We start from the raw sequence: 56,199 nt of genomic DNA, 5'->3' as shown, positions 1-56,199 counted from the left end.
GCAGGCGGCGATCCCGAGCCGGCCGGCGTCGAGGGCGGCGAGGGCGATGGTGAAGCCCTGGCCCTCCTCGCCGATCCGCCGGGCGTCGGGCACGCGGACCCCGTCGAAGTGCAGCTGGGCGGTGGGCGAGCCCTTCATGCCCATCTTCTTCTCGGGGACGGCCGCCGTGAGGCCGGGGGCGTCGCCGGGTACGAGGAAGGCCGTGATGCCCTTGGCGCCGGGGGCTCCGGTGCGCGCGAGGACGGTGTAGAAGTCGGCGACTCCGCCGTGGGTGATCCAGGCCTTGGTGCCGGTGATCAGCCAGTCGTCGCCGTCGCGGACCGCCTTGGTGGTGAGCGAGGCGGCGTCGGAGCCGGCGGCCGGCTCGGAGAGGCAGTAGGCCCCGAGCAGCCCGCCGCCGAGCATGTCGGGCAGGTGGGCGGCCTTCTGCTCCTTGGTGCCGTATCCGGCGAGGCCGTGGCAGGCCAGGGAGTGCACGCTGACGCCGAGGCCGACGGTCAGGCGGGCGGCCGCGAGCTCCTCCAGCACCTGGAGGTAGACCTCGTAGGGCTGGTCGCCGCCGCCGAACTCGCCGCCGTACGGGAGCCCGAGCAGACCGGACTCGGACAGCAGGGTGAAGACCTCGCGGGGGAACCGGCCGGTCTCCTCCTCGTCGGCGGCGTGCGGGCGGATCTCCCGCTGGGCGATCTCTCGTACGAGCGTGAGGAGGTCCCGGGACTCCTCGGTGGGCAGCTGACGGTCCACCGGCTGCGGGGCGCGGTCTGTCATGGCGGCGCTCTCCTCCCTCGTCGGGCACGGCGGCGACGCGTGAGGTGTGGGACGCGCCGCCGGGTCTCGGTGCTCTCACAGCCGATGCTGCCCTCCCGGATCGCGGAAGGGCTCGAACAGCGGCTGCGGCGGCTTGAGTATGCCCGATCAGGCGCCTTACGTCACCGGTGCGGGATCGCCATGATCATCCGGTGCGCTCGCGGGCTCCTCGGGAAGGACTGGAGGAGTGGGACAGCCGGGGACGAACCCCCCGATCGCGCTCGGTGCCGCCCTCGGCGCGGACGCGGCGGGGGGCGGACGCGACGGTCACAGCCAGCCGAGCTGCGTGACGAACATGGCCACGACCACCACCAGGGTCCAGCCGAGCACGTGCTCCAGCCAGGCGGAGTCTTCCTTCGGGCCGCCGGTGGCGACGAGGCGGCGGGCGTGGGCGGTGAGGGCTGCGGTGTGTGCGGTCATGCCGTCCAATGTGCCAGCGTTCACGGCTTTCGCGGTATATGACGACGGTCACTGGTGGCACCGGTCACGCCGCCGGGCCCCGGCGGCCTCCGGAGTTCGGAGGCGCCGCCGGGGCCCGGCGGCAGGATGCGCTCCCGGTCAGGGCGTCGTACGGGTGGTACGCGCCGCGTGCGCCGCGTTCCCCGTGCGCTGGCGACCGCCCATGGCGACCATGGCCAGTCCGAGGCACAGGGCGACCACGCCGGTGATGACGTTGCTGACGACACTGCGGGTCGTGTCCATCTCACCGGCCATGACCCAGGGGGCCACGATGGTCCAGGCGCCGATCGCGACCGCCGTCCAGGCCATCGCGTGTGTGCGCTCGTACGCCGTCCCCAGCCCGCCCATGCACAGGCAGAAGGCAAGACCGGCGATCAGGTTGTTGATGGCCAGCGGGCCCAGCACGCTGAACCCGGCTATCCATGGCGAAGCCGCCAGGTAGAGGCCCGTGATCAGGGCCAGTGCCTCCACGGCCTGCGCGGCGGGAGTGGTCGTCACTCGCTCGAACCGATTCCGCATCTCGGCGAGGTCCGGGTGGTGTTCGATGCTCGAATGGGTGGTCATGGTGGGCTGCCTCCTAGAGAAGCCTTATATGACCTTTATGCCCGCATTTCACCCATTCAGCCATCCGAACCGACGGGCTTTCCCGGAGTCCGCCCCTCAGAGCACCCCGACCTCCCGCAGCGCCCTGACCTGGTCCGCCCCCGGCCGGGCCGGGGCGTAGAGGTAGCAGACGCCGCCGCTGCCCGAGACGGTCTTCCCGGCGGCGTTGCGGCGCTTGGTGCGCAGCCACACGTTCTCCCACTCCCGGCGCTTGTAGACCCGGCGCACCGACGCGTTGTCCGCCGAGTTCGGGTCGTTGGCGATCACGTCCCCGGCCGCGGTGAAGCCGATCACGGCCATCAGGTGCCCCGCCGTGCCGTAACCGGCCCCGGTGAGCTCCTGCGCGAGGAAGGACTGGGAGGTGATGACCGGGATCCCGGCCCGGACCAGGGTCTCCAGCTCGGCCAGGGAGGCCAGCCGGGTGACCACCCCGGCCATGTCGCGGTAGGTGGCCGCGTAGGCGGCGTTGAAGGGCCAGTTCCCGCAGCCCTTGTACGCGGCGTCGTACGTCGAGCGGGCCGCGTGGCAGACCTGGGGGTCGGAGTATCCGGGGCGGACCCAGCTCAGGGCGGCCGCGCTCGCCTTGCGGCCCCAGTACTCGATGACCATCTGGGAGGAGGTGGGGCTGCACCAGGCCTCGCCGCCGTTGTCGTACTCGGGGTACCGGCCGGCGTGGACCTCCTGTGAGTAGCGCGGCACCTTCAGCTCGTGCGCCCGGCCCGAGGGGGCGGTGGCCGGGACGGTGAACCGGTCCGGGACGGCGGAGGCCATCGCCCCGGCCAGCCAGACCCTCGGGCCCCGGGCGGCACCGGGCTTGCGGTGGAGGGTCAGGCGCAGCTGCCAGCCGGTGATGCGCAGGCCGGCGGCCGCGGCCGGGGCGTCCACGGCCAGGGTGTCGGTCCAGACGGTGGTCCGGCCGTCGGTCTGCCCGTCGACGGAGGTGCGCCGGATGTCGCCGTCCCCGGCGGCCCAGCGGCCCATCACGTACCAGGGGCCCCGGGTGCCGTCGCCGTAGGCGGGGCGCAGCTCGGTCTGGACCCAGGTGCCGGCCGGGGTGCGGGCGTTCCAGGAGGCGACGGCCTCGGTGGCCGGGACGGTGGAGCGGTGCACGGGCGAGGTCCAGGTGGCGTACTCCCAGGTGGACTTGCGGGCCGTGTGGGGGTCGGTGTACTCGGTGCGGCCGGCCGGGGTCGCGATCTCCAGGCCCGGGCGGGCACCGGCGACGGCGGTGGTGCCGCGGTGCGTGCCGGCCTGCCAGTGGGCGTACGCGTACCAGAACCGGTTGTCGACCGTCCGGGCCGCGGCCGCGCCGCCGCCCGCGGCTTCCCCGGGGGTCCGCGCGGGAGACGCGGCGCCCGTCGGGTCGGACGCGCCCGTCGGGTCGGATGCGCCCGTCGGGTCGGCGGCCGAGGCCCGGCCTCCGGGGACGGTGGCCGCGGTGGCGGCGGCGAGGGCGACGGCCAGCAGGGCCCTGCGTGGCGTGGGTGCGGTCATCGGCGTGTTCCCCCAGGGGGTCGGTCTGGTGGTGCGGCTGCTCCACCTTTCCAGTTCCCGGCCGCGCGGCGGCGAAGCCCGGGGCCCGTGTCGGGGCCCTTACCCTGGCCGGGTGCAGCCTCAGCAGTCACTCGAACCACTCGCGCGGGAGATCGCCGCCCTGCCGCCCTCCCTCGGTCCCGTCCGGCTGATCGGGATCGACGGGCACGCCGGCTCGGGCAAGAGCACCTTCGCCGAGCGGCTCGCGGCGGCCCTCGGCGGCGCGCCGGTGCTGCACCTGGACGACGTCGCCACCCACGAGGAGCTCTTCGGCTGGCCTGAACGGCTGCGGGCGCAGGTGCTGGAGCCGCTCGCCGCCGGACGGGCCGCGCACTGGGCCGCGTACGACTGGGTGGAGCGCCGCTTCGGTCCGGAGCGGGTACTGGAACCGGCACCCGTGCTGCTCGTCGAGGGCGTGGGGGCGGGCCGGCGGGCGCTGCGGCCGCATCTGGCGCGGCTGCTGTGGATGGAGACCCCCCGCGAGGTGTCCTGGGGACGCGGACGGAACCGGGACGGGCGCGAACTGTCCGGCTTCTGGGACGGATGGGAGCGCGCGGAGCGCGCGCACTTCTCGGACGACCCTTCACGCCCCTTCGCCGACACCTTGGTACGCCAGAGCGGTACGGGATACGAGTGGACTTCCGGGGCTTCTGCGACCCCGGGAACGGCCCGTTCGGACACGGAGCGTCACGGACTCCCCCAGGCCTGAGCGAGCCCGGGCCGATGGCCGCGCGGGGCTTCCCCGACCCGCTTGACCCGGGCCCGGCAACCGCCGTACGTTCTGAATGCGCGGTCTGCGAAGGCCGCCGCGGACGCGAAGCCCCCGGTTGTTCCCCCGTGATCGGGGGCTTCGCTCTGTCCCGGACCGGGTGCGGCACGCGCCGCTCCGCCCACCGCCCCTCACCCTGAGTCACCCCCCGCCTCCCGGACATGTCCACGACCCGTGTCCACCGCACCCTGGGTAAGGTGCGTCACCGCAGGTACGATGCAGCCCTGATTTCATCGGCGGGGTCGGCAACTCGCGTGCGCGGCGCGGAGTTCGGCGCGCACCACGGGGCATGCTTGTGGGGGATGTGATGGACTTCGGCATGCCGGGCAGCGCACACGCTCCGGCCGAACTGGCCTGGCTGCGCGGGGTCGACGCCTGCACGATGGGCGCCTACCCGCAGGCCGAGGAGGAGTTCCGCACGGCCGTCGGGCTGGATCCCGCGATGGCCGACGCCTGGCTGGGACTGCACGCGCTGCGGGTGGACACCACCAACGCCTTATTGCGGATGTACGCCCACCGGGACCGCTTCGGCGAGCAGCGCGCCCGGCACCGGCGGACCCTCAACTCCTGGTACTGGCTGGGCTGGTGGGTGCAGCCGGTGCTGGAGAGCCGGCGGGACCTGCTGCTGGCCCACGCCTCGCACTGGCTGGACGGCCGCCACGTGCCCGAGCTGGACCAGGCCCTCGCCGCGCTGCCGCCGGTGGACACCGACCCCCAGGTGCGGTTCCTGCACGCCTGCCGGGCCTACCTGGTCAAGGACTGGGAGCAGCTCGTACGGCACACCGAGCCGCTGGTGCTCGACCCGCTCCTCGGAATCGAGGCGGGGCTCTTCGGCGGGATGGCGCGGGTCCGGCTCGAAATGTACGGGCAGGCGGAGCCGATGCTGTCGGCCGCGCTGATGCGGTGCCGCAGCGAGCAGCCGCAGCGCAAGGAGCTGCGGTACTGGCTGGCGAGGGCCCGCGAGGGCACCGGGCGCAGCGCGGCGGCGCTGCCGCTGTACCGGGCGGTGCACCGGGTGGACCCGGCGTTCATGGACACCGCGGCGCGGCTGACGGCCATCGAGGACAGCACCGACCCCGACGACATGGCGGGAATGGCCGACGCCTTCGGCTACGGCGGCTACGGCGGCCACCTGAGCGAGGGCTCGGCCGGGCACTACGCGGCGGTCGCGCTGGGCGGCGGGGGCGGCGGCGGTGGGGGGCCGGTCCAGGACATCGCGCCGGACGGGCAGGCGGAGGCCGATCCGCCGACGCCCGGGGAGCCGCCGGGGACGGGCCGGGTGGAAGGCGTACGGCACCGGCTTCCGGTGCCCCCGCAGGGCGCCCCGCCCGGAATCCCGGCCGGGCCGGCCGATCCGGCCCTGCTCGCCGAGGCCCTGGCGGAGCTGGAGCGGATGGTGGGCCTGGAGCCGGTGAAGCGGCAGGTGAAGGCCCTCTCGGCGCAGCTGCACATGGCCGGGCTGCGGGCCGCCCAGGGGCTTCCGGTGCAGCCGCCGAAGCGGCACTTCGTCTTCTCGGGGCCCTCGGGCACGGGCAAGACCACGGTGGCCCGGATCCTGGGGCGGGTCTTCTACGCGCTGGGGCTGCTGGGCGGGGACCACCTGGTGGAGGCGCAACGGGCCGACCTGGTCGGGGAGTTCCTCGGGCAGACCGCCGTCAAGGCGAACGAGCTGATCGACTCCGCGATCGGCGGGGTGCTGTTCGTGGACGAGGCGTACAGCCTGTCCAACTCGGGCTACAGCAAGGGGGACGCGTACGGTGACGAGGCCCTCCAGGTGCTGCTGAAGCGGGCCGAGGACAACCGGGACCACCTGGTGGTGATCCTGGCGGGCTACCCGGCGGGGATGGACCGGCTGCTGGCCGCCAATCCGGGACTGTCCTCGCGGTTCACGACCCGCGTGGACTTCCCGAGCTACCGGCCGGCGGAACTGACCGCGATCGGCGGGGTCCTGGCGGAGGCGAACGGCGACTGCTGGGACGAGGAGGCGCGGGAGGAGCTGCGCAGCATCAGCGGCCACGTGGTGGAGCAGGGCTGGATCGACGAGCTCGGCAACGGCCGGTTCCTGCGGACCCTGTACGAGAAGAGCTGCGCGTACCGGGACCTGCGGCTGGCCGGCTTCGCCGGTGAGCCCTCCCGGGAGGACCTGGCGACGCTGCGCCTGCCGGACCTGATGCAGGCCTACGGCGAGGTCCTCTCGGGCCGCGGCCCGAGCCCGTCCTGACGCGCCCCACCGCACCGCGCGGCGACGCGACGCCGCTCCGGCCGGACCGGTGGGACCGGGGAGGGGGGAGCCCGGTCCGGCCGAAGATCATCGGACGGTAGGCTCGACCCGCAACACGGCGCGAAGGAGAGCCTCGATGGCGCGGGTTGCAGTGATCGGCGGAGGTATCAGCGGGCTGGGAACGGCCCTCATGCTCGGGCGGCGGGGCCACCCGGTCACCTTGTACGAACAGGACTCCCGGGAGGCCGGAGACGACCTCGACCGGGACTTCTTCCACTGGGAGCGACCCCGGGTCCCGCAAGCCGTCCAGCCGCACTCGTTCCTCGCCCCCGTACGCACCGTCCTGCGCGCGGAGACCCCCGACGTGTACGCGGACCTGCTGGCGCGCGGCGCCCGGGAGTACCACGAGTTCGACTGGTTCGGCGAGCATCCGCCGCACCGGCCCGGCGACGAGGAGCTGGTGACCCTGCGCACCCGCCGCATCGTGCTGGAGGCAGCCCTGGCCGCGGCCGTGCGGCGCGAGCCCGCGGTCGACGTGCGGCGGGGCGCCCGGGTGAGCGGCCTCGTCTTCGAGGAGGGCCGTCCGCCCCGGGTCACCGGCGTGCGGGTGGGGGAACGGACGCACCCGGCGGACCTCGTCGTCGACGCCTCGGGCCGGCGTTCGCCGGTTCCCGCGTGGCTCACCGCGGCCGGCTGCCGCCCTCCGGTGGTCGACAGCCACCGCACCGGGCTGGCCTACCTGTGCCGCTGGTACGAGCTGCGGGCCGACGGCCCGCGCCACCCCGGAAGGGTGAAGACCGGCTCCGCCTCACCGTTCGCGCTCGCCGGAGTCTTCCCCTCCGACAACGACACCTTCGCGTTGCACCTCGTCGTCTCGACGGGTGATCCGACCCGTGGCGCGCTCACCGACCCGGCCGTGTTCGAGGCCGCCGCCCGCCGCTTTCCGGCCGCTGCCGCCTGGCTCGGCCTGGACCCCGAGCCGCGGTCGCCCGTCCTGGCGATGGCGGGCCTGGACAACCGCTGGACCTCCCTGACCGACGACGCCGGGCCCGTGGTCACCGGGCTGGTCAACGCCGGGGACAGCCTGATCCACACCAACCCGACCCTGGGGCACGGCGCCGCCCTCGGGCTGCGCGCCGCCCAGCACCTCGCGGCCCACGCGGACCGGATCGCCGCGGACCCGGCCGGCTACCACGCCTGGACGGTGGAGGCCCTGCGCCCCTGGTTCGACGCCCAGGTCACGGCCGACCGGGGGAACGAGCAGCGCCTCGCCGAGGGCGCTCCGCTCACGGACCGGCGGGCCGCTGCCGTGGGCGCCTGCGCCTTCGACGACCCCGTGGTCATGAGGGCCCGGGCCCAGGTGCGCCACCTCCTGCGGCCCGCCGCCGACGCCTACGCCACCGAGGAGGTGGACCGGCACGTCACCGCCTGGCTGGCCGCCCGCCCGGAGTTCTCCCCGGCGCACGACGGCCCGGGCCGGGACGAGTGGGAGGCGCTGATCCCCGCCTGAGCCCCGGCTCGGGCCGGGGCCAGCCCGCGCCGGAGGGGATCAGGCGCGGGCGTGCGGGCGGTGGGCCGGGTCGCGGACCTCGCCCACCAGCATCTCCAGGACGTCCTCCAGGGCCACCAGGCCCAGGATCCGGCCCGACGGGTCGGCCACCTGGGCCAGGTGGGTGGCGTCGCGGCGCATCACGCTGAGGGCGTCGTCCAGCGGGAGGGTGGAGCACAGCGTGGTCATCCGGCGCCACACCCGCTGCGGCACCGCCCGCTCGCGGTCCTCCAGGTCGAGGACGTCCTTGACGTGGAGGTACCCCATGAAGGCCCCGGTGTCGGAGCGGACGGGGAAGCGGGAGTAGCCGGTGCGCACCGTCAGCTGCTCGATCTGGCGGGGGGTGACGGCCGGGTCCACCGTGACGAGGCGGTCCCGCCTGAGCAGGACGTCGGTGACCGCGCGGCTGCCCAGTTCCAGGGCGTCCTCCAGGCGCTCCTGCTCGACCGGTTCGAGGAGCCCGGCCCGGCGGGAGTCCTTGAGGAGCCGGCCCAGCTGCGCGCTGGTGTAGACGGCCTCCACCTCGTCCTTCGGTTCGACCTTGAACAGTCTCAGGACGAGCGCCGCGCACGCCCCGAGGGCCGTGGTGACGGGGCCGCAGAGGCGGGCGAAGGCGACCAGTCCGGGGCTGAACCACAGGGAGGCCTTCTCGGGGGCGGCCATGGCGAGGTTCTTCGGGACCATCTCGCCGATGACCAGGTGCAGGAAGACCACCGCGGACAGGGCGACCACGTAGCCGAGGGGGTGGATCAGGCCCTCGGGCACGTGCGCGGCGTGGAAGGCCGGCTCCAGCAGCCGGGCCACCGTGGGCTCGGCGACCGCCCCGAGGGTGATCGAGCACAGGGTGATGCCGAACTGGGCGGCGGCCATCATCCGCGGCAGGTTCTCCAGGCCGTACAGCACCTGGCGGGCCCGTTTGGACTCGCCGGCCAGGGGCTCGATCTGGCTGCGGCGTACGGAGACGAGCGCGAACTCGGCGCCGACGAAGAAGCCGTTGGCCAGGACGAGGAGCAGGGCGAAGAGCAGCTGGAGCGCGTTCACCGGGCGGCGCCTTCGAGCTGGGCGGCCGGCTGGGCGCTCGCGGGGGCCGGTACCGAGCTGAGGCGGACCAGCCGCACCCGTTCGGCGCGGTTGCGCCGGACCTGGCGTACGGACAGCCTCCAGCCGGGCAGCTCGGCACGGTCCCCGGGGGCGGGGATCCGGCCGAGGAGGTCGGCCACGAGCCCGGCGACGGTCTCGTACGGCCCCTCGGGCACGTCGAGGCCTATCCGGCGCAGGGTGTGCACACGGCAGCTGCCGTCGGCCTCCCAGGAGGGCCGGCCGTCCTCGGCGGGTACGGCGGCCAGTTCGGGGCTGTCGTCCTCGGCGAGGTCGTGTTCGTCACGGACCTCTCCGACGAGTTCCTCCACGATGTCCTCCAGGGTGACCACGCCGGCGGTGCCGCCGTATTCGTCGACGACCACGGCCATCGGCTGTTCGCTGCGCAGCCGCTCCAGCAGCGGCTGCACCGGCAGGGAGCCGGGAACCAGCAGCGGGGCGACGCAGATCCGGCCGACGGAGGTACGGGCGCGTTCGGACTCGGGCACGGCGAGGGCGTCCTTGAGGTGGACGACGCCGGTGACCTCGTCGATGCGCTCGCGGTAGACCGGGAAGCGGGACAGGCCGGTGGCGCGGGTCAGGTTCAGCACGTCGGCCGCGGTGGCCGTGTGCTGGAGGGCGCTGACCTTCACCCGGGGGGTCATGACGTGCTGGGCGGTGAGCTCGCCCAGCGAGAGGGTCCGTACGAAGAGGTCGGCGGTGTCCTGTTCGAGCGCGCCCGCCTGGGCCGAATGGCGGACCAGGGAGACGAGCTCGCCGGGGGTGCGGGCGGAGGCCATCTCCTCGGCCGGCTCGACGCCCAGCGCCCGCACGAGGCGGTTGGCGACGGAGTTGAGGCCGGCGATGACGGGCCGGAACGCCCGGGAGAAGACCAGCTGCGGGCCGGCCACGAAGCGGGCCACCTGGAGCGGCCGGGAGACCGCCCAGTTCTTCGGGACGAGCTCGCCGACGACCATCTGGACGGCCGAGGCGAGCAGCATGCCGATGAAGACGGCGACGCCGGAGACGGCGCCCGCGGGCAGGCCGGTGGCGGTGAGGGGCCCCGACAGCAGGGCCGCGAGGGCCGGTTCGGCGAGCATGCCGACGACGAGGGAGGTGATGGTGATGCCGAGCTGGGTGCCGGAGAGCTGGAAGGACAGCTCCCGCAGGGCTTCGACGACCGTGCGGGCACGGCGGTCGCCCTCGGCTGCGGCGCGCTCGGCCTCGGGCTTCTCGACGGTGACGAGGCCGAACTCGGCCGCCACGAAGAAACCGTTGGCGAGGATCAGTGCGAAGGCCGCCACGAGCAGCAGTAGCGGGATGGTCATGCCGCCGCCTCCGTGGGGAGGGCGGCGCGGGTATTACCGGACGGTCCGTCCATTGCTGGAGGGAGTCACTCCTCTGGTCGCAGGTGCCCACGGGCCACGGGGTCCCGGGGCGGTGGGAGGGCGCACGGGCGCGCCCCGCCACCAGGGTAGTCATTGAGATCGCCGCCGCAATGGGACGCAGCGGGCGCGGCACGTCCGGGTCAGTGGTCGTTCGCGCCGGTTCCGCGGGTTTCGGCGAGGGCGCGCAGGGCGCGGGCGTCGGCGATGGCGCGGGCCCTGGCGATGCCGGGCTGGATGCCGAGAACGGGCAGGCTGGTGCCGTCACTGAGGTCGAGGAACACCCAGGGGTCGCCGGGGCGGAGGTTGACGCGCAGGATCTGCGCCCACGCCAGGCGGCGGGTGGTGGTGAGGTTCACCACGGTGACGCCGCTCTCGTCCGCGACCACCTTGGGGCGGCTGAGCAGGACGAGGACGGAGCTCAGCAGGACGGCGGTGAAGACGAAGCTGATCCGCTCGCCCGGGCCGAGGTTCTCCAGGAGCAGGGCGATCGCCGTGATCGTGGCGAACATCGCCGCACCGACGCTCAGCAGCACCGCCCTGGTGCGGTTCGGCCGGAAGGTGACCGGCAGGGCGGGGGGTGCGGGCTGGGCGGCGGACTCGCTCATGGTGCGCTGGGCCTTCTGGACGGGGCGTGCGGGAGGGAGGGCGCGGGGGTCGCGCGCCGTACGGGGCGGCGGGCCGGGTCCGCGTACGGACCCGACCGGCGGTCCGCTAGAGGCGGCAGGCGTGGATCGAGGTGGTGAGGATCGCCCGCGCGCCGAGCTCGTACAGGTCGTCCATGATCCGCTGGGCGTCCTTGGCGGGGACCATGGCGCGGACCGCGACCCAGCCCTCGTTGTGGAGCGGGGAGACCGTCGGGGATTCCAGGCCCGGGGTGAGGGCGACCGCGCGCTCCAGGTGCTCGGCGCGGCAGTCGTAGTCCATCATCACGTAGCTGCGGGCCACCAGGACGCCCTGGAGGCGGCGCAGGAACTGCGCGACCTTGGGGTCGTCGGCGGGGGCGCCGGTGCGGCGGATGACGGTCGCCTCGGACTTGAGGATGGGCTCGCCGATGACCTCCAGGCCGGCGTTGCGCAGGCTGGTGCCGGTTTCGACGACGTCGGCGATGACCTGCGCCACGCCGAGCTCGATGGCGGTCTCGACGGCGCCGTCCAGGTGGACGACGGAGGCGTCGATGCCCTGGTCGGCGAGGTGCTTGGCGACGATGCCCTCGTACGAGGTGGCGATCGTCATCCCGCCGAAGTCCTCGGGGCCCTTGGCCGTGCCGGGCTTGGTGGCGTACCGGAAGGTGGAGCGGCCGAAGTTCAGCGGCAGGATCTCCTCGGCGTTGGCGCCGGAGTCCAGCAGCAGGTCGCGGCCGGTGATGCCGATGTCCAGCTTGCCCGAGGCGACGTAGATCGCGATGTCCTTCGGGCGGAGGTAGAAGAACTCGACCTCGTTGTCGGGGTCGACCGTGACGAGTTCCTTGGACTCCTTGCGCTGGCGGTAGCCGGCCTCATGGAGCATCGCCGACGCCGGTCCGGAGAGTGAACCCTTGTTGGGGACGGCGATGCGCAGCATGGGCTTCCTTTGGTGCGTAGGTGAGAAAGTGTGGGCGGGGCCCCGGGGCCCCGGTGCGAAAGGCTCCGGCCTAAAGGTGCGCGTAGACGTCGTCGAGGGAGATCCCGCGCGCCACCATCATCACCTGAACGTGGTAGAGCAGCTGGGAGATCTCCTCCGCGGCGGCTTCCTTGCTCTCGTACTCGGCGGCCATCCAGACCTCGGCGGCCTCCTCGACGACCTTCTTGCCGATGGCATGGACGCCCTTGCCGACGAGCTCGGCGGTGCGGGAGGTGCTGGGGTCGCCGTTGGCGGCCTTGAGCTGGAGTTCACTGAAGAGCTCTTCGAAGCTCTTGGTGGGTGTGTTCGCCATGATGCCTTCAGGGTACGGGTTCACCCGGGGCCCCCGGTGCCGGGGTTCACTCCGTGGACTACCGCCAGGGTTCGCTGACAGTGCGCAGGGTCATGGCGGTGGAGACGGCGGCGGTGACCGCTTCGTGCCCCTTGTCCTCGTTCGACCCTTCGAGGCCGGCGCGGTCCAGCGCCTGCTCGTCGTTGTCACAGGTCAGGACGCCGAAGCCGACGGGGACGCCGGTGTCGATCGACACCTGCACCAGGCCCTGGGTGACGCCCTGGCAGACGTAGTCGAAGTGCGGGGTGCCGCCGCGGATGACCACGCCGAGGGCGACGATGGCATCGTATCCGCGTCCGGCCAGGACCTTCGCTACGACCGGGAGCTCGAAGCTGCCGGGGACGCGCAGCAGGGTGGGCTCGTCGATGCCCAGCTCGTGCAGGGCCCGCAGGGCGCCGTCGACGAGACCGTCCATGACCTTCTCGTGCCACTGGGCCGCGATCACGGCCACCCGGAGGTCTCCGCAGTTCTTCACGCTCAGTTCGGGTGCGCCCTTGCCGCTCACAGCTCTGCTCCTCGGTGTTTCGTTCCGCTGGTGTGTACGAGTGGTGTGTCTGGGTGGTTACTGGTTGCCGCAGGCGGAGGTGTGCACGGCACCCTCCAGCCAGGGCAGGTCGTGGCCCATCCGGTCCCGCTTGGTGCGCAGGTACCGCAGGTTGTGCTCGCCGGCCTCAATGGGCATGGACTCCCGGCCGGAGACGGCGATGCCGTGGCGGACGAGGGCCGCCGACTTGTCGGGGTTGTTGGTCAGCAGCCGGACGCTCCGGACGCCGAGGTCGGCGAGGATCTGGGCGCCGGCGCCGTAGTCGCGGGCGTCGGCGGGCAGGCCCAGTTCCAGGTTGGCGTCCAGGGTGTCGCGGCCGAGCTCCTGGAGCTCGTAGGCGCGCAGCTTGGACAGCAGTCCGATGCCGCGGCCCTCGTGGCCGCGCAGGTAGACGACCACGCCGCGGCCCTCCGCCTGGATGCGGGCCATGGCGGCCTGGAGCTGGGGGCCGCAGTCGCAGCGCTGGGACTGGAAGATGTCTCCGGTCAGGCATTCGGAGTGCATCCGGACGAGGACGCCCTCGCCGTCGCCGACCTCGCCGTGGACGAGGGCGACGTGCTCGACGCCGTCGGCGGTGGAGCGGTAGCCGTACGCCGTGAACTCGCCGACGGCGGTCGGCAGGCTGACCTCGGCCTCGCGGCGCACGGTCGGCTCGGAGGAGCGGCGGTAGGCGATCAGGTCCTCGATGGAGATGATCGTCAGGCCGTGCTTGCGGGCGAAGGGGATCAGCTCGGGCAGCCGCAGCATGACCCCGTCCTCGCCGGCGATCTCCACGATGGCGCCCGCGGGGCGCAGGCCCGCGAGGCGGGCGAGGTCGACGGCGGCCTCGGTGTGGCCGTTGCGGACCAGCACCCCGCCGGCCTTGGCGCGCAGCGGGAAGACGTGGCCGGGGCGGACGAAGTCGCCCGGCTGCGACGTGCCGTTGGCCAGCAGGCGCAGGGTGGTGGCGCGGTCGGCGGCGGAGATCCCGGTGGTGACGCCGTGCTCGGCGCCGGCGTCGACGGAGACGGTGAAGGCGGTCTTCATCGACTCGGTGTTGTTCTGGACCATCTGCGGGAGCTCCAGGCGCTCCAGCTCGTCGCCCTCCATCGGCGCGCAGATCAGGCCCCGGCACTCGCTCATCATGAACGCGACGATCTCGGGGGTGGCCTTCTCGGCGGCGATGACGAGGTCGCCCTCGTTCTCGCGGTCCTCGTCGTCGACGACGACCACGGGGCGGCCGGCGGCGATGTCGCGGATGGCCTGCTCGACGGGGTCGAGGAGGAAGGTCTCCTGGGCGTCCGGTGAGGCCGGGTCCGGCACGGACTTGAGGATGGTGGTCATGCCGTTGCTCCTTCGAGGGCCGTGGCGGGGGTGGTGCGCGAACGCTGGTACCAGTCGTAGGCGCCCCACAGGACGAGCGCGAAGTAGACGACGTAGACGAGGCCGGAGAAGGCCAGGCCGCTGTTGAAGGCGAGGGGGACGCCGACGAGGTCGACGAGGAGCCAGGCGAACCAGAACTCGACGAGGCCGCGGGCCTGGGCCACCATCGCCACGATCGTGCCGACGAAGATGTAGGCGTCGGCCCAGGGGCTCCACGACAGGTTCGGGTAGAGGGTGAACAGGCCGCCCACGGCGAGGGTGCCGGCGGCCGCTCCGGCGAGGAGCAGTCCGCGTTCCCGCCAGGTGGCGGTGCGCACGGCGATGGAGCCGTCCTGGGCCTTCTGCCGGCCGAGCTGCCAGGCGCGCCAGCCCCAGACGGCGACGGAGATCACCAGGAGCTGCTTGCCGACGCCGCCCGCGAGGTGGGCGGAGGCGTAGGCGGCGACCAGGATCAGCCCGGAGAGGAGCTGCGCGGGCCAGGTCCATATGGAGCGGCGCCAGCCGAGGGCGAGCGCGGCCAGGCCGATCAGGTTGCCGATCATGTCGGACCAGATGACCTTCTGGCCGAAGACCTCGAAGGCCTGGGCGTTGAGCCAGGTCAGGGCGGTCACTGCTCCGTCTCCTTCGCGTGGAGGGGGTTCACGCCGGCGGCCAGCAGGCGCTCGACGTACTTGGCGAGGACGTCGACCTCGAGGTTGACCGGGTCGCCGCTCTGCTTGATGCCGAGGGTGGTCAGCGCGAGGGTGGTGGGGATGAGGCTGATGGTGAAGTAGTCGGCGGCGGCCTCGACCACGGTGAGGCTGACGCCGTCCACAGTGATAGAGCCCTTCTCTACGACGTACCTTGCGAGGTTCTCCGGCAGCGCGACCTTGACGATCTCCCAGTGCTCGGAGGGCGTGCGGGAGATGATCCGGCCGGTGCCGTCGACGTGCCCCTGCACGAGGTGGCCGCCGAGCCGTCCGCCGAGGGCCATGGGGCGCTCCAGGTTGACCCGGGAGCCGGCGGTCAGGGCGCCGAGGCTGGACCGGTTGAGGGTCTCCTGCATGACGTCGGCGGTGAACTCCCCGTCCGCGGTGTCCACCACGGTCAGGCAGACGCCGTTGACGGCGATCGAGTCGCCGTGCTTGGCGCCTTCGGTCACGACGGGGCCGCGCAGGCGGAAGCGGGAGGCCTCGGCGAGCTGCTCGACGGCGGTGACCTCGCCCAGTTCTTCGACGATTCCGGTGAACACTCAGTGCTCCTTGGGGGCGTTGGCGGGAACGGCGGTGATGCGCAGATCGGTGCCGGTGCGGACGGCCTCGGTGATCTCGAGGCGGACCGCGTGGGCGATGTTCGTGATGCCGGCGCCGGCGAGGGCGGCGGGTCCGGCGCCGAGGAGGGCGGGGGCGATGTAGCCGACAACCCGGTCCACGGCCCCGGCCTCCAGGAAGGCTCCGGCGAGGGTGGGGCCGCCTTCGAGGAGGACGGAGCGCACTCCGCGCCCGTACAGCCGCTCCAGGAGTTCGGGGACGGCGACGCGGCCGTCGTGCAGGGGCAGCCGGAGCACGTCGGCGCCGGGCAGGTGCGAGGTGTCGGCGTCCTCGCCGGTGACGATCAGGGTGGGGCCGGCGTCGTCGAGGATGCGGGCGGTCGGCGGGAGGCCGGCGCGGGTGTCGACGGCGACGCGCAGCGGCTGGACGGCCCCCTCGATGCCCCGTACGGCCAGGTGCGGGTCGTCGGCGCGCAGGGTACCGCCGCCGACGAGGACGGCGTCGGCCTCGGCGCGCAGCCGGTGGACGTCGGCGCGGGACTCGGCGGAGGTGATCCAGCGGCTGCTGCCGTCCTCGGCGGCGCTGCGGCCGTCGAGGGTGGCGGCGTACTTCCAGGTGACGTGCGGGCGGCCCAGCCGTACGGAGGTGAGCCAGGCGGCGTTGCCCCGCTCGGCCTCGTCGGCGAGGAACCCGGCCTCGGTGGCGACCCCGGCGGCGCGCAGGGTGGCTCCGCCCCCGCTGGCCTGCGGGTTCGGGTCGGGGACGGCGTAGACCACGCGGGCGATGCCGGCCTCGATGAGGGCCTGGGCGCAGGGGCCGGTCCGGCCGGTGTGGTTGCAGGGCTCGAGGGTGACGTAGGCGGTGCCGCCGCGGGCGGCCGGTCCCGCGGCGCGCAGGGCGTGGACCTCGGCGTGGGGGCCGCCGGCCCGCTCGTGCCAGCCTTCTCCGACGACGGCGCCGGCGGGGTCGGTGATGACGCAGCCGACGACGGGGTTGGGGCTGGTGGAGCCGAGTCCGCGGGAGGCCAGCTCGATGGCCCGGCGCATCGCGGTGATGCTCGGGTCGGGTGCTGCCTGCGCGGCGTGTGTCGCCACCGGGTCCTCCTGCCTCATCGGGCACGGACTCCGGGGCCTGTCGGGATACGACAGATGAAGCGGGTGGCACGCGGGAACGCCGGGGCCGGGGAATCGGTCCGTCCGACACGTATCCGCTGGGGATACGCCGATGGACCGCCGACGGCGGCGTACCGGTGACTGGCCCGCCGCGCACTGCCTCCCATCCGGACTTTAACCGTCGGTCCAGGAATCTCACCTGGTCAACCGGCCGCTGGATGCGGACGGGTCGCGGACTATACCGCCGGTTCGGAATTACACCGACCCCGGAGTGCGCTGCTACTGGTACTAGGGCCAGTGTGCCACGGGCGCTCGGCGGCCATGCGGGTGAAGCGCTGTGGCCTGACTCACAAGCGAGCCGTTCTCGAGCGCGCCGCTCCAGTGCCGGTGGTGCCGCGATCCCACCCCTCAGCGCTTTGGTCCAGACCTATTGACGGGTTGGTCTAGTCCTCTTAACGTTCCCTTCATCTTCCCCGGGAGCCGGCCTGTCGACGTGCGCACGTCACGGGCCAACCAGCGCCACCTTCCTGCCTGTTGCCGCACGTTGGCCCCGCCACCCTCCCCTCCCCAGGAGACACCATGCCGTCCCCCACACGTACGAGAGCGATGCTGCTGGCATCCGGCGCGGCGATCGCCGGTCTGCTGGCCGGCGGGCTCTCGGCCGGCGTGTCCCACGCCGCCGACAACGAGAGCTGCCGCCCGGACGGGCTGTACAAGACCACCGGTGTCGACGTCCCGTACTGCTCGGTCTACGACTCCGAAGGCCGCGAGAAGATGGGCGCCGACCACCAGCGCCGCGTCATCGGTTACTTCACCGGATGGCGCACCGGCAAGGACGGCAGCCCCGCCTACCTCGTCAACAACGTCCCGTGGTCCAAGGTCACCCACCTGAACTACGCCTTCGCCCACGTCGGCGCCGACAACAGGCTCTCGGTCGGCGCGGACAACGCGAACAACGCCGCCACCGGGATGACCTGGCCGGGCGTCGCGGGCGCCGAGATGGACCCGTCCCTCCCCTACAAGGGCCACTTCAACCTGCTGAACAAGTTCAAGAAGCAGTACCCGGACGTCAAGACGCTCATCTCGGTCGGCGGCTGGGCCGAGACCGGCGGCTACTTCGGCGACGACGGGAACCGGGTCGCCTCCGGCGGGTTCTACTCGATGGCCACCAACGCCGACGGCTCCGTCAACACGGCCGGCATCGAGACCTTCGCGGATTCCTCCGTCGAGTTCATCCGGAAGTACGGGTTCAACGGCGTCGACATCGACTACGAGTACCCGACCACCATGAAGGACGCGGGCAACCCGCTGGACTGGCAGCTGTCCAACGCCCGCCGCGCCGGCCTGGTCAAGGGCTACGACGTCCTCATGAGGACCCTGCGCGAGAAGCTCGACCGCGCGGGCGCCGCCGACGGCAAGCACTACCTGCTGTCCGTCGCCGCCCCCTCCTCCGGCTACCTGCTGCGGGGCATGGAGACGTTCCAGATGCAGAAGTACCTGGACTACGTCAACATCATGTCCTACGACCTGCACGGCGCCTGGAACGAGTACGTCGGCCCCAACGCCTCCCTCTTCGACGACGGCAAGGACGCCGAACTGGCCGCCGCCGGCGTCTACTCCACCTCCCAGTACGGCGGCGTCGGCTACCTCAACACCGACTGGGCCTACCACTACTTCCGCGGTTCGATGCCGTCGGGCCGGATCAACATCGGCCTGCCGTACTACACCCGCGGCTTCAAGAACGTGCAGGGCGGCACGGACGGCCTGTGGGGCAAGGCCCCGGCCACCAGCTGCCCGGCGGGCGCCGGTCTGACCAAGTGCGGTGACGGCGCGGTCGGCATCGACAACCTGTGGCACGACAAGGACGCCAACGGGGCCGAGTCCCCGGCGGGCTCCAACCCGATGTGGCACGCCAAGAACCTGGAGAAGGGCGTCGTCGGCGACTACGTCACCAGGTACGGCTTCCCCGCGAACACCACCCTGACCGGCAGCTACGCCCGCAAGTACGACTCCACCCTGGTGGCGCCGTGGCTGTGGAACGCGCAGAAGAAGGTCTTCCTGTCGACGGAGGACGAGCAGTCGGTGGCGGCCAAGGCCGACTACGTGATCGACAAGGGCATCGGCGGCACGATGGTCTGGGAGCTGGCCGGCGACTACTCCTACAACGCGGCCAAGGGCCAGTACGAGATGGGCGACACGCTCACCTCCCTGATGTACGACAAGTTCAAGGCGGCCACCCCGTACGGCGCGAAGAAGGCGGGCGCCGCGCTGCCCGCGCGGGCCGTGGACATCAAGGCGGAGTTCACCGAGTTCAAGCTGGGCGACTCCAACTACCCGATCACCCCCAAGCTCAAGATCACCAACAACACGAGGACGACGCTGCCCGGCGGCACCGAGTTCCAGTTCGACTACGGCACCTCGGCCCCGGCCAACGCCTCGGACCAGTCCGGCTTCGGCACCAAGGTGATCGCCACCGGCCACAGCGGCAACAACGTCGGCGGCCTCAAGGGCGACTTCCAGCGGGTCTCCCTGAAGCTCCCGGCCTGGCAGACGCTGGCCCCGGGCGCCTCGGTCGACCTCGCGTTCAACTACTACCTGCCGGTGTCCACGCCCTCCAACTGGACGGTGAACATCTCCGGCACCGCCTACGCCCTCGCCGGTGACCTGGCGCGCGGCACCACGACGGCGGAGCCCGGCGGCACCCAGCCGCCGACCACTCCCCCGACCACCCCGCCCACCACTCCCCCGACCACCCCGCCCACCACCCCGGGGACGTGCACCAGCCCGGCGTACGCCGCGGGCACGGTCTACAACTCCGGCAGCGTGGTCTCGCACAAGGGCCACACCTGGAAGGCCCAGTGGTGGACGCAGAACGAGGAGCCCGGCACCACCGGCCAGTGGGGCGTCTGGAAGGACCAGGGCGCCTGCTGACCCTTCCCCGCCGAGCGCGGTGAACACGAGGACCCGGTGGCCCGGCGGCCACCGGGTCCTCCCGCGTACGGAACTTCCCCGCCCGGCCCGTCACATTCCGGCGGGCCGTCCTGTCACCTGCACGAAGACACCGCGACAGGGAAGGACCCCGCACCATGAGCACGATCCTCGTCACCGGCGCCACCGGCACCCTCGGAGCCCCGCTCGTCACCCGGCTGCGCGAGCAGGGCCACGAGGTCCGGGCTCTGAGCCGGCATTCCGCCGAGCACCCCGTCGACCTGAGGGACGGCAGCGGGCTGGACGCGGCGATGGCCGGCGCGCAGGTGGTGGTCCACTGCGCGAGCAACACGCGCGGCGCGGGCAAGGGCGACGACCTGGCCGCCGGGCACCTGGTCCGGGCGGCCCGGCGGGCGGGGACCGTCACGAACGTCGTCTACGTCTCGATCGTCGGCGTGGACGTCATCCCCTTCGGCTACTACCGGATGAAGCACACGGTGGAGCGGCTGCTGGAGGAGTCCGGGCTCGGCGTGACGGTCCTGCGTACGACCCAGTTCCACGACCTGGTGGCCCAGGTGGTGGGGATGGCGGCCAGGCTGCCGGTGGTGCCCTTGCCGAAGGGGGTACGGGTCCAGCCGATCGCCGTCGAGGAGGTCGCGGACCGGCTGGCGCGGCTGGCGGTTCCGGTCGCGGCGGGCCGGGTGCCGGACATGGGCGGCCCCGAGACCCGCACGCTGGTGGAGTGGGGCCGCCTCCACCTCGCGGCGACCGGGCGCAGGCGCCGCGTGGTGGCGCTGCCGCTCGCGGGGAAGGCGTACGCGGCCTTCCGGCGCGGCGCCAACCTGGCACCGGCACACGCGGTGGGGCGGGGCACGTACGCGGAGTTCCTGGCGCGGCGGGGCTGAGCTCCGGGGAGCCGGGCGGCGTCGGCCGGCCGCCTCGGCGGGGTTCCGGGCGCGCCGGCGGGCCGCCTCGGCGGGCTCGGGCCGCGCGCCGCTCAGCCTCCGAACAGGTCGTCCTGGGCGGCGGCCCGCGCGGCGAGGCGGGCGCCCTCCAGGACGGCCGGGCCGCCGAGGGCGGTGGCGCGGACCGCTGTCGGGACGGGGGTCAGGGCGGCCAGGCGGTGCTCGACGCGGGCGGCGAGGCCGGGGCCGCCCGCGCGGCCGAGCTCCCCGCCGAGGACCACGCAGCCCGGGTCCAGGACCGCGGCGACGGCCGCCGCCCCCAGGGAGAGCCGCTCGGCGAGGGCGTCCAGGAAGGCCTCCCCGGACGCGCCGGCCACGGCCTCCTCCACGGGCCCGGTGAATCCGTGCTCCGCCGCCAGGGCGGCCACCGCCGCGCGTCCGGCCAGGGAGTGGAAGCCGCCGCCGCAGTCGGTGGCGGAGGGCAGCCCGGCGGTGCCGGGTACCGGGAGGAAGCCGATCTCCCCGGCCCCGCCGGAGGCGCCCCGGCGCAGCCGCCCGTCCAGGACGACGGCGGCGCCGACGCCCGCGCCGAGCCACAGCAGGACGAAGGAGTCCAGGTCGGTGGCCGCGCCGACGCGCTGTTCGGCGAGGGCCGCCAGGTTGGTCTCGTTCTCCACCACCACCTTGGCGGGCAGGCTCCGCTGGAGGGCGGCGACCAGGTCCCGGTGCCAGGCGGGCAGCCCGCCGGTGTCGCGCAGGTCGCCGCTCGCCGGGGTGACCAGTCCGGGGGCGCCGACGACCACCGTGTGCAGCTGCCGCGCGCCGGCCTCCCGGGCCAGCTCCTCCAGGCGGGCCACGGCCTCGCCGACCGCGTCTACCGGCAGCGCCGCCCGCGCCAGGGGGTGCCCGAGGAGGTCGGTGACCACGGCGGTCGCGCTGTCGGTCCGTACGTCCAGGGCGGCCAGGTGGGCCCGGCCGGCGACGATCCCGTACAGGCGCGCGTTGGGGCCGCGCCGCTGTGCGCCGGACTCCCCCACGACCTCGATCAGCCCGGCCGCGCCGAGCCGTTCGACCAGGTCGGCGACGGAGGGGCGGGACAGGCCGGTCAGCCGCTTGAGCTGGGCCGCCGTCAGGGGGCCCTGTTCCTGCAGGAGTTCCAGGGCGAGCCGGTCGTTGATGGCCCGGGCCGTGCTCGGGGAGGCGGGGGACGGCACGGCCGTCGCGGCGGGGGTCAGCACCTTGGCAGGGGTCACGGCGCCCATCCTAGGGAGGCGGCCCACTAACTATCAGGCAGGCTCCCTGATAGTTTACTTCCCATGACCGGGGAACCCGACCTCAGCCCCGCGCGGCTGCGCCGCGCCCGCTTCGCGATCGCCGCCGTCTTCTGCGTGCACGGCGCCGTCACCGGCTCCTTCGCCACCCGCATCCCCTGGATCCAGGAGCACACCGGGCTAGGCTCGGGCACCCTGGGCCTGGCCCTGGCCTTCCCCGCCCTGGGGGCGGCCCTCGCGATGCCGCTGGCCGGGCGGATCAGTCACCGCTTCGGCGCCCGCCCCGCCCTGCGCGTCCTGCTGGCGCTGTGGACCCTGTCGCTGGTCCTGCCGGCCCTGGCGCCGGACCTGTGGACCCTGTGCGGGGCGCTCTTCGTGTACGGGGCCACCTCCGGCATGTCGGACGTGGCGATGAACGCCCTCGGGGTGGAGACGGAGAACCGGCTCGGCCGCTCGGTCATGTCCTCGCTGCACGGCATGTGGAGCGTGGGGGCGCTGCTGGGTTCCGCCGCCGGTACGGCCGCCGCCCACGCCGGGGCCGACGCCCGGGCGCACCACCTGGTGGCGGCGCTGGCCCTGACCGCCGCCGGACTGCTCGCCGTACGGGGGGTGCTCGACCTGCGCGCCGGGCACGAGGAGGAGGCCCCGCCGCGCTTCGCCCGGCCCCCGAGGGCGGCCCTGCTGATCGGCGGGGTGGGCTTCTGCGCGGTCTTCGCCGAGGGGGCGAGCCTGGACTGGTCGGCCGTGTACCTGCGGGACGTGCTGGGCGCGGCGGCGGGTCCGGCCGCCGCCTCCACCACCGCCTTCGCGCTGACCATGGCGCTGGCCCGGCTCGCCGGGGACCGGGTGGTCGACCGCTTCGGGGCGGTGCGCACGGTGCGGGCGGGCGGGGCGCTGGCCGTCGCGGGCGGGCTGGTCGTGGTCGGCGTCCGGCATCCGGCGGCGGCGATGGCGGGCTTCGCCCTGATCGGGCTCGGCATCGCGGTGGTGGTGCCGCTGGCCTTCGCCGCGGCGGCGCGCAGCGGCCCGGCTCCGGCGCAGGCCATCGCCGGGGTGGCGACTATCACCTACACCTCGGGGCTGATCGCGCCGTCGGCTATCGGCGCGGTGGCGGACGCGAGCTCGCTGGTGGTCTCGTTCGGGCTGGTGACCCTGCTGGCGTGCGCGCTGACCGCGGGGGCGGGGGCCCTGGGGGGCCGGCGGCTACCGGGAGCGGAAGGATCCGCCAATCGGGACGAACCAGCCCCTATACGGCCGTAATATATGCGCTGGCCCGCTGCGGTGAACGTACGGCAGGCGGCCAGGATCCTTGATCGGCCGACGGAACGGAAGTGGTGGGACATGGGCTTCGGCGTGGGCTGGACCCTGCACGGAGACGGGCGGACGCCCGCTCCCGGCGCGGTGGTGCGGCCGGAGGAGCGGCTGTCGTGGCCGCGCACCGCCGGGCTCGGCGCCCAGCACGTCGTCGCGATGTTCGGCGCGAGCTTCGTCGCCCCGGTCCTCATGGGCCTGGACCCGAACCTGGCGATCATGATGTCGGGCATCGCGACGGTGATCTTCCTGCTCGCGACGCGTGGCCGGGTCCCCTCCTACCTGGGCTGCTCGCTCTCCTTCGTGGGCGTCGCCGCCGCGATCCGGGCGGGCGGCGGGGACAGCGCGGTGGTCACGGGCGCGGTCTTCGTCGTCGGCGCCGCGCTGTTCCTGGCGGGTCTGGCCGTCCAGCGGTTCGGGGCGCGGATCATCCACGCGGCGATGCCGCCGGTGGTGACGGGCGCGGTCGTGATGCTGATCGGCTTCAACCTGGCGCCGGTGACGGCTTCGACGTACTGGCCCCAGGACCAGTGGACGGCCCTGCTGACCATGCTGTTCACCGGGCTCGCGGTGGTGTGCCTGCGCGGGTTCTGGTCGCGCGTCGCGATCTTCCTCGGCCTGGTCTTCGGGTACGCGGTCTCCTGGGTCTTCGACCTGGCCTTCGGGAAGATCCACTCCACAGTGGGCGGCCCCGAGGCCGTGGACCACTGGCGGCTCGACCTCTCCGGTGTGGGCAAGGCCGACTGGATCGGGCTGCCGTCCTTCCACGCGCCGGCCTTCGAGTGGTCGGCCGTCCTGATCGCACTGCCCGTGGTGATCGCGCTGATCGCCGAGAACGCCGGCCACATCAAGGCCGTCGGCGAGATGACCGGCGACCCGCTCGACGACAAGCTCGGCACCGCCATCGCCGCCGACGGCGCGGCGTCCATGCTGTCCACGGCGGTGGGCGGCCCGCCGAACACCACGTACTCCGAGAACATCGGGGTCATGGCCGCCACCCGCGTCTACTCCACGGCGGCCTACTGGGCGGCGGCCGGCTTCGCCCTGCTCTTCGGCCTGTGCCCGAAGTTCGGGGCCGTGGTGGCCGCGATCCCCGGCGGGGTGCTGGGCGGCATCACCGTGATCCTGTACGGCATGATCGGCCTGCTCGGCGCGCAGATCTGGCACAGCGGCCGGGTGGACCTGCGCAATCCGCTGAACCTCGTCCCGGCCGCGGCGGGCATCATCATCGGCGTCGGCGGGGTCGAGCTGCACTTCACCGACAGCTTCGAGCTGGGCGGCATCGCGCTCGGCACCATCGTGGTGATCACCGGCTACCACGCGCTGCGCTACTTCGCCCCCGCGCACCTGAAGGAGCAGGAGCCCCTGCTCGACTCCGGGACCTCCGACTACGACACCCGGGTCGACAAGCGCGGTTGACGGGTCTTCGCCCGAACCGGCGAAGCGCACGGCCAAGTTCCCCGCGCGGGCCGTCCCGGCTGGGACGCTGCCTGACATGGAAGCGGTACTCGCGCGGATGCGCGCCCTGGACGAGCGGCTGCCCGCGCAGGACGGTGTGGCCGTCTTCAACCGCGTGTACATGACCGTGACGCACACCCTGTACCGGCGGATCGGGCAGGGGGAGTTCCCGGCACCCCGGCGGGCCGAGACGCTGGCCGTCCGGTTCGCGGAGCGGTACCTGGCGGCGGTGGAGGCGGACCGGGCTCCGGCCTGCTGGCGCCCGCTGCTCCAGTACCGCCGCCACCCGGGGGTGCGCCCCCTCCAGCACGCGCTGGCCGGGATCAACGCCCACATCGGGCACGACCTGGCGCTGGCGGTGGTGTCCACCTGCCGCGTGCTGGACTGCCCGCCCTCGGCCCTCGAGGCCGACTTCCACCAGGTCGGCGACACCCTGGTCTCCCTGGAGGAACGCATCCGGGAGGACCTGATGCCCGGCCCGGACCTGCTGGAAGTCGCCGACCCGCTCACCCACCTGCTGGGCTCCTGGAGCCTGGAGCGGGCCCGGGCGGGCGCCTGGGCCTCGGCCCGTCTGCTGTGGACCCTGCGGCGCTCCCCCGACCTGGCGGAGGAGTTCGAGGAGTCCCTCGACGCCGGTGTGGGGCTGGTGGGCCGCTGCCTGCTGACCCCGACGGAGCTCCGATCCGCTGCGCGGTGCTGCCCGACCACCTGGTGACCCCGCCGGCTCGCTGCGCGGGGCCGTGTCGGCTGGTGACACCGCCGGTCGCCTGCCGCCGGGCCGAGCCGCTGCGCGGGCGGAGCTCCCCCACCCGCCCTTCGCCCGTTCCCCGGGCTGCGCCCGGACCCCTTCCTGGGGCTCCGCCCCCAGACCCCCGCGCCTCAAACGCCGGCGGGGCCGGATGTGCCGGCGACTGAGACGAGAACGGTTGAACGGCGGGGAGGGGCAAGCCCCGCGCGGCGGCCGACCAGCCGCACACGACCCACCGGCCCCGGACGCACGAACCGGCCCCGCCCCGCACACGCCGGACGGAGTCCGGCGCAGCGGCGCGAAGCCGGTAAGGCGCCCTGGCGCCGCACCGCGCGAGCGGTGCGGCAAGAGGGGCTAATCCTCGGGGAGCTCGACCGGGGCGATCTCGTCGTAGACGTCGCCCGGGCCCGGGTTGGCGGCGTCCGTGGAGCCGCCGAGGTGGTGCATGACGCCCCAGACCGCGTTCAGGGCGGTCTGGACGGCGCCCTCGGCCCAGCCGGCCGTCCAGGAGATGTCGTCGCCCGCGAGGAAGATGCCGCGCTTGTCCTCGGGGAGGCGGTCCTGCATGAAGTGGGTGAACAGGCGCCGCTGGTAACGGTAGTGGCCGGGCAGGTTCGCCTTGAACGCGCCCATGAAGTACGGCTCGTTCTCCCAGGACACGGTCACCGGGTTGCCGATGATGTGGCGGCGGATGTCGACCTTGGGGTAGATCTCGCCGAGGGACTTCAGCATGACCTCCATCCGCTCGTTCGCGGACAGCGGCAGCCACTTCAGGCTGTCGTCGCACCAGGTGTACGACAGGCAGATCACGGCCGGCTGGTCCGGGCCGTTGTCCAGCAGGTAGGTGCCGCGGGTCATGCGGTCCGTGAGCGTCATCGACATGACGTCGCGGCCGGTCTCCTCGTCCTTGTCCAGCCAGAACGGCCGGTCGACGGGGATGAACAGCTTCGAGCTCTCCATGTAGTGGGTGCGCTCGATCGCCGTCCAGTGGTCGATCGGGAAGAGCGTGTCATCGCACTCGATCTTCGACAGCAGCATCCACGACTGGGCCGTGAAGATCGCGGCGCGGTAGGTGCGGATGTCGCCGGAGGCGTCGGTGACGGTGATGCGGTTGCCGGCCGTGCGGTGCAGGCGGGTCACCGCCGGGCGCGGGGTGCCGTCGTGCAGGGAGGACAGGGAGGTTCCCTGGGCCCAGTACAGGATCTTCTCGGGCTCGCGCTCCCACAGGCGCAGCGGCAGCTGCTGCGAGCCGCCGACGATCCCGCGGTGGTGGTCGTCGGCCTCGGTGTAGACGACGCGCAGGATCTCCAGGATGGAGTTCGGGAAGTCGGTGTCCCAGCCGCCGGTGCCGAAGCCGACCTGGCCGAAGATCTCGCGCTTGCGGAAGGACTGGAAGGCCTCGGACTTGCAGAGGAAACCGTAGAAGGTCTCGTCGTCGAGCTTCTCGACGAGCTTCGCCCAGATCTCGCGGATGCGCGGGACGTCCCGCTCGCGCATCGCGGTGTTCATGTCGGAGAAGTCGGCGCCCTCGTCGAGGCAGGCGTTCCACGCGGCGGCGACGTCGCGGTAGACCTGCGGGAGGTCGGCGATGGTCTCGGCGTAGTGGGTCTCGCCCTTGAGGTCCACGACCGTGGAGGGGGTGGCCTCGGCCAGCGGGTTCGGGAAGGGCTGGGTCCGCAGGCCCACGAGGTCGATGTAGTGCTGGAGCGCGGTGGAGGACGGCGGGAAGCGCATGGCGCCCATCTCCGCGGTCAGGCCCTCGGTGCCGGCGCCCTCGAAGCCGACGGTCCGCAGGCGGCCGCCGATCTGGTCGGCCTCGTACACGACGGGCTTGAGGCCCATCTTCATCAGCTCGTAGGCGGAGATGATGCCGGACAGACCGCCGCCGATGACGGCGACCTCCGTGCCGTGCTCGGTCGCCGGTATCTGGCCCAGGCCCGCCGGGTGGGCGAGGAAGTCGTCGTAGGCGTACGGGAAGTCCGGCCCGAACATGGTGATCGGCGGCTGGCCGTCGCTGTGCGGAACGGCGGTGGTGGGCACCGTGGACGTCATGGGGGCACGTCTCCTTGCGGCAGGGCGGGCGGGGCGGGAGGGCGGGGAGGGCGGAGCGGGAGGGCCTAGGCGAGGGAGGCGTAGAGCCCGGGGCGGCGGTCGCGCAGGTACGGGTTGGTCTCGCGCGAGGCCTTCAGCAGCTCGGGATCGACCTCCCCGAACACCGTTTCCTCGCCGCGGCCGGCCCGGGCGCGGGTGACCCCGTCGGGGCCGGCCAGGCAGCTGAGGCCGACGAACTCGAACTCGCCCTCGGGGCCGGTCCGGTTGACGTACGCGACGTACATCTGGTTCTCGAAGGCCCGTACGGGGACCAGCTGTTCGGCGACGAACTGGAAGGGGTGCATCTGCGCGGTCGGGACCAGGAGGAGGTCGGTCCCGGCGAGCGCGTGCGCCCGCACGTTCTCGGGGAACTCCACGTCGTAGCAGATCATGATGCCGACGCGGAGGCCGTTCAGGTCCGCCTGCACGACGGGGGCGTCGCCGGGGGTGAAGGCCTCCTGCTCGAAGCAGCCGAACAGGTGGGTCTTGCGGTAGTTCGCCAGCCGGACGCCGTCGGGGCCGATCAGCTGCGCCGAGTTGTAGACGGTGTCGCCGTCCCGCTCGGGGTAGCCGTACAGGACGGCGATCCCGTGGCGGCGGGCGATGCCCGCGATGGAGTGGGCGGACTCGCCGTCGGCCGGTTCGGCGTACCCCGGCACCTCCTGGAGGTCCAGCGCGTAGCCGGTCAGGAACATCTCCGAGGTCACGAGGAGCCCGGCCCCGCCCTGTGCGGCGCGCGCCGCGGCCTCGTCGAGCCGCTTCAGGTTCTCGGCGGTGTCGCCGAGCCGTCCGGAGCTCTGGAGGAGTGCGGTGCGCAGCGGGGGCATGGGCGTACCTCTGTGACAGGTGGGGTGGGGGTCGTAAAACGGTACGTTCGCACGTTCGACCTGGACAAGCCTTGAGCGTTGCGCTGGGCGCATCGATTCGTTGCGCTTTCCGCCCGATGTGCGGAGATTCGTTGCGCGGCGCGTTGGAGGGAGTCCCGGAGGGCCGGTGGAGGCGGTCCCGGAGGGCCGGTGGGGGCGGGGGCGGGAGCTGACGGCCGCGGGACAAACCGGCTGCCGGCCGGGGCCCGGGGGCGTAGCCTGCGGCCGACCCCCCGTGGAAGGATCCCGCACCGCATGGCCGCCGAGAACCCAGCCTCCCCGCTCGACAACCCGGTGTGGGCCGCCCTGAACGGCGCGCACCGCGCCTTCGCCGAGTACTCGGGGCGCGGGGCCGCCCGCTACCTCCCGGAGGTGAACCCCTTCGCCTCCCTCGCCGACCCGGAGGACCCCGCCGCATGGGCGGACCTGGCCGCGCTGACCGGCCCGGGCGAGGAGGTCTGGCTGACCGGTCTGCCGACCCCGCCGCCGGACTGGGAGACGGTGCTGCGCATCCCCGGGGTCCAGCTGGACGGCCGGGCGGTACGGGCGGAGCACGCGCCGGAGGCGGTCCGGCTCGGCCCCGGCGACGTGGCGGAGATGACGGCGCTGGTGCGGCTGACCGAGCCGGGCCCCTTCCTGCCCCGCACCGTCGAGCTGGGCACCTATCTCGGGATCCGGCACGAGGGCCGGCTCGTGGCGATGGCCGGGGAACGGATGCGGCCGCCGGGCTGGACCGAGATCAGCGCGGTGTGCACCCACCCGGACTTCCGTGGCCGGGGACTGGCGGGACGGCTGATCCGGTCGGTGGCGGCCGTGATCCGGGACCGCGGCGACCTGCCCTTCCTGCACGCGATGGCGGACAACACGGGCGCCGTCCGGCTGTACGAGTCGATGGGCTTCACCCTGCGCCGCGAGCCGGTCTTCATCGGCGTGCGCTCCCCGAAGCAGGAAACGATCATCCGTAACACGCTTTAACACGGGGTTCATTGAGTCCCGCCGCAGGTGCCCGTAGCGTCGGCGGGACGGGAGCGCGGGCGGCGGGAAGACGGCCGTGGCGATGAACACGCAGCAGATCAGCGGTCGTCCGGACCGCCGCCGCGCTCCCGCTTGCCGCCGGTGCGGCGGTTGCGGGTTTCAGTGCGCTCCGAGCGGTCAGACGCGGGACGAGGCCACTGGAAGGAGCCACCATGACCGACCTCTCACGTCTGCCCGGCGCCGCCCTCCACCACTGGCAGTGGCAGTCCCGGGCCGCCTGCCGGGCGCTCGGACCCAGCCGGTTCTACCACCCCGCCGGTGAGCGGGGTGAGGAACGCGAGGACCGGGACCGCGCCGCGAAGGAAGTCTGCGCAGGCTGCCCGGTCCGCGCGGCCTGCCTGGAGCACGCGCTGCGCACCCGCGAGCCCTTCGGCGTCTGGGGCGGGCTGACCGAGGAGGAGCGCCGCGCGCTGACCGGCCCCGCCGCGCAGCGCCCCGTCACCGTGTGAGCGTCCCTCCGGCGGCCGCCGCCGCCCAGGCCCGGGCGAACAGCTCGTGCGGGGGCAGCGGCGCGAGCAGGCGCAGCAGCGGGGCGTGGAGCGTCGTACCGGAGGCCGACGCCAGGTGCGCGGCCAGCTTGGCGTACTCCACCGGGAGGTGCGGGGCCCTGAGCTCCGTCCACCCGCCCGGGACGAACAGGGTGCGTCCCGCGCGGGGCCGCTTGCCGCTCTCCACGGCGCCGGACGCCGCCAGCTCCGCCTGCGCGGCCTTGTGCCGCGCCGCCGTCCAGCCGTTCCAGCGGCGGACGGCGCGGTCCGTGGGGCGGGCCAGGGCCAGCAGCTGGAGGTAGAGGGCCGCGGCGTCGGGCCCGACCCCGAGGGATCCGGCGGCCTCCGCGACGAGCTCGGGGGCGCTGAGGGCCGGATCGGCCTCGTAGCGGCCCTCGGGGACCGGTGTGTCCGTGGCGCGGGCCGCCAGCCGGGCGAGGCCGTCGAAGAGGTCCCGGTGCCGTCGCAGGACGGTCAGCAGGTAGCCCTCCCGCACCGTGGCGGCCAGCCGCTCGGCCCGGGCCGTCCGCCGCGGGTCGGCGAGGGCGGCCGGCCGCAGGAAGCTGTCGCCGCTGGGCACGGCCACCACGAACAGCCCGTCGTCCAGGAGGGCGGAGGGCCCGGCCGTCCCCTCCCGCGGCGGCTGCGGGGAGGGCAGGACGGGTCCCGCGTACGGGGTGAACTCCGGGTCGGTCCGGGCGATGCCGGCCAGCTCGTCGAAGAAGCCGCCGAGGGGGACGAGGGCGCCGGGACCCTCCAGCTGGGCCCGCAGCCGCCCGTACAGGGCCAGGGCGCCCCGGGCGGCCGGGTCCCCGACGGGCCGCTCGGTCAGGGCCCAGGCGATCACGGACGCGGCCTCGTGGTGCGCGGGCCGCCCGGCGTCGATCCACTCCCCGGCGGCGCCGTCCGGCCCGGCGTGGTGCAGGTGGATCCCGCCGGTCCGGGTACCGGCCAGCACCAGGCCGTCCTCGCCGAAGGACGCCCCGGCGGGGGCCCGTCCGGCGGGCAGGGCGCGGGCCCAGGCCGGGGGCAGGCCGAGCTCGGCCTCCAGGGAGGCGGCGAGTTCCTCGTCCACGTACTCCTCGGCGCCCAGGAGCCCGGTCCAGACGCCGGCCATCCGTTCGGCGGCCCGGAGCGTCCCGTCCGGCTCCCACAGCTCGGCCGGGTCCGCCGGGACGCCGGCGGCGAGGACCGCGCGCCGGCCCGCGTCGCCGAGGCGGCGGCAGAGGGCGTCGTACTCCTCGGCGAGGGTCCGGCCGGCCTTGAACGGGGCGGAGGCCAGCAGCGCGAGGTGCGCGCGGTGGTCCTCGCGGCCGGGGAACCCGGCGAGGACCAGGCACGCCACCGGGACCCGGACTCCGGTCAGCCGTGCGAAGGCCTCCCGGGCGGCGGGAGTCACCGCCAGCGGGCCGCGCCCGGCGAGCAGCTCCAGCAGCCGGGGCAGGCGTACGGAGTCGTCGTGCTCGACGGTGGCGGTCGCGCAGTCCCGGGCGTCGGCGGGGGCGGGGTCCGCGGCCCGCTGGAGGAACGGGGCCAGGCCGTCGCGGGCGGCTCCGGAGGCCAGGGTGTGCCCTGCGGCCCGGAGGGCCGCCAGCGCCGCCTCCCCGGCCCGGCCGGTTCGCCAGGTGCCGCCGGCCTCGGCGAAGGGCTGCCCGCTCCAGGTCTCCAGCAGTGCGGCCAGTGCCGTCCGCTCCTCGTCGGGGGTGGTCGCGGCGGCGGCCCGCCAGGCGACGGCGCCGATCCCGCCGACCAGTGGCTCCCAGGTCCCGGGGGCGGCGGGCCGGGCCAGGACGCGCGCCTCGTCGCCGATCTCGCCGCGCAGGTGGCGCCCGTCGGCGGCGACGGCGGTGAGCAGCGCGGGCCGCGGGGCGGGCGCGGGCTCGTCGTAGCGGCGGGGGCGGTGCGGGACGAGCTGGTGGAGGGCGGGGACGAGCACGGAGTCGGGGACTTCGGCGCACAGGGAGACGACCGGCTCGGCGCGCATCACGGCGACCCGCCGGGCGAGCTCGCGCAGGCGCCGCAGGACGTCGGCGGCGAGCAGGGCGGCCCGCGCGGCACCGGCGGCGATGCGCGGTTCGAGCCCGCCGGGCAGCGCGGGGGCCGGGTCCCCGGCGACGGCGGCGTCGAGCAGGGCCCGCACGGCGGTGTCGTCCAGGGCGCGCAGGGTCGTGGAGGAGGCCTCGCAGCGCGGGGTGAGGAAGTGCCAGAAGGCGGGTGGCGGGACGGGGCCCGCGGCTTCGCCGAAGCCGGGGGTGCGGCGCCGGTCGGAGCCGGGGAAGCCGTGCACCTGCCACAGGAGGGAGTTGTCCTCGGCGGCGTGGCAGCGGATGGACTCCTGGCCGACGAGCACGGCGTCCTCGCCGCCCCGGGGCATGCGCAGGACCGCCCAGGGTTTGCGGCCCGGGCGCCGGCTGCGGTAGGCGGCGCGGCGGCCGTCGACGCCCTCCAGCAGGAACTCGGTCGGCGAGGGGCCCGGGTAGGGGGTGCGGTTGAGGACGCGGAAGCCGGTGAGGCGGCCGTCCTGGCCGAGCGGGGACGCGGGGGCGTCGGCGGGCAGGGCGGCGAGGGTCTGGCAGGAGTCCTCGAAGCGTTCCGTGCCGGGCGGGAGCTCGGCCCGGGCGTGGAAGTCCGGCGGTGCGGTGTCCGGTCGGGGCTCGCCCGTGTGCGGGTCGACGCGGGTGAGGGCCTCCCGGCGGCGTCCGAGGCCGCCGGTGCTCCAGTAGTGGCGGCCGTCGGTCATCTGGAAGTCGTAGGAGCCGATGCCCTCCCGGCCGCCGGGGCGCAGGACGGAGCCGCCCTCGTGGCGTCCGCCGCCGTCCGGGGTTTCGAAGTGGTAGCCCAGGCCACCCTGGATCATGCCGCCGTAGCGGCGCAGGCCGAGTTTCTGCTCGGGCTCGAAGACCTCGTCGGGGCGGTCGGTCCAGAAGGCGAGCTCGCCGAAGGAGCCCTGGGACCTGTCGGTCCAGGCGACGAGGAACCGTCCGCCGACGTAGTGCACGGTGAGCCCGGCGGCGTCCTCGGGCAGCCGGAAGGAGCAGGAGGCGCGCGGGCCCGCGTGGTCGACGGTGACGGCCCGGTCGGGGCCGTAGACGGTCAGGAGGGGCCAGGTGCAGGTCACTCCGGTGACGGCGGCGGGGCCGCCGAGGCCGGCGACGGCCTCTTCGAGGGCGGGCCAGCCGTATTCCTCGGGGAGTCCGGCGCGCAGGGCACGGCCGAGCGGGCCGGTCAGGTCGAGTGCGGCGAGGGCTTCGTCGATGCCGTCCAGGGCGCGGGCGGTGGGCCGGTCGAGGAGGGTGCGGAGCTCGTCGACGGCTTCGTCGGCCGCGGCGAGGCCGCCGCCGCGCAGGGCGCCGAGGAGGTTCTCGACGCGGCCGTGCACCTCGGCGGCGATGCCCGCGTTGTGCGGGAGGCGGCTGATGGCGGTGCCGGAGCCGCGCAGGCCGGCGTGGACGGTGCCTTCCAGGCGGGGCCCGAAGACGGGGTCGGCCGCGAGCGTCTTGAGGTCGCGCCGGGAGCGGCCGCCCCAGAACACCAGCTCGACGGCGACTCCGGGGTCCTCGACGGCGATGCCCTCGGCGAGGCAGGCGTCGAGGAGGTCGGCGTCCAGCCCCCGGTAGCGGTAGCGGTCCTCGTGCAGCCGCAGCGGGGTCCCGGAGGCGCGCAGCCGGGGGGCGAAGAGGGCGAGCAGGGCGAAGAGTTCGGCGGGCATGGGCTGGCGCATGACCCCGCCGCCGCTGCGGCCGTGGGCGTAGCGGCCCGCGTACCGGGAGAACCAGCCGGTGAGGCCGCCCTCGGGGGCGATCCGCCCGGCGGCGGCGGCCTGGGCGGCGCCGCAGCCGAGGAGCAGGCGCAGCCAGGAGGAGGCGTCGCCGCGGCTCTCGGGGAACAGGTCGAGGAGCAGGGTGGCGGCGTCCGGCGCCGGGGGGTGGGCGGTCAGCAGGGGCGTGGCGGCGTCGAGCAGCCGGTCGGGGATCTCCTTGCCCCGGGCGGCGGCGAGCACGAGGCCCAGGACGCGGGCCTCCTCGGCGGCGTCCAGGCCGGCGGCGCGGGCCGAGAGCCGGACGCGGCGGGCCAGGTCGGCGGGGAGCTGCCCGGGCGAGGCGGCCCAGGCGCGCAGGACCCGTACGTACTCCTCGTGTGCGGCGCCCGGTTCCAGGGCTCCGGCCAGCCAGGCCTGGTGGGCGCTGAGCGCGGCGGCGGGCAGGGCCCCGGCGCGGGCGTACAGCAGGACGTTGGCGCGGTGCCAGTCGGGGTCGACGGGGAGGCGGTGGGTGTCCTCGGCCTTGCGGGCCAGGGCGTAGGCGCGGGCGGCGGAGCGCAGGTGCCAGGCGGCCAGCCGGTGCCCGACGGTGTCCCAGAACCAGGGGAGGTGGGCCGGCGCCAGTTCCCGTACCCGCCGTTCGAGGCCGTCGACGAACCGTCCGGGCTTCTCGTACGCCCGGTGGATCGTCCGCCCGACCTCGTCGAGCAGCGCGGCGGCCGCCGGCCCGGCGGCCGGGTCGTGGGCCCGGGCCCAGTCGGCGTAGACGGTCGAGGTGCGCGGTTCGGCCGGCGGCGGGATCTGGATCTTCATGTGCCGGATCCTGGCACGGGCCTGTGACAGCCCCGCTGACGGCCCCGGTCAGGCGGGTGCGCCCGAGGTGAAGCGGCGCAGCAGGGGGGACAGGACGAGTACGGACTTCGTGCGCTCCACGAAGGGCTCGCCCGCGATGCGCTCCAGGACGCGCTCGAAGTGCCTCATGTCGGAGGCGAAGACCTGGACGAGGGCGTCCGCGTCGCCGGTGACGGTCGACGCGGACACCACCTCGGGGTACCGCTCCAGCCCTCGCCGGATGTCGTCCGGCGAGGTGTTGTGGCGGCAGTAGATCTCGATGAAGCCCTCGGTCTCCCAGCCCATCGCGGCGGGGTCCACGCGGACGGTGAAGCCGGTGATGGCGCCTTCGGCCCGCAGCCGGTCCACGCGCCGCTTCACCGCCGGGGCCGACAGCCCGACCTCGGAGCCGATGTCCGCGTAGGAGCGGCGGGCGTCCTCGGCAAGGGCGTGCACGATGCGTTCGTCGAGATCGTTCAGTCGCACTGCGGGCGGATCACTTCTCTGCTGTGGCCACTTCTTCGATGGCCAGTCGGGAGCGGCGGATGCCGTACAGGAAGTAGAACACGAGGCCCGCGACCATCCAGCCACCGAAGACCATCCACGTGGCCATATCGAGGCTGAACATCATGAAGCCGCAGGCGAGGAAGCCCAGGATCGGGGTGACGGGGAAGAGCGCCACCTTGAAGGAGCGCGGCATGTCGGGACGCTTGACGCGCAGGATGACGACGGCCACGTTGACCAGACCGAAGGCGAAGAGGGTGCCGATGCTGGTGGCGTCGGCGAGCTTGCCCAGCGGGATGAAGGCCGCGAGGACGCCGCAGAACACGGAGACGATCACCACGTTGGCGCGGGGGGCGCCGGTCTTCTCGTCGACCTTGGCGAAGACCTTGGGGACGAGGCCGTCGCGGGACATCGCGAAGAGGATGCGGGTCTGGCCGTAGAGCACGGCGAAGACGACGGAGAAGATCGCGACGACGGCGCCGGCGGCGAGGACGACGCCCCAGACGCTGGTGCCGGTGACGTCGGTCATGATCTGCGCGAGCGCGGCCTCGGTGCCCTCGAAGTCCTGCCACGGCATGGCGCCGACGGCGACGAAGGCGACGAGGACGTAGAGGACGGTGACGATGGCCAGCGAGAGCATGATCGCGCGCGGCAGGTCCTTCTTCGGGTTCTTGGCCTCCTCACCGGCGGTGGAGGCGGCGTCGAAGCCGATGTAGGAGAAGAAGAGGGTGGAGGCGCCGGCGGCGATGCCGGTCATGCCCAGCGGGGCGAGCGGGGTGTAGTTGCCGGCCTTGATGCCGAGGACACCGATGCCGATGAAGAGCAGCAGGGTGACGATCTTCACCGCGACCATGATCGAGTTGACGGTGGCGCTCTCCTTGGCGCCGCGCATCAGGAAGACCATCGAGAGCAGGACGACGACCAGCGCCGGCAGGTTGATGAGGCCGCCCTCGCCCAGCGGGGCGGAGACCGATTCGGGGATGGTGACGCCTATGGTCCCGTCGAGGAACTCGTTGAGGTACTGGCCCCAGCCGACGGCGACGGCCGCGACGGAGACGGCGTACTCCAGGATCAGGCACCAGCCGCAGATCCAGGCGACGAGCTCGCCCATGGTGGCGTACGAGTACGAGTACGAGGAGCCGGAGACCGGGACGGAGCCGGCCAGCTCCGCGTAGGACAGGGCCGAGAACAGGGCGGTCAGGCCCGCGATCACGAAGGAGATCGTGACGGCGGGGCCGGCCTTGGGGGCCGCGGTGCCGAGGACGACGAAGATGCCGGTGCCCAGGGTGGCGCCGATGCTGATCATCGTCAGCTGCCACATGGTGAGCGAGCGGCGCAGCGTGCCGCCCTCGCCCTGACCGCCCTCGGCGACGAGTCGCTCGACGGGCTTGCGGCGCAGCAGCGGGTTCACGGGCTTGCGCGTCTCCGGGGAGAGCGGGGGTGCCTGGCCCTGGTCGAGCACGGGGGACTCCTTTGACACTGCGGATGGGGACGGGTCGGGCGTCGACCGCAGCGGTCCGGAGCAGTTGACAGACGGGTTCGGGCCGTCTGGGCATGGGGGGACCGCCGAGCAGGCGGTCTGCGCCACTCCACGTACAGGGGGTGAGCCTACGAGCTGAGTGATACCGCCCGTAATGCACCATCCTTGCACATTGACGGACGATCGTTGCGCGGATCCGTCCGGCATGGACGTTTGTTGCGCACTGATGATCGATCGCTGCACGGACCCCCTCGGGACGTCTTTCTTGACACCTCGTCAGATCTGTCGCAGCGTGCCTCCTGGACCCGGACCCGCTCCACGGGATCGCCCCCGCACCCCGCCGGGCCGGCCCGGGCCGCCGGGACCGCCGGCACCGCCCGCGCCCCGCACCTCCCCGCCCCGCCGCTGCCCCGGCCGTGACGGGGCAGACGCCGGTCGTGGACGGCGGGGACGGCGCGCCGTCCCCGTACCCGACGATCGGAGACGCGGAGTGAGAGCACCACTGGGCCCCGACGGGCCGTGGCAGGACCCCGGACCCTTCCTGCGCGGGGTCGCCTGGCTGGACGGGGGGCGCCCGGTGCGCGCCGACCCGGCCGACACCATGCGGCTGCCCTGGGACACCGGCGAGCGGGCCGCCCTCCCGATCGGGGTGCGGCTGGAGTTCACGACGCGGACGGCGCACGCGGTGGAGGTCCGCTACCGGGCCACCGTGCCCGGCCCCACCGACGCGCTGCGCGACCTCGCGCACGGCTTCGCCCTGTGGAACCGGCACGGGCCGCTCACCGAGGTCTTCACCGAGCCCGCCGCGGAATCCGTGGTGCGCCTCGACCTGCCCCGGCAGCGGGGCCCGTTCACCCTGTACCCGCCCGAGGGGCAGTCCCCGCTGGTCCTGGGGCTGCGCGGGATCGGCGGCGAGCTCGTCCCCGCCCCCGCGGCCCCGCGCTGGGTGGTGCACGGGGACTCCATCACCGAGGGCTGGTGGTCCACCCGCCCCGCCCACGGCTGGCCCGCCGTCGCGGGCCGCGAGCTGGGCTTCGACACCGTGAACCTCGGCTACGCGGGCGCCGCGCGCGGGGAACTCGCCACCGCCGAGCAGATCGCCGCGCTCCCGGCCGACGTCCTCACCCTCGCCTTCGGCACCAACTGCTGGTCCCGGGTGCCCTTCACGGCACCGCTGCTGTACGAGACCACGCGCGTGTTCCTCGACCTGGTCCGCGAGGGCCACCCGCGGACCCCCCTGCTGCTCCTGTCCCCCGTGCTGCGTCCCGACGCCGAACGCGCCCCCAACCGCCTCGGCGCCACCCTGGGCGCGCTCCGGGACGCCATGGAGCGGGCCGTCCGGGACCGGGTCGCCGCCGGGGACGGCCGGCTGGCGCTGCTGCCGGGGCGGGACGTGCTCGGACCCGAGCACCTCGCGGACGGGCTGCACCCCAACGACGCCGGGCACCAGGTGCTCGGCCTCGCTGTGGTCACGGCCCTGCGGCGGGCCGGGTTCGACGCCGGGTGAGTGAAACACGCCATACCGCTCCCGCTGAACAGGGCGCCCCCGCGGCGCCGTGTCCCCCACAAGCAGCCGGGTCCGAGGACGCGACGACGCGGACGCACCGGACAGGTCGCGGACCCGGCGGACACACACGTGGGAGAGAACACCATGGGCATCAAGCGCGGAACTTCCCTGGCCGCCGTCGCGGTCGTCGCCACTCTGGCGGCGACCGCCTGCGGCGCGAACGGAAAGGACGGCGCGGCCCGGCCGGCCGGGGCCGCCTCCGTCCAGGCTCCCGCCGCCGACCCCTACGCCGGGGGACAGCAGGCCGCCCAGGAGGCCGGCGACGCCAAGCCGGCCGGGCAGCTGGCGATCGCGGCCACCGACCAGCTGGGGCCGGTGCTCACCGACAGCGCGGGCTTCACCCTGTACCGCTTCGACAAGGACACCGCCAAGCCGCCCGCCTCCACCTGCGAGGGGGACTGCGCGAAGGCCTGGCCGGTGGTGGCGGCGGGCGAGGTGACGGCCGCCTCCGGCATGGACCCGGCCCTGCTGGGCGAGGTGGTCCGCAAGGACGGCGGCAAGCAGCTGACGGTGGCGGGCTGGCCCGTGTACCGCTTCGCGAAGGACACCAAGGCCGGAGACCTGAACGGACAGGGCGTCGGCGGCACCTGGTTCGCCTTCGCCCCCGACGGGAAGAAGGCCGCGAAGGCGGCGGCCGCCGCTCCCCCCGCGGCCGGGCGGGCCCCGGCCGCCCTGACCGTGGCCAAGGACCCCGTACTGGGCGAGCACATCGTCGACGGCAACGGCATGACCGTCTACCGCTTCAAGCCGGACACCGCCTGGCCCATGGTCTCCAAGTGCACCGGGGACTGCCTGGCCAAGTGGCCGGTGGTACCGCCGGTGGACCGGGCCGGCACCAAGGGGATCACCGAGAAGAACTACCTGGTCCTGGACCGCCCCGACGGCAAGAAGCAGCAGACGGTCAACTGCTGGCCCCTCTACACCTTCGCCGGCGACAAGAAGCCCGGCGACACCAACGGGCAGGGCGTCGGCGGCACCTGGTACGCCGTCGCCCCCGACGGGGCGCTCATCACCGCCCCGTAGCCCCGCCCCCACCCGGAACCGCGCGGTCCCCGCCTCCCTCCCCCCGGGCGGGGGCCGCGCACCGTGCGCCCGGGCCCGGCCCGTGCCCGGCTGGACCGGCGAGGCCCGCAAGAGACGACCTAGACTCGGCCCATGCTGCGCGTACTGGCCGTCGACGACGAGAAGCCGCTCCTGGAGGAACTCCTCTACCTGCTGCGCTCCGACCCCCGGGTGCGCAGCGCCGAAGGCGCCTCGGACGCCACCGGGGCACTGCGCCGGATCACCCGCGCGGTGGAGAGCGGGCCGGACGGGCCCGACGCCATCGACGTGGTCTTCCTGGACATCCAGATGGCCGGGCTGACCGGGCTGGACATCGCCCGGCTGCTGGCCGGCTTCGCCCGGCCGCCGCTGATCGTGTTCGTCACGGCGCACGAGGGCTTCGCGGTGCAGGCCTTCGACCTCAAGGCCGTGGACTACGTGCTCAAGCCGGTGCGGCCGGAGCGGCTGGCCGAGGCCGTCCGGCGGGCCCGCGAGCTGCTCGCCGGGCCCGCCCGGGAGGAGGCGCCGGAGCGGCAGGCCGTGCCGGCGCCGCGCCGGCCGGCTCCCGGGGCGCCCGCCACCGACCGGACCCCGGAGCAGATCGCCGTCGAACTCGGCGGGGTCACCCGGTTCGTGGCCATCGCGGACATCGCGTACGTGGAGGCCCAGGGGGACTACGCCCGGCTGCACACGGACGGGGGCAGCCACCTCGTGCGGATCCCGCTGTCCACCCTGGAGGAACGCTGGGCCCCGCACGGCTTCGTACGGATCCACCGCCGGCATCTGGTGGCGCTGGGCCGGATCGACGAACTCCGGCTGGACGCGGGCACCACCAGCGTCCGCGTGGGCCCGGCCGAACTCCAGGTCAGCCGCCGCCACGCACGCCAGCTCCGGGACCTGCTGATGCGCCAGGCGACGGGCTAGACGGGCCGCCCCGGGGCCGCCCCGGACCGGGCGGCGGTGCGGCCGGCTCCCCGGCACGCCCTGCGACCGCCCGGCGTGCCGGCGCGCCGTTCGTCGCGCCGGGAGGGGCGTACGGCGATCCGCCGGGCCCGTCGGCCGCAGGGGTTCCCGGAGTGGCCCACGGCGGGAGCCGGGCGGGCATATCGTGGACCATCCGGCCCGGGAGGAGCGACATGTCCGAGATCGAGGCGCTGTTGGACGCGCTGAGCGGACTGCCCCGCACCCCGCCCCCGGGACCCGCCGAGGCCGAGGAGCTGCTCGCCGGGCTGCGCAGCGCGGCCGCCCGCTGGGCCGACGTGCTGTACGAGGCCCAGGAGGGCACCCGTCACCGGCTGCCGCCGCGTGCGGAGGCGTCCCTGATCCTCGCCTTCCGGCGCGCGGAGGAGTCGTACGTGGAGCTGGAGATCGCCCTGCGAGACTGCGCGGAACACCGCGATCCGGCCGTGTGACGGCGCGCCCGCGCACCGGGCGGAACGGGCAGGGGCGCGGGCCGGAACGGCCCTGTTGCCGCGCGGAGGCGCTGCGTAGACTCCCCGGGATCCCCTCCCCCGTCGAAGGACCCTCCGGTGAACCAGACGTACGCGCTGACCGCGGTCACCGCCGTCGTCGTGGTGACGGTGCTGGTCGGCGCGCTGGGGCTGCGGATATCCCGGACCACCTCGGACTTCTACGTGGCCTCGCGCACCGTCGGCCCCCGACTGAACGCGGCGGCGATCGGCGGGGAGTACCTCTCCGCCGCCTCCTTCCTCGGTGTCGCCGGGCTGGTGCTGCTCCAGGGGCCGCGGATGCTCTGGTACCCCGTCGGCTACACGGCCGGGTACCTGGTGCTGCTGGTGCTGGTCGCGGCTCCGCTGCGGCGCTCGGGCGCGTACACGCTGCCGGACTTCGCGGAGGGCCGGCTCCAGTCGCGGGCCGTGCGGCGGATCGCGGTGGTGTTCGTGCTCGGCGTGGGCTGGCTGTACCTGGTGCCGCAGCTCCAGGGGGCGGGGCTGACCCTGACCGTGCTGACCGGGGCCCCGCACTGGGCGGGCGGGATGGTCGTGGCGTCCGTGGTCACGGCGGCCGTCGCCGCGGGCGGGATGCGCAGCATCACCTTCGTCCAGGCCTTCCAGTACTGGCTCAAGCTCTGCGCCCTGCTGGTGCCGGCCTTCTTCCTGCTGGCGGCCTGGGCCGGGGACGGGGCGCCGCGCGCCTCCTTCGACGCCCCGGCCGTCTTCCGGGAGCACACCGCCGTCACCCTCGGGCACGACGTCCGGCTGTCGGTGGACGCGCCGCTCGCCGTGACGGTGACGGGCCGGGTGGACGGGCGCGACCACGCGGGCGCCCCGCTGACCCTGACGCCCGGCCGGCACACGGTGGAGGCGGGCGCCCGGCTGGAGTTCCGGCGCGGGACGGCGGTTCCGGACGCCGCCTCGCCGGCGGGCGCGGCACCGGACGCGCCGGGCCGGCCGCAGCCGCTGTCCGGGGGCGACGGCGAGTACCGGCTGTACGCCACGTACGGGCTGATCCTGGCCACCTTCCTCGGCACGATGGGCCTGCCGCACGTCGCGGTGCGCTTCTACACCAGCCCGGACGGGCGGGCCGCCCGGCGCACCACCCTGGTGGTGCTGGCACTGCTCGGGGTCTTCTACCTGCTGCCCCAGGTGTACGGGGCGCTGGGCCGGATCTACGCGCCCGAGCTCGCGCTGACCGGGGACGCGGACGCGGCGGTGCTGGTGCTGCCGGAGCGGGTGCTGGGCGGGCTGCTCGGGGAGCTGCTGGGGGCGCTGCTGGCCGGCGGCGCCTTCGCGGCGTTCCTGTCGACGGCCTCCGGGCTGACGATGGCGGTGGCGGGGGTGCTGCACCAGGACGTGCTGCCCCGGCGCGGCGTGGGGAGCTTCCGCCTCGCGGTGGTGGTGGCGATGGCGGTGCCGCTGGCGGGCGCGGCGGTGAGCACCCGGGTGCCGGTGGCGGACGCGGTCGGGCTGGCGTTCGCGGTGTCGGCGTCCTCGTTCTGCCCGCTGCTGGTGCTCGGGATCTGGTGGCGGGGTCTGACCCCGCCGGGGGCGGTCGCCGGGCTGCTCACGGGCGGCGGGGCCGCGCTGGGCGCGGTGCTGGTGACGCGGGGCGGGGTCGCGCCGAGGGGGTGGGCGCACGCGCTGCTGGCCTGGCCGGCGGTGTGGTCGGTGCCGCTGGGGTTCCTGACGATGGTGCTGGTGTCGCTGGCGACCCGGTCCCGGGTTCCGGCGGGGACGGCGGCCGCGCTGGCGCGGCTGCACCTGCCCGAGGGCGTGGCCGGGGAACGGGCGGCGGGGGGTGCCCGGTGACGGGTGCGGGGGCGGCGGAGCTGGTGCCGGCGGTGGCGGGGGCAGCGCTGCTGCTGGGGCTGGGGGCGGGCTGGGCCGGGGGCCGGTGGCAGGCGCGGCGCGGGGAGCGGGTGGCGGGGCTGGACCTGGGCACGCCGGTCGAGCGGGCCACCTTCCACACGCTGCACACCGCTTCGCTGGCCGCTCCCCCGCTGCGGGCGGGTCTCACGGAGGACGCCGCGCGCAAGGCGGCGCGGCGGCTGCGGTCGCTGCTCGGGACGGAGGCGCTGTGCCTGACGGACCGGGAGACGGTGCTGGCCTGGGACGGGCCGGGCGCCGACCACCACGAGCGGCGGGCGATGGCCCGGGTGGCGGTGATGCTGGAGTCGGGGCGCAGCCAGAGCCTGCGCACGGAGTGCCAGCGGCCGGGGTGCCCGCTGAAGTGGGCGGTGTTCGCGCCGCTGACCGGTGAGGACGGGGTGCTGGGGGCGCTGGTCGCGTACGGGTCGCGGGAGTCGGCCGTGCTGGTGCGGGCCGCGACGGAGGTGGCGCGCTGGGTCTCCGTACAGCTGGAGCTGTCGGAGCTGGACCGGGCGCGGACCCGGCTGATGGAGGCGGAGATCAAGGCGCTGCGGGCGCAGATCTCCCCGCACTTCATCTTCAACTCCCTCGCGGCGATCGCCTCGTTCGTGCGGACGGATCCGGAGCGGGCGCGGGAGCTGCTGCTGGAGTTCGCCGATTTCACGCGCTACTCCTTCCGCCGGCACGGGGAGTTCACCACGCTGGCCGAGGAGCTGCGGTCGATCGAGCGGTATCTCTCGCTGGCCGGGGCCCGGTTCGGGGACCGGCTGAAGGTGACCTTGCAGGTGGCGCCCGAAGTGCTGCCGGTGGCGCTGCCGTTCCTGTGTCTGCAGCCGCTGGTGGAGAACGCCGTCAAGCACGGGGTGGAGGACTCCACGGAGGAGTGCCGGATCACCATCGCGGCGCGGGACGCGGGCGCGGAGGCGGTGCTGACCATCGAGGACAACGGCGTGGGGATGGATCCGGAGCGGCTGCGGCGGATCCTGGCCGGGGACCGGGCGGGGTCCGCGTCGGGGATCGGGCTGCCCAACGTCGACGAGCGGATGCGCCAGGTGTACGGGGACGCGTACGGGCTCGTCGTGGAGACGGCTGTCGGGGCCGGGATGAAGGTCACCGTCCGGATCCCCAAGTACCGCCCGGGGGTCCACACCTCGGCGCCGGGTCCGGGGCGTCCTGAGCCCCGGCAGGACTGACCCTGCCTTCCCGGGAAACGCCCGTGGCCCCCTTCCCCGCCGGCACGGCGGGGAAGGGGGCCACGGGTACGGGCTCTGTCAGCTCCAGCTGGCGTGCAGCGGCTTGCCCTCGGCGTAGCCGGCGGCGGACTGGATGCCGACGACGGCCTTCTCCTCGAACTCGGCCAGGGAGCCGGCACCGGCGTAGGTGCAGGAGGAGCGGACGCCCGCGATGATCGAGTCGATCAGGTCCTCGACGCCCGGGCGGGCCGGGTCGAGGAACATCCGCGAGGTGGAGATGCCCTCCTCGAACAGCGCCTTGCGGGCGCGGTCGTAGGCCGACTCCTCCGAGGTGCGGTTGCGCACGGCGCGCGCCGAGGCCATGCCGAAGGACTCCTTGTACAGGTGGCCCTCGGCGGACTGCTGGAGGTCGCCCGGGGACTCGTACGTACCGGCGAACCAGGAGCCGATCATGACGTTGGAGGCGCCGGCGGCCAGCGCCATCGCCACGTCGCGCGGGTGACGGACGCCGCCGTCGGCCCAGACGTGCTTGCCGTACTTCTTGGCCTCGGCCGCGCACTCCAGCACCGCGGAGAACTGCGGGCGGCCCACGCCGGTCATCATGCGGGTGGTGCACATGGCGCCGGGGCCCACGCCGACCTTGATGATGTCGGCGCCGGCCTCGATGAGGTCCTTGACGCCGTCGGCGGCGACGATGTTGCCGGCCACGATCGGGACCTGCGGGTCCAGGGCGCGGACGGCCTTGATCGCGTTGATCATCGACTCCTGGTGGCCGTGGGCCGTGTCGATGACGAGGGTGTCCACGCCGGCGTCGAGCAGCTGCTTGGCCTTGCCCACGAAGTCGCCGTTGATGCCGACGGCGGCCGCGATGCGCAGCTTGCCGTTCGCGTCGGTGGCCGGGGTGTAGAGGGTCGCGCGCAGGGCGCCCTTGCGGGTCAGGATGCCGACCAGCTTGCCGTCCCCGTCGACGGCCGGGGCCAGCTTGCGGTGGCCCGCGTCGAGCTGGTTGAAGGCGTCGCGGGGGTCGATGTCGGCGTCGATGAGCAGGAGCTCCTTCGACATGACCTCGGAGAGCTGGGTGAAGCGGTCCACGCCGGTGAGGTCGTGGTCGGTCACCACGCCGACCGGGCGGTTGTCCGCGTCGACGACCACGCCGGCGCCGTGGGCCCGCTTGGGCAGCAGCGACAGCGCGTCGGCGACGGTCTGGGTGGGCGCCAGCGTGATCGGGGTGTCGAGCACGAGGTGGCGGGTCTTGACCCAGGAGATGACGTCGGTGACGACCTCGATCGGGATGTCCTGGGGGATGACGACGATTCCACCCCGGCGGGCGACGGTCTCGGCCATCCGGCGGCCCGCGATGGCGGTCATGTTCGCCACGACGAGGGGAATGGTGGTGCCGGTGCCGTCGGGCGAAGAGAGGTCCACGCCCTGGCGGGAGCCGACCGCGGAGCGGCTCGGCACCATGAACACATCGTCGTACGTCAGGTCGTACGGCGGCTTCAGGTCATTGAGGAAACGCACGTGCTGAACATCCCAGTCGATCGAAGGATCTTTCTACGGCCTCGACGGGGCAGCCAGCCGAGGAAACGCACGTACTTCATTCTCCCACGACCTGGCGTTCATGCCGCCCCGGCCGATCGTCCAGGACATTCCGGGCCGCCTGGTCGTTTCCTACGGGACCTCCGTCCCGCCGGGCGGGCGCGGACCGCCGGACGGAGAGTGGGAGGAGGACGATTCCACCGGTCTGGCGGGAGGAGCCATGGCGAAGACGACGCGGGAAGGCACGCCCCTCGAGCTGGAGGGCGACGGCCTGGAGGTACGGCTCAAGGAGATCGGCGGGGACCTCACCGTGGGGTTCTTCCGCCTTCCCGAGGGCACGGACATGAGCGAGCCCCTCAAGGGGATGCCCGAGGACATGTGCCAGTGCCCGCACTGGGGGTACATCCTCAGGGGCCGCCTCAGGATGCGCACGGCGCAGGGGGACGAGGAGTACGGGGCGGGGGACGCCTACTACTGGTCGCCCGGGCACGTCCCGGTGGCGCTGGAGGACACCGAGTTCGTGGAGTTCTCCCCGACCGCGGAGTTCCGCGAGGTCATCGACCACGTGAAGGGCGGGGCCGGGTAGAGGTCGGGCTGCCGGCGGACCCGGAGTTCCGGGCGGTGTTCGTCTACTACATCGAGTGGGGCACCCGGATGGCCCTGATCTACTCGGGCCCGAACCCGCCGCCGGTGGACGCGGCGAAGGTCCCCGTCTGGTCCTGGGGCCAGACCCCGCCCTGGCAGCCGGAGGCCGCGAAGGCGGAGTGACACCCGGCCGGGGCCGGCCCGGGCCGGCCCCGGCCGGACGCACCACGGCCGGCGCACCGGCACCCCGGCCGATGTCTCAGTGCGGCTCCGGCCCGGCCAGCAGCACCGTCAGCGCGGGAGCGCCGTCCTGCTCCCGCCAGAAGTCCGCCGCCCCCTCCAGGATCTCCCTCAGGATGTCCCAGTCGTCCGGCCGGTCGGCGGCGTAGCCGCGCCACGAGGTCACCGCCAGCAGCCGCCCGGGCGCCTCGGGCAGCCAGGACAGGTCGGCCAGTACGTCGGCCAGCGCGTCCCAGTTCCCGCCGAACCACTCCGGCGCCCCCAGGGCCCGCGCGCAGCGCCGCATCAGCGCCGCCTTGCTCCGCACGCCGTCCAGGTCCAGCCGTACGACGCTCCAGCCGGCCTCCTGCGCGGCGGCCAGGGCGGGCGCGAGCGGCCGCGGGTCGAGGCTCATCGCAGAACCGCCTTGAAGGTCTCGTAGTGGTCGTCCGTGTAGTAGAACTCCCCGCCCCGACCCGTCACGATCCGCCGCGCCCCGCGGCCGCGCTCGCCCGGCGTGCGCACCGTGTACTCGTGGTAGTAGCCGCGCTCGCGCCTCGGCAGGACCTTCTCGAAGTTGCCGAAGACGGTCCCGTCCTGCCGGTGGGCGTACGGGCCGCCCTTGTCGATGAGCGCGAGCACCTCGCGGGCCTGCGGCGGCAGCGCGTCGGCCCGTACGGTCGGCATGCCCTCGGCCCACGCGGGGGCCGCGGCGGTGCTCGCCGCGGACGGGAGCCGCGCCGGGGCGTCCTTGGCACCGCAGCCCGCCAGGGCAGCGGTCAACGCGGCGCACAGGAACAGGACTCCGAGCGCACGCGTCAACGATCGGGGCACGCTCCTGAGGATCATGCCCCGATCGTGCCAAATATCCGATCCGGTGGCGAACAGCCAGGCGGTGTCAGAGTGCGGACATCTTGAAGTAAGGACTCAGGATGCGCTTCTGGACCGATCCGAAGTCGACGAGGACGGCGACCCCCTCCTCCACACCGACGACACGGCCGAGGCCGTGCTCGTCGTGACTGACCCGGTCGCCGACGTCGAACCGCCTCAGGGGCGGCTCAGCGGGGGCCTTGAACGGGCTTGACGGCAAATGACGGCGAGGTACTGCTGACTTGGTCATCAGAACCAGTATGCGCCCCCGGAGCGCCCCGCGGCCCCATGCGCAGGTCTCGATTGCGCACCCTTCGCCCCGGACGCCCCCGCGGCACCGCCCGGAACGCGCCCGTCGGCCGTCGGCGCCGGCCCGGTCCGGGCGTCCCCGTCAGTCGTCGGGGTCGGCCCGGTCCAGGGCCGGCCGCAGCCCGGGCTCGGACTCCGTCAGCAGGTAGTCGGCGACCGCCGTGTCCGTGACGAGGCTGGTCACCAGCCCGGAGCGGAGCACCGCGCCGATGGCGGAGGCCTTGCGCAGCCCGCCCGCGATCGCCACGACCTCGGGGATCCGGCGCAGCCGGTCCGCCTCGACGGTGATGCAGCGCTCGCCCAGGTCCCGTCCGACCCGGCGGCCCTCCTTGTCGAAGAGGTGGGCGGACATCTCGGCTGCGACGCCGAGCGAGGCGTAGTGGGCCCGCTCCTCGTCGGTCAGCATGTCGTGGACGGTCGAGATCCCCGGCTCCCAGGAACCGATGGACACGGCCGCGACGGTCACCTTGTCGAAGTACTCGAAGGCCCGCGCGATCCCGGTCTGGCTGCGCAGCGCGGCCGCGGTCGCCGGGTCGGGGAGCAGCATCGGGGCGTAGATCGGGTGGGCGTCCCCGCCGGAGACCTGCGCGGCCCTGCGTACGGCCTCCACCGAGCCGCGCTCGGCGGTCCCGGCGTCGTACACGCCGGTCAGCTGGACGACGGTGCAGGGGGGCAGCCGGTGCAGGGAGGCGGCCATGTGGATGGTCGACCGCCCCCACGCCAGCCCGAGCACGTCACCCTCGTTGACGAGCTCACCGAGCAGGTCGGCCGCCACCGCGCCGAGGTTCTCCGGGTCCGGGGCGTCCTCGCTCGCGTCGGCGGGCGATTCCACCACGACGGCGTGCCGCAGCCCGTAGCGGGCGCGGAGCGCGTCGGAGCGCTCCGCGTCCAGTTCCGCCGGTACCCGGATCTCGATGCGTACGAGGTCGCGTTCGAGGGCGGTCTCCAGGACCCGGGCCACCTTGAAGCGGCTCACGCCGAACTCCTCGGCGATCTGGATCTTGGACTTGCCCTCCAGGTAGAAGCGGCGCGCCATGGCCGCCGCCTGCACCAGCTCCGCGGGTCCCATCCGCAGGGCTGACCGTCCCGCCGACATTGCAGACACCGCGCTCTCCTCACTGCTGTTCACACTGTCGTGTTCACACTCTCGACTCGCCGTTCATCCTGTCAGATCCAACGGCCATTGATCAGCCTGGACGGCTTCCGTTCACCGAGCCGTCCCCTGGCGCCCGCCTCAGTGGCCGCAGGCCCAGGGCGCGGCGGCGATGGCCGCGCCCGCCTGCTCGCGCAGGGTGCGGACCGCGGCGGCGGGGTCGACCGCCCCGTAGACCGCGCTGCCCGCCACGAACACGTCCGCGCCGGCCTCGGCGACCCGCTCGATCGTCGTGGCCGAGACCCCGCCGTCGACCTGGAGCCAGAGGTCGAGCCCGTGCTTGGCGATCAGCTCCCGGGTCCGGCGGACCTTGGGGAGCATGATGTCGAGGAAGGACTGGCCGCCGAAGCCGGGCTCGACCGTCATGATCAGCACCATGTCGAGCTCGGGGAGGATGTCCTCGTACTGCTCGATCGGGGTGCCGGGCTTGAGCGCCATGGCCGCCCGTGCGCCCTTGGCCCGGATCTCCCGCGCGAGGCGCACGGGGGCCGCGGCGGCCTCGGCGTGGAAGGTGACCGAGCCGGCCCCGGCCTCCACGTACTGCGGCGCCCAGCGGTCCGGGTCCTCGATCATCAGGTGCAGGTCCAGCGGGATGTCCGTGGCCCGGCTGAGGGATTCGACGATCGGCACGCCGAGGGTCAGGTTCGGGACGAAATGGTTGTCCATGACGTCGACGTGCAGCCAGTCGGCCCCCTCGACGGCCCTGGCCTCCTCGGCGAGACGGGCGAAGTCGGCGGACAGGATGCTGGGATTGATCTGAACGGCCATGCCCCAAGCCTGCCATGCCCCCGGGCACTTCCGGCCACGGCCCCGGAACTCGCCGTTGTCGTAGCACAGCTTAATTGATCAAGCCACCGATACTCGCTTGTCCTTCGCCGTGGTCGCGGCCAGCGTTACGTACATGACAACCGCCCCCGCCACCGGTACCCCCACCGTTCCACCCGCCGACGACGGCCCCTGGCGCAATCCCGATTTCCGCGCCCTGTTCGGCGCCGCGGCCCTGAGCCAGTTCGCCGCCAACACCGGATACATCGCCGTCCCGCTGCTCGCCCTGACCGCCCTCGACGCGAGCCCCGCCCAGGTCGGCGCCCTCGCGGCCCTGTCCACCGCCGCCTTCCTGCTCATCGGCCTCCCGGCCGGCGCCTGGGTGGACCGCCTGCGCACCCGCCGGGTCCTGATCACCGCCGACCTCGCCCGGGCCGGGCTCGTCGCCTCGCTCCCGCTCGCCTGGTGGCTGGACGTGCTCACCCTGCCCCAGCTGTACGCCGTCGTGCTCCTCACCGGCTGCGCCACCGTGTTCGGCGAGGTCGGCTCCCAGAGCGCCCTGCCCCAGCTCGTCGGCCGGGGCGGCCTGGTCCGCGCGAACGCCGCCCTGGCGACCCTGATGGCCGTCGCGAACATCGCGGGCCGGGGCGCGGGCGGCGCCCTGATCGCCTTGCTGACCGCCCCCGTCGCGCTGGCCTGCGCGGCCCTCGGGCACCTCGGCTCCGGCCTGCGGATGCTGAGCCTCCGTCCGGTCCCCAAGCCGCCCGCCGCCGCGCGGATCCCGCTGCGCGCCCAGATCTCCGAGGGGCTGAGGCACGTACTGGGCCACCCCGAGCTCCGCGCCCTGGCACTGACGGCCAGTCTGAACAACCTGGGCGGCTCCATGATCAACGCCATGCTGCCGGTGCTCTTCGTGGCCGAGCTCGGCCTCTCCGCCGGGGCGCTCGGCCTGTTCTGGGCCGCGGGCGGGGCCGGGCTGCTGTGCGGCGCCCGCCTGGCCCGGCCCTTCGCGGCCCGGGCGGGCTACGGCCCCGCCCTGACCCTGAGCCTGACACCGGCGGCCCTGCTGGTTCCGATGGCGGACCGCGGGCCGTGGCTGTGGGTGGCCGGGGCGGGCTGGCTCGTGTCCACCGTGACGATCGGCAGCGGCAACGTCCTCGGCGTCAGCCTCCGCCAGCACCTGACCCCGGACCCGCTCCTCGGCCGCATGAACGCCACCTTCCGGTTCATGCTGACCGGCGCCATCGCCCTCGGCTCGGCCGCCTCCGGTCTCCTCGCGGAGCTCGCCGGCCTGCGCACCACCCTCTGGGCCGGCGCGGCCCTCCTGGCGCTCTCCTTCGTACCGACGCTGCTGTCGCCGATCCGCGGCCGGCGCTCCGTGGAAGGCTGACCGCCGCCGCCCGGGAGCTCAGGCCGTCCGGCGCAGCAGGGCCAGGTACATGGCGTCCGTACCGTGCAGGTGCGGCCACAGCTGGACGTCCGGGCCGTCGCCCAGCGCCGGTACGCCCTCCATGTACGGACGGGCGTCGATCAGTTCGGCCGCCACCGGCTGCGCCCCGGCGCCCCGGCCCTTGAGGACGTCGTCCACGACCACCCGCGTCTCCGCCAGGTGCGGGGAGCAGGTCGCGTAGCCCACGACACCGCCCACGCGCACGGCGGACAGGGCCTCGCGCAGCAGGGCCCGCTGGAGCGGCGCGAAGCCCTCCAGGTCCTCCGGGCGACGCCGCCAGCGGGCCTCCGGACGGCGCCGCAGCGCCCCCAGGCCCGAACAGGGGACGTCCATCAGGACCCGGTCGAAGGAGCCCGGCAGCCACGGCGGCCGGGTGCCGTCGGCCGCGATGACCTGGTACGGACCCGGGTTCCCGGACAGGGCCCGCTCGACCAGGCGCGCCCGGTGCGGCTGCTTCTCGGAGGCCAGCAGGAACGCCCCGCGCCGCGCCGCCAGCGCGCCCAGCAGCGCCGCCTTGCCGCCCGGACCCGCGCAGCCGTCCAGCCACCGCTCGTCACGGCCCTCGACCGGGACCGCCGCCAGGGCCATGGCCACCAGCTGGCTGCCCTCGTCCTGCACACCGGCGCGTCCCTCGCGCACCGCCTCCAGCGCGCCGGGCTCGCCGCCCTCGGCCATCCGGACGGCGTACGGGGACCAGCGCCCCGGCAGCGCCGAGTCCTCGCCGACCGCCTCCAGCAGCTCCTGCGGCGTGGACCGGCCGGGGCGTGCCACCAGCGTCACCTCGGGCCGCTCGTTGTCGGCCTCCAGCAGGTCCTCGATCCCGGCGCGGCCACCGCCCAGCGCGTCCCACAGGGCGCTGACCACCCAGCGGGGGTGGGAGTGGTAGACCGCCAGGTGCTCCTCGGCGTCCTCCTCGTACGGCGGCGCGACCCGCTCCAGCCAGCCCTCCAGGTCATGGGCGGCGATCTTGCGCAGCACGGCGTTGACGAACTTCGCCCGCCCGTCGCCGAGCACCACGCGGGCCAGCTCCACGCTGGCGGAGACCGCCGCGTGGGTGGGGATGCGGGTCCCCAGCAGCTGGTGCGCGCCGAGCGAGAGCACGTCCAGGACCGGCGGGTCCACCTCGCGCAGCGGCCGGTCCACGCAGGCGGCGATGACCGCGTCGTACGTGCCCTGCCGGCGCAGGGTCCCGTAGACCAGCTCGGTCGCCAGGGCCGCGTCGCGCGCCTGGAACCGCTCGTCCTGCCGGGCCTTCTTCAGCAGCGGGGGCAGGACCAGGTTCGCGTACGCGTCGCGCTCGTCCACCGCCCGCAGCGCCTCGAAGGCCAGCATCCGGACGGGGTCCTTCTGCGGCCGGCGGTAGGGCTTGGCCTGCTTGCCGGCGCCCGTCTTGGGCGCGGGACGACGACGGGGCTGTTCGCTCACGTGAAAGGTGCTCCGGGGTTACGAGGTGCGGTTGCGAAGGGGAGGCTCGGGATCAGCCTACGACGGGCGCGCCCAGGCGCTCGCCGGGGGCGATGCGCACCCCGCGGGCCCAGTCGGCGCCCTTCATCGGCTTCTTGCCCTGCGGCTGCACCCAGAGCAGCTCGACGGCGTGCGAGCCGGTGCCCACGTGGACGTTGTTCTTGGCCGGGGCCAACACGCCGGGGGCGAGGTCGGTGCGCTCGGGGACGAGCCCGAGGGAGATCAGCTTGAGGCGCTCGCCGCGGAAGACGGTCCAGGCCCCCGGGGCGGGGGTGCAGCCGCGCACCACGCGGTCGGCGCGCAGCGCGGGCGCGTTCCAGTCGACCCGGGCGTCCTCGACGGTGATCTTCGGCGCGAGGGAGACTCCCTCCGCGGGCTGCTCCATTGCGCGCAGGCTGCCGTCCTCGATCCCGTCCATGGTCGCGGACAGCAGTCCGGACCCGGCGAAGGCGAGGCGGGTCAGCAGGTCGCCGCTGGTGTCGGTCGGGCGGATCTCCTCGGTGAGGACCCCGAAGACCGGACCGGTGTCGAGGCCCTCCTCGATGCGGAAGGTGGAGGCACCGGTGACCTGGTCCCCCGCCATGATCGAGTGCTGGACGGGAGCCGCCCCGCGCCAGCTCGGCAGCAGCGAGAAGTGCAGGTTGACCCAGCCGTGGCGGGGGATGTCGAGCGCGCTCTTGGGGATCAGCGCCCCGTACGCGACGACCGGGCAGCAGTCCGGGGCGATCTCCCGCAGCCGGGCCTGGAACTCCTCGTCGCGGGGCCGGACCGGCTTGAGGACCTCGATGCCGGCCTCCTCGGCGCGCTCGGCCACGGGGCTGGCGACCAGGCGCCGCCCGCGCCCGGCGGGGGCGTCGGGCCGGGTGACGACGGCAGCGACCTCGTGGCGCCCGGAGGCGATCAGGGCGTCCAGGGCGGGTACGGCGACCTCGGGGGTGCCTGCGAAGACGAGCTTCACTGGGTCCTACCTCGCTATCTCGGCTGTCAGCAGCACACCAGTCTATGGGACGCCCACCCGGGCCCACCTGCGGTATCGGGGGGCGTACGCACACACACGCGCCCCTCGCATATGCCGACACGCCCCCAGTGCGTGACCTGGGCGCCCGCTGACGCGTTGGTCAAGAGAGATTGACCGAAACGGGCCGCGATCAAGAACGGTGTCTGCGGCCCGATCCGCTCTCCAGCACCGGTTCGAGAGGCTTCTCCATGGCCGACCACGCCACCCATGACGCCCAAGCACGGGCCAGCCTGCACCTCCTGGTGCGGGACATCGAGCGGGTTCGCCGGCAGGTGGACGCACTGCGGACGCTCACGGCCCAGCTCGGGAACGTGTACCGTCCGCGCCGCTCCGGGCCCTCCACGGGCTTCGTCGTCTACGGCAGGGCCCCCGCCCCCACCGTCCGGCTCGCGCAGGAGCTGAGGGACAGCGTCGAGACGCTGGTCACCGCCGCGGTGGACTTCGACCGCTCCCTCGGCTTCTCCTGGGACGCCGTCGGCTCGGCGCTCGGCGTCACCAAGCAGGCCGTGCACCGCCGCTACGGCGCACGCCGCGCGCAGGCCGCCGAGGCCGCGGAGCCGCTGTCCGAGGGCACCACGACCCGCACCCTGGGACCGGTCCCCACCATCCCGGCGGCGCGCTCGGTCCCCCCGCAACCCGTGCGCGAGGATGCGCAGGCCGGCGCCACGGCCGTACCGGCGGGCCGCACCTCGGCCTTCCCCGGCCCCCGCAACGGCTGACCGCCGCCCGCCTCCGCCGGGACGCCGACCCCCGACGGCCGGGCGCGGCGCGGTACCCACCCCCGGCGGGGCGGCCCAGTGGCCGCCCCGCCGGGGTTTCGCACGTCCGGGCCCGACCGGTGCCCGCGCCCTCCCGCTCCGGGCCACCGGACCCGGCGCGTGCGCCGGGTCAGCCGATGTCCGGGGGGTCGATCCGGACCCGGACCGCCTCCCCCGCCGGAACCCCCCGCGCCAGCCGGGCGGCCTGCGCCTCCTTCAGCGCCCGGGCCAGCGCGGCCCCGCTCCCCGGCGGGACCCGCACCAGTGCCCGTTCCCCCGGGGAGGGCTCGCCGCGCCGCCCGGGCAGCGGTACGGGCCCCAGGACCTCCGCGTCCGCCGGCAGGTCGGCGGCTTCGAGGAAGGCCTCCAGCGCGTCCGCCCGGCCGGCCACCGCGGCCATCCGGGACACCGGCGGGAAGCCCAGCTGGGCCCGCTCGGCCAGTTCCCGCACGGCGTGCCCGACCGGGTCCCAGCGCACCAGGGCCTGCACGGGCCGCAGCGTCGGCTCGGCGACCACCACCACCTGCCCGTCGCCGCGGACCAGCGAGGCGGCGGCGATCCAGCGGCGCAGGGCGTCCTCCCCGGCGCGCAGGTCGGGCCTGCCGAGCATCGCCCAGCCGTCCAGCAGCAGCGCGGCCGCGTAGCCGGCGCCCACCGCGACCGGCTCGGCGCCCGGGGTGCACACCACCAGTGCGGGGCGGTCGGGCACCTCGTCCAGCACGTGGTCGCGCCCGGAGGTCCGTACGGGAACGGCGGGGAAGGCGCGGCCCAGCTCCTCGGCGGTCCGCCGCGCGCCCACCACCTGGGCCCGCAGCCGGAAGGAGCCGCACTCCTCGCAGTGCCAGGCGCTCTCGGCCCGCCCGCACCAGCCGCAGTGCAGCTCCCGCTCGTCGGGGGCCTCCAGCGGCCCGGCGCACACCGTGCAGCGGGCGGGCGTCCGGCAGCGCTCGCAGGCCAGCCGGGGCACGTACCCGCGCCGCGGCACCTGGACCAGTACGGGCCCGCTCTTCAGGCCCTCCCGTACGGTCTCCCAGGCCAGGCTGGGCAGCCGGGCGGCGCGGGCCGCCCCGTCCCGGGCCAGCAGCTCGTCGCCGACGGTCCGGATGCGGGGCGCGACGGCCCGTACGGTCTCGCGGTCCGCGACGAGCGGCCGGGCCCAGCCGGACTCCACCAGCTGGGCGGCCTCGACGGTACAGCTGGTGCTCCCGGCCAGGAAGCCGCAGCCGTCGCTGACCGCGCGGAGCTCCAGCACCTCCCGCACGTGCGGGAAGGGGGCGTGGTCGTCGCTGTGGCTGGAGTCGCCGTCGTCCCAGACCGCGACCAGCCCGAGGTCGCGTACGGGGGCGAACATCGCCGCCCGGGTGCCGACGACGGCGCGGACGGAACCCCGGCTCACCGCGAGCCACTGCCCGTAGCGCTTCTCGGGGCCGGACTCGGCGGTCAGCAGCGCGTGCCTCCCCTCGCCCAGCAGGGCGGTGAGGGCGGTGTCGACCCGGGCGGCGGTGCGCCCGTCGGGCACCACCGCGAGGGCACCGCGCCCGGAGGCGAGGGTGGCCGCCATGGCCCGGGCGAGCTCGTCGGCCCAGCCGGGACCGGGCAGCGCCGTCCACACCGCGCGGGGGGTGCCTCCGGAGGCCAGGGCCCGCAGGAAGGCGGGCCCGGCGCCGTAGCGGGTCCAGCCGCCGGGCTCGGGAGCGGAGGGCGGGGGCAGCGGTGCGGGCGAGGGCCTGGCCTCGGCCCGGGCGCTGCGCGGGGGCAGGGCCAGCTGGAGCACGTCGGCCAGGCTTCCGGCGTACCGGTCGGCGACGGCCCGGGCGAGGGCCAGCATGCCCGGGCCGAGGACCACCTCGGGCGAGACCACCTGGGCGAGGGCGGCCAGGGCCCCTTCGTAGTCGGACTCGGCACGCCGTTCCACGATGAAGCCGTCGATGAGCCCGCCGCCCTCGCGGCGGCCGCCGTGCACCCGGTGTCCGCCCGCGCCGAAGCGGACCCGGACGCGCACGCCGGGCTGGGCGGCCTCCGACAGCTCGGCGGGCACGGCGTAGTCGAAGAGCCGGTCGAGGTGGAGGACGCCCTTGTTCACGAGGACCCGGGCGACGGGCAGCTCCTCGGCCACGGCGGCCCCCCGCCAGGTGCGCGGCTTCGCCTTGGGCGCCTTGGCCTTCGCCTCGGCGACCATTTCCCGGATCAGGGCGAGCTGTTCCGGCTGGGACTCGTTCGCGCTGCTCACACAGGCATTTCTAGCAAACCCCACTGACATCGAACGGCCCCGGACCACGAGGGTCCGGGGCCGTTCGTCGGGCGGCTGCGCCGCTTACAGGCCGGCGGCGGCGCGCAGGGCGTCGACGCGGTCGGTGCGCTCCCAGGTGAAGTCGGGGAGCTCGCGGCCGAAGTGGCCGTAGGCGGCCGTCTGGGCGTAGATGGGGCGCAGCAGGTCGAGGTCGCGGATGATCGCGGCGGGGCGGAGGTCGAAGACCTCGGCGATGGCGTCCTCGATCTTCTGGACGTCGACCTTGGCGGTGCCGAAGGTCTCGACGAAGAGGCCGACGGGCTCGGCCTTGCCGATCGCGTAGGCGACCTGGACCTCGCAGCGCGCGGCCAGACCGGCGGCGACCACGTTCTTCGCGACCCAGCGCAT

The 56,199-nt window shown here is 74.3% G+C and carries 50 protein-coding genes and 1 riboswitch (1 of these 51 only partly in view); of the genes, 20 read left to right on the top strand and 30 right to left on the bottom strand.

All coding sequences use genetic code 11. From position 1 onward, the window contains the following. From ACZ51S_RS30705 to ACZ51S_RS30690, 4 genes are all read right to left on the bottom strand, one after another. A protein-coding gene (locus tag ACZ51S_RS30705; RefSeq protein WP_468803779.1) for an acyl-CoA dehydrogenase family protein crosses the window boundary here: on the bottom strand, positions 1-768 show its 5' portion. 405 nt of this gene lie to the left of the window's left edge; 768 of the gene's 1,173 nt are visible here — the first part of the coding sequence; it begins with the start codon at positions 766-768; its stop codon lies beyond the left edge, outside the window. Positions 769-1,074: 306 nt separating this feature from the next. Next, a complete protein-coding gene (locus ACZ51S_RS30700) occupies positions 1,075-1,227 on the bottom strand; it encodes an SCO1431 family membrane protein (RefSeq protein WP_388943731.1) in 153 nt (50 codons plus the stop codon). A gap of 138 nt (positions 1,228-1,365) precedes the next feature. After that, positions 1,366-1,830, bottom strand: coding sequence for an SPW repeat protein (locus ACZ51S_RS30695; protein WP_468803780.1), 465 nt, complete (start codon positions 1,828-1,830; stop codon positions 1,366-1,368). A gap of 96 nt (positions 1,831-1,926) precedes the next feature. Continuing rightward, the gene (locus tag ACZ51S_RS30690) at positions 1,927-3,363 is read right to left on the bottom strand and encodes a peptidase C39 family protein (RefSeq protein ID WP_468962608.1); all 1,437 of its coding nucleotides are present in this window, start codon (positions 3,361-3,363) and stop codon (positions 1,927-1,929) included. A gap of 112 nt (positions 3,364-3,475) precedes the next feature. Between ACZ51S_RS30690 and ACZ51S_RS30685 the strand changes: the two genes are divergently transcribed. From ACZ51S_RS30685 to ACZ51S_RS30675, 3 genes are all read left to right on the top strand, one after another. Beyond that, the gene (locus tag ACZ51S_RS30685) at positions 3,476-4,111 is read left to right on the top strand and encodes a uridine kinase family protein (protein ID WP_468476995.1); all 636 of its coding nucleotides are present in this window, start codon (positions 3,476-3,478) and stop codon (positions 4,109-4,111) included. A gap of 367 nt (positions 4,112-4,478) precedes the next feature. Continuing rightward, a complete protein-coding gene (locus tag ACZ51S_RS30680) occupies positions 4,479-6,392 on the top strand; it encodes an AAA family ATPase (RefSeq protein ID WP_468477036.1) in 1,914 nt (637 codons plus the stop codon). Between the two features lie 136 nt (positions 6,393-6,528). Then, positions 6,529-7,902: an FAD-dependent oxidoreductase gene (locus ACZ51S_RS30675; RefSeq protein WP_468476996.1), complete on the top strand. Its 1,374-nt coding sequence runs from the start codon at positions 6,529-6,531 to the stop codon at positions 7,900-7,902. Positions 7,903-7,941: 39 nt separating this feature from the next. On the opposite strand, the gene ACZ51S_RS30670 is transcribed toward ACZ51S_RS30675, so the two are convergent. From ACZ51S_RS30670 to ribD, 10 genes are all read right to left on the bottom strand, one after another. Further along, positions 7,942-8,982: a hemolysin family protein gene (locus ACZ51S_RS30670; protein WP_468476997.1), complete on the bottom strand. Its 1,041-nt coding sequence runs from the start codon at positions 8,980-8,982 to the stop codon at positions 7,942-7,944. Then, positions 8,979-10,346: a hemolysin family protein gene (locus tag ACZ51S_RS30665; RefSeq protein WP_468476998.1), complete on the bottom strand. Its 1,368-nt coding sequence runs from the start codon at positions 10,344-10,346 to the stop codon at positions 8,979-8,981. The genes ACZ51S_RS30670 and ACZ51S_RS30665 overlap by 4 nt, the downstream gene beginning before the upstream one ends. A 200-nt stretch (positions 10,347-10,546) precedes the next feature. Beyond that, positions 10,547-11,011 carry a PH domain-containing protein gene (locus ACZ51S_RS30660; protein WP_468476999.1) on the bottom strand — a complete coding sequence of 155 codons (465 nt, stop codon included), beginning with the start codon at positions 11,009-11,011 and terminating at the stop codon, positions 10,547-10,549. A gap of 106 nt (positions 11,012-11,117) precedes the next feature. Beyond that, positions 11,118-11,966, bottom strand: a complete 849-nt coding sequence (gene hisG / locus ACZ51S_RS30655; protein ID WP_388943711.1) for an ATP phosphoribosyltransferase — start codon at positions 11,964-11,966, stop codon at positions 11,118-11,120. Positions 11,967-12,036: 70 nt separating this feature from the next. After that, entirely contained in the window at positions 12,037-12,318 is a 282-nt protein-coding gene (locus tag ACZ51S_RS30650) for a phosphoribosyl-ATP diphosphatase (protein WP_388943709.1), read from the bottom strand. Positions 12,319-12,376: 58 nt separating this feature from the next. Continuing rightward, positions 12,377-12,862, bottom strand: coding sequence for a 6,7-dimethyl-8-ribityllumazine synthase (gene ribH / locus ACZ51S_RS30645; protein ID WP_007262951.1), 486 nt, complete (start codon positions 12,860-12,862; stop codon positions 12,377-12,379). A gap of 57 nt (positions 12,863-12,919) precedes the next feature. Further along, positions 12,920-14,224 (bottom strand): bifunctional 3,4-dihydroxy-2-butanone-4-phosphate synthase/GTP cyclohydrolase II, encoded by a 1,305-nt coding sequence (locus ACZ51S_RS30640; RefSeq protein ID WP_388943706.1) that lies wholly within the window; start codon positions 14,222-14,224, stop codon positions 12,920-12,922. Beyond that, a complete protein-coding gene (locus ACZ51S_RS30635) occupies positions 14,221-14,874 on the bottom strand; it encodes a nicotinamide mononucleotide transporter family protein (protein ID WP_388943704.1) in 654 nt (217 codons plus the stop codon). The genes ACZ51S_RS30640 and ACZ51S_RS30635 overlap by 4 nt, the downstream gene beginning before the upstream one ends. Next, positions 14,871-15,494: a riboflavin synthase gene (locus ACZ51S_RS30630; protein ID WP_467892738.1), complete on the bottom strand. Its 624-nt coding sequence runs from the start codon at positions 15,492-15,494 to the stop codon at positions 14,871-14,873. The genes ACZ51S_RS30635 and ACZ51S_RS30630 overlap by 4 nt, the downstream gene beginning before the upstream one ends. Then, complete coding sequence (gene ribD / locus ACZ51S_RS30625) at positions 15,495-16,625, bottom strand: bifunctional diaminohydroxyphosphoribosylaminopyrimidine deaminase/5-amino-6-(5-phosphoribosylamino)uracil reductase RibD (RefSeq protein WP_468477000.1); 1,131 nt, start codon at positions 16,623-16,625, stop codon at positions 15,495-15,497. A gap of 149 nt (positions 16,626-16,774) precedes the next feature. Further along, a riboswitch (FMN riboswitch) is annotated at positions 16,775-16,904 on the bottom strand. A gap of 300 nt (positions 16,905-17,204) precedes the next feature. Here ribD and ACZ51S_RS30620 point away from each other — a divergent pair. Together ACZ51S_RS30620 and ACZ51S_RS30615 are read left to right on the top strand one after the other, a co-directional pair. Further along, on the top strand, positions 17,205-19,556 hold the full coding sequence (locus ACZ51S_RS30620) for a chitinase C-terminal domain-containing protein (RefSeq protein WP_468962603.1): 2,352 nt from the start codon (positions 17,205-17,207) through the stop codon (positions 19,554-19,556). A gap of 155 nt (positions 19,557-19,711) precedes the next feature. Continuing rightward, entirely contained in the window at positions 19,712-20,458 is a 747-nt protein-coding gene (locus ACZ51S_RS30615) for an SDR family oxidoreductase (protein WP_468477002.1), read from the top strand. Positions 20,459-20,550: 92 nt separating this feature from the next. Here the strand turns inward: ACZ51S_RS30615 and ACZ51S_RS30610 are convergent, their stop codons facing one another. After that, positions 20,551-21,720, bottom strand: a complete 1,170-nt coding sequence (locus tag ACZ51S_RS30610) for an ROK family transcriptional regulator (protein ID WP_468962600.1) — start codon at positions 21,718-21,720, stop codon at positions 20,551-20,553. Positions 21,721-21,774: 54 nt separating this feature from the next. On the opposite strand from ACZ51S_RS30610, the gene ACZ51S_RS30605 reads away from it, so the two are divergent. The 3 genes from ACZ51S_RS30605 (at position 21,775) to ACZ51S_RS30595 (ending at position 25,213) form a co-directional block, all read left to right on the top strand. After that, on the top strand, positions 21,775-22,989 hold the full coding sequence (locus ACZ51S_RS30605; RefSeq protein WP_468962597.1) for an MFS transporter: 1,215 nt from the start codon (positions 21,775-21,777) through the stop codon (positions 22,987-22,989). Positions 22,990-23,070: 81 nt separating this feature from the next. After that, positions 23,071-24,459, top strand: coding sequence for a uracil-xanthine permease family protein (locus ACZ51S_RS30600; RefSeq protein WP_388943820.1), 1,389 nt, complete (start codon positions 23,071-23,073; stop codon positions 24,457-24,459). Positions 24,460-24,535: 76 nt separating this feature from the next. Further along, complete coding sequence (locus tag ACZ51S_RS30595; protein ID WP_468477005.1) at positions 24,536-25,213, top strand: DUF5995 family protein; 678 nt, start codon at positions 24,536-24,538, stop codon at positions 25,211-25,213. Between the two features lie 387 nt (positions 25,214-25,600). On the opposite strand, the gene ACZ51S_RS30590 is transcribed toward ACZ51S_RS30595, so the two are convergent. Together ACZ51S_RS30590 and ACZ51S_RS30585 are read right to left on the bottom strand one after the other, a co-directional pair. Next, positions 25,601-27,298 carry a flavin monoamine oxidase family protein gene (locus tag ACZ51S_RS30590; protein WP_468477006.1) on the bottom strand — a complete coding sequence of 566 codons (1,698 nt, stop codon included), beginning with the start codon at positions 27,296-27,298 and terminating at the stop codon, positions 25,601-25,603. 65 nt (positions 27,299-27,363) lie between these two features. After that, positions 27,364-28,164, bottom strand: a complete 801-nt coding sequence (locus ACZ51S_RS30585) for a carbon-nitrogen hydrolase family protein (RefSeq protein WP_468477007.1) — start codon at positions 28,162-28,164, stop codon at positions 27,364-27,366. 294 nt (positions 28,165-28,458) lie between these two features. On the opposite strand from ACZ51S_RS30585, the gene ACZ51S_RS30580 reads away from it, so the two are divergent. Next, positions 28,459-29,178 carry a GNAT family N-acetyltransferase gene (locus ACZ51S_RS30580; RefSeq protein ID WP_468888310.1) on the top strand — a complete coding sequence of 240 codons (720 nt, stop codon included), beginning with the start codon at positions 28,459-28,461 and terminating at the stop codon, positions 29,176-29,178. A gap of 212 nt (positions 29,179-29,390) precedes the next feature. Then, positions 29,391-29,687 carry a WhiB family transcriptional regulator gene (locus ACZ51S_RS30575; protein WP_468477009.1) on the top strand — a complete coding sequence of 99 codons (297 nt, stop codon included), beginning with the start codon at positions 29,391-29,393 and terminating at the stop codon, positions 29,685-29,687. Here the strand turns inward: ACZ51S_RS30575 and ACZ51S_RS30570 are convergent. Genes ACZ51S_RS30570 through ACZ51S_RS30560 form a run of 3 tightly spaced genes read right to left on the bottom strand, consistent with a single transcriptional unit; the run spans position 29,677 to position 36,283 of the window. Next, positions 29,677-34,299: a thioesterase domain-containing protein gene (locus ACZ51S_RS30570; protein ID WP_468962594.1), complete on the bottom strand. Its 4,623-nt coding sequence runs from the start codon at positions 34,297-34,299 to the stop codon at positions 29,677-29,679. The two genes, ACZ51S_RS30575 and ACZ51S_RS30570, sit on opposite strands and share 11 nt — an antisense overlap. Positions 34,300-34,347: 48 nt before the next feature. Further along, positions 34,348-34,803, bottom strand: coding sequence for an Lrp/AsnC family transcriptional regulator (locus tag ACZ51S_RS30565; protein WP_007262967.1), 456 nt, complete (start codon positions 34,801-34,803; stop codon positions 34,348-34,350). Between the two features lie 10 nt (positions 34,804-34,813). Then, positions 34,814-36,283 carry an amino acid transporter gene (locus tag ACZ51S_RS30560; protein ID WP_468477011.1) on the bottom strand — a complete coding sequence of 490 codons (1,470 nt, stop codon included), beginning with the start codon at positions 36,281-36,283 and terminating at the stop codon, positions 34,814-34,816. 508 nt (positions 36,284-36,791) lie between these two features. On the opposite strand from ACZ51S_RS30560, the gene ACZ51S_RS30555 reads away from it, so the two are divergent. The 6 genes from ACZ51S_RS30555 (at position 36,792) to ACZ51S_RS30530 (ending at position 43,431) form a co-directional block, all read left to right on the top strand. After that, complete coding sequence (locus ACZ51S_RS30555; RefSeq protein WP_468477012.1) at positions 36,792-37,808, top strand: GDSL-type esterase/lipase family protein; 1,017 nt, start codon at positions 36,792-36,794, stop codon at positions 37,806-37,808. A 144-nt stretch (positions 37,809-37,952) separates the two neighbouring features. Then, positions 37,953-38,891, top strand: a complete 939-nt coding sequence (locus ACZ51S_RS30550; protein ID WP_468962634.1) for an SCO0930 family lipoprotein — start codon at positions 37,953-37,955, stop codon at positions 38,889-38,891. Positions 38,892-39,023: 132 nt separating this feature from the next. Continuing rightward, positions 39,024-39,833: a LytR/AlgR family response regulator transcription factor gene (locus tag ACZ51S_RS30545; RefSeq protein ID WP_468962592.1), complete on the top strand. Its 810-nt coding sequence runs from the start codon at positions 39,024-39,026 to the stop codon at positions 39,831-39,833. A gap of 212 nt (positions 39,834-40,045) precedes the next feature. After that, positions 40,046-40,321 carry a hypothetical protein gene (locus tag ACZ51S_RS30540; protein ID WP_388943656.1) on the top strand — a complete coding sequence of 92 codons (276 nt, stop codon included), beginning with the start codon at positions 40,046-40,048 and terminating at the stop codon, positions 40,319-40,321. A 117-nt stretch (positions 40,322-40,438) separates the two neighbouring features. Then, positions 40,439-42,178, top strand: a complete 1,740-nt coding sequence (locus tag ACZ51S_RS30535; protein WP_468803787.1) for a sodium/solute symporter — start codon at positions 40,439-40,441, stop codon at positions 42,176-42,178. Continuing rightward, positions 42,175-43,431 carry a sensor histidine kinase gene (locus tag ACZ51S_RS30530; protein WP_468477015.1) on the top strand — a complete coding sequence of 419 codons (1,257 nt, stop codon included), beginning with the start codon at positions 42,175-42,177 and terminating at the stop codon, positions 43,429-43,431. Before ACZ51S_RS30535 ends, ACZ51S_RS30530 begins: the two co-directional genes overlap by 4 nt. A 78-nt stretch (positions 43,432-43,509) precedes the next feature. Here the strand turns inward: ACZ51S_RS30530 and ACZ51S_RS30525 are convergent, their stop codons facing one another. Further along, positions 43,510-44,952 (bottom strand): GuaB1 family IMP dehydrogenase-related protein, encoded by a 1,443-nt coding sequence (locus tag ACZ51S_RS30525; protein ID WP_468477016.1) that lies wholly within the window; start codon positions 44,950-44,952, stop codon positions 43,510-43,512. A 238-nt stretch (positions 44,953-45,190) separates the two neighbouring features. Here ACZ51S_RS30525 and ACZ51S_RS30520 point away from each other — a divergent pair, with 238 nt between their 5' ends. Continuing rightward, complete coding sequence (locus ACZ51S_RS30520) at positions 45,191-45,556, top strand: cupin domain-containing protein (RefSeq protein ID WP_468962590.1); 366 nt, start codon at positions 45,191-45,193, stop codon at positions 45,554-45,556. A gap of 35 nt (positions 45,557-45,591) precedes the next feature. Then, positions 45,592-45,738: a hypothetical protein gene (locus ACZ51S_RS30515; protein WP_468477018.1), complete on the top strand. Its 147-nt coding sequence runs from the start codon at positions 45,592-45,594 to the stop codon at positions 45,736-45,738. A gap of 76 nt (positions 45,739-45,814) precedes the next feature. Here ACZ51S_RS30515 and ACZ51S_RS30510 read toward each other — a convergent pair whose 3' ends face one another. The 5 genes from ACZ51S_RS30510 to rpe all read right to left on the bottom strand — a co-directional run bounded on the left by ACZ51S_RS30510 (position 45,815) and on the right by rpe (position 48,874). Next, on the bottom strand, positions 45,815-46,189 hold the full coding sequence (locus ACZ51S_RS30510; protein WP_468888317.1) for a barstar family protein: 375 nt from the start codon (positions 46,187-46,189) through the stop codon (positions 45,815-45,817). Then, positions 46,186-46,623 (bottom strand): guanyl-specific ribonuclease, encoded by a 438-nt coding sequence (locus tag ACZ51S_RS30505; RefSeq protein ID WP_468803789.1) that lies wholly within the window; start codon positions 46,621-46,623, stop codon positions 46,186-46,188. Before ACZ51S_RS30505 ends, ACZ51S_RS30510 begins: the two co-directional genes overlap by 4 nt. 49 nt (positions 46,624-46,672) lie before the next feature. After that, positions 46,673-46,894: a hypothetical protein gene (locus ACZ51S_RS30500; RefSeq protein WP_388943635.1), complete on the bottom strand. Its 222-nt coding sequence runs from the start codon at positions 46,892-46,894 to the stop codon at positions 46,673-46,675. Positions 46,895-47,035: 141 nt separating this feature from the next. Further along, positions 47,036-48,049 (bottom strand): sugar-binding transcriptional regulator, encoded by a 1,014-nt coding sequence (locus tag ACZ51S_RS30495; RefSeq protein WP_042800630.1) that lies wholly within the window; start codon positions 48,047-48,049, stop codon positions 47,036-47,038. Positions 48,050-48,187: 138 nt separating this feature from the next. Continuing rightward, entirely contained in the window at positions 48,188-48,874 is a 687-nt protein-coding gene (rpe, locus tag ACZ51S_RS30490; protein WP_468477020.1) for a ribulose-phosphate 3-epimerase, read from the bottom strand. A 133-nt stretch (positions 48,875-49,007) separates the two neighbouring features. Here rpe and ACZ51S_RS30485 point away from each other — a divergent pair, with 133 nt between their 5' ends. Continuing rightward, positions 49,008-50,261, top strand: a complete 1,254-nt coding sequence (locus ACZ51S_RS30485) for an MFS transporter (protein ID WP_468477021.1) — start codon at positions 49,008-49,010, stop codon at positions 50,259-50,261. Positions 50,262-50,279: 18 nt separating this feature from the next. Here ACZ51S_RS30485 and ACZ51S_RS30480 read toward each other — a convergent pair whose 3' ends face one another. Continuing rightward, complete coding sequence (locus ACZ51S_RS30480; RefSeq protein WP_468477022.1) at positions 50,280-51,746, bottom strand: RsmB/NOP family class I SAM-dependent RNA methyltransferase; 1,467 nt, start codon at positions 51,744-51,746, stop codon at positions 50,280-50,282. Between the two features lie 52 nt (positions 51,747-51,798). Then, positions 51,799-52,743: a methionyl-tRNA formyltransferase gene (gene fmt / locus ACZ51S_RS30475; RefSeq protein ID WP_388943623.1), complete on the bottom strand. Its 945-nt coding sequence runs from the start codon at positions 52,741-52,743 to the stop codon at positions 51,799-51,801. A gap of 248 nt (positions 52,744-52,991) precedes the next feature. Here fmt and ACZ51S_RS30470 point away from each other — a divergent pair, with 248 nt between their 5' ends. Next, positions 52,992-53,522, top strand: coding sequence for a hypothetical protein (locus tag ACZ51S_RS30470; RefSeq protein WP_388943620.1), 531 nt, complete (start codon positions 52,992-52,994; stop codon positions 53,520-53,522). 169 nt (positions 53,523-53,691) lie between these two features. Here the strand turns inward: ACZ51S_RS30470 and ACZ51S_RS30465 are convergent, their stop codons facing one another. After that, on the bottom strand, positions 53,692-55,821 hold the full coding sequence (locus ACZ51S_RS30465; protein WP_468962588.1) for a primosomal protein N': 2,130 nt from the start codon (positions 55,819-55,821) through the stop codon (positions 53,692-53,694). Positions 55,822-55,875: 54 nt separating this feature from the next. Then, positions 55,876-56,199: methionine adenosyltransferase domain-containing protein (locus ACZ51S_RS30460; RefSeq protein WP_468962586.1), on the bottom strand; the 324-nt coding region annotated here is incomplete at its 5' end.

The sequence above is a fragment of the Streptomyces sp. NPDC034043 genome (genome assembly GCF_055575675.1).
This window is presented reverse-complemented; position numbering and strand designations above follow the sequence as displayed.

What these genes read in the sequence shown, in the direction of transcription:
- ACZ51S_RS30700 (WP_388943731.1), bottom strand. Translation starts at nt 1,227, where the DNA reads ATGACCGCACACACCGCAGCCCTCACCGCCCACGCCCGCCGCCTCGTC.
- ACZ51S_RS30695 (WP_468803780.1), bottom strand. Translation starts at nt 1,830, where the DNA reads ATGACCACCCATTCGAGCATCGAACACCACCCGGACCTCGCCGAGATG.
- ACZ51S_RS30690 (WP_468962608.1), bottom strand. Translation starts at nt 3,363, where the DNA reads ATGACCGCACCCACGCCACGCAGGGCCCTGCTGGCCGTCGCCCTCGCC.
- ACZ51S_RS30680 (WP_468477036.1), top strand. Translation starts at nt 4,479, where the DNA reads ATGGACTTCGGCATGCCGGGCAGCGCACACGCTCCGGCCGAACTGGCC.
- ACZ51S_RS30675 (WP_468476996.1), top strand. Translation starts at nt 6,529, where the DNA reads ATGGCGCGGGTTGCAGTGATCGGCGGAGGTATCAGCGGGCTGGGAACG.
- ACZ51S_RS30665 (WP_468476998.1), bottom strand. Translation starts at nt 10,346, where the DNA reads ATGACCATCCCGCTACTGCTGCTCGTGGCGGCCTTCGCACTGATCCTC.
- ACZ51S_RS30660 (WP_468476999.1), bottom strand. Translation starts at nt 11,011, where the DNA reads ATGAGCGAGTCCGCCGCCCAGCCCGCACCCCCCGCCCTGCCGGTCACC.
- hisG (WP_388943711.1), bottom strand. Translation starts at nt 11,966, where the DNA reads ATGCTGCGCATCGCCGTCCCCAACAAGGGTTCACTCTCCGGACCGGCG.
- ACZ51S_RS30650 (WP_388943709.1), bottom strand. Translation starts at nt 12,318, where the DNA reads ATGGCGAACACACCCACCAAGAGCTTCGAAGAGCTCTTCAGTGAACTC.
- ACZ51S_RS30640 (WP_388943706.1), bottom strand. Translation starts at nt 14,224, where the DNA reads ATGACCACCATCCTCAAGTCCGTGCCGGACCCGGCCTCACCGGACGCC.
- ribD (WP_468477000.1), bottom strand. Translation starts at nt 16,625, where the DNA reads ATGAGGCAGGAGGACCCGGTGGCGACACACGCCGCGCAGGCAGCACCC.
- ACZ51S_RS30620 (WP_468962603.1), top strand. Translation starts at nt 17,205, where the DNA reads ATGCCGTCCCCCACACGTACGAGAGCGATGCTGCTGGCATCCGGCGCG.
- ACZ51S_RS30615 (WP_468477002.1), top strand. Translation starts at nt 19,712, where the DNA reads ATGAGCACGATCCTCGTCACCGGCGCCACCGGCACCCTCGGAGCCCCG.
- ACZ51S_RS30610 (WP_468962600.1), bottom strand. Translation starts at nt 21,720, where the DNA reads ATGGGCGCCGTGACCCCTGCCAAGGTGCTGACCCCCGCCGCGACGGCC.
- ACZ51S_RS30605 (WP_468962597.1), top strand. Translation starts at nt 21,775, where the DNA reads ATGACCGGGGAACCCGACCTCAGCCCCGCGCGGCTGCGCCGCGCCCGC.
- ACZ51S_RS30600 (WP_388943820.1), top strand. Translation starts at nt 23,071, where the DNA reads ATGGGCTTCGGCGTGGGCTGGACCCTGCACGGAGACGGGCGGACGCCC.
- ACZ51S_RS30595 (WP_468477005.1), top strand. Translation starts at nt 24,536, where the DNA reads ATGGAAGCGGTACTCGCGCGGATGCGCGCCCTGGACGAGCGGCTGCCC.
- ACZ51S_RS30590 (WP_468477006.1), bottom strand. Translation starts at nt 27,298, where the DNA reads ATGACGTCCACGGTGCCCACCACCGCCGTTCCGCACAGCGACGGCCAG.
- ACZ51S_RS30585 (WP_468477007.1), bottom strand. Translation starts at nt 28,164, where the DNA reads ATGCCCCCGCTGCGCACCGCACTCCTCCAGAGCTCCGGACGGCTCGGC.
- ACZ51S_RS30580 (WP_468888310.1), top strand. Translation starts at nt 28,459, where the DNA reads ATGGCCGCCGAGAACCCAGCCTCCCCGCTCGACAACCCGGTGTGGGCC.
- ACZ51S_RS30575 (WP_468477009.1), top strand. Translation starts at nt 29,391, where the DNA reads ATGACCGACCTCTCACGTCTGCCCGGCGCCGCCCTCCACCACTGGCAG.
- ACZ51S_RS30570 (WP_468962594.1), bottom strand. Translation starts at nt 34,299, where the DNA reads ATGAAGATCCAGATCCCGCCGCCGGCCGAACCGCGCACCTCGACCGTC.
- ACZ51S_RS30550 (WP_468962634.1), top strand. Translation starts at nt 37,953, where the DNA reads ATGGGCATCAAGCGCGGAACTTCCCTGGCCGCCGTCGCGGTCGTCGCC.
- ACZ51S_RS30545 (WP_468962592.1), top strand. Translation starts at nt 39,024, where the DNA reads ATGCTGCGCGTACTGGCCGTCGACGACGAGAAGCCGCTCCTGGAGGAA.
- ACZ51S_RS30540 (WP_388943656.1), top strand. Translation starts at nt 40,046, where the DNA reads ATGTCCGAGATCGAGGCGCTGTTGGACGCGCTGAGCGGACTGCCCCGC.
- ACZ51S_RS30520 (WP_468962590.1), top strand. Translation starts at nt 45,191, where the DNA reads ATGGCGAAGACGACGCGGGAAGGCACGCCCCTCGAGCTGGAGGGCGAC.
- ACZ51S_RS30510 (WP_468888317.1), bottom strand. Translation starts at nt 46,189, where the DNA reads ATGAGCCTCGACCCGCGGCCGCTCGCGCCCGCCCTGGCCGCCGCGCAG.
- ACZ51S_RS30505 (WP_468803789.1), bottom strand. Translation starts at nt 46,623, where the DNA reads ATGATCCTCAGGAGCGTGCCCCGATCGTTGACGCGTGCGCTCGGAGTC.
- ACZ51S_RS30500 (WP_388943635.1), bottom strand. Translation starts at nt 46,894, where the DNA reads ATGACCAAGTCAGCAGTACCTCGCCGTCATTTGCCGTCAAGCCCGTTC.
- ACZ51S_RS30495 (WP_042800630.1), bottom strand. Translation starts at nt 48,049, where the DNA reads ATGTCGGCGGGACGGTCAGCCCTGCGGATGGGACCCGCGGAGCTGGTG.
- rpe (WP_468477020.1), bottom strand. Translation starts at nt 48,874, where the DNA reads ATGGCCGTTCAGATCAATCCCAGCATCCTGTCCGCCGACTTCGCCCGT.
- ACZ51S_RS30485 (WP_468477021.1), top strand. Translation starts at nt 49,008, where the DNA reads ATGACAACCGCCCCCGCCACCGGTACCCCCACCGTTCCACCCGCCGAC.
- ACZ51S_RS30470 (WP_388943620.1), top strand. Translation starts at nt 52,992, where the DNA reads ATGGCCGACCACGCCACCCATGACGCCCAAGCACGGGCCAGCCTGCAC.
- ACZ51S_RS30465 (WP_468962588.1), bottom strand. Translation starts at nt 55,821, where the DNA reads ATGTCAGTGGGGTTTGCTAGAAATGCCTGTGTGAGCAGCGCGAACGAG.